This window comes from Gardnerella vaginalis ATCC 14018 = JCM 11026 (assembly GCF_001042655.1).
GTDB lineage: Bacteria > Actinomycetota > Actinomycetes > Actinomycetales > Bifidobacteriaceae > Bifidobacterium > Bifidobacterium vaginale.
Genome location: NZ_AP012332.1, coordinates 346,030 through 403,700 on the forward strand (window position 1 = coordinate 346,030; position 57,671 = coordinate 403,700).

A 57,671-nucleotide genomic window follows, 5' to 3' on the forward strand; every position below is an offset into this window, starting at 1 on the left:
TCGTCCTTCTCCGACAATCCAGCTTGAGCGAATAATATAATGCTGTGGAACGTTTGCTACTAGAGAATCTGCTGCAGCTTTTGTTTCGCCGTACACGCCTAGTGGTGCAAAGTCTTCGTTTTCTTTGTGATTTTCTTGAGTGCCGTCGAAAACATAGTCGCTTGAGATGTGCACAAGAGTAATGTGGTGTTCTTGCGCTATTTTTGCAAGATTTGCCACTCCTTTAACGTTGCTATTCCACGCGGCTCTTCGCCCTTGTAGCGTTTGCGCGCCATCTACAGACGTGTATGCTGCTGTGTTAATAATCGTTCCGTACAAATCCCAGTCGTAGCGGCTGTAATCGTCTTTATTTGCTATATCGAAGCTATCTAAGTCTACGTACTCAAATCCTTCTAAATTATTCTCTTTAGCATAATTTTGTATTGCGCGACCAAGTTGACCGTTGCATCCAGTTACAAGAGTGCGTTTTGGTGCCATTGGCTTTGCGTTTTTTAGCATTGGGTGGTGTAAGTCAGCTTCGCTGCGCTCGGATTCTTCTAAAGGTATTGGCCAATTAATGTGTAAATCTGGGTCTGCAAGGTTTACAAAAGTGTATGTTTTCTTTTGCTCTAGTGACCAATGTGCGTTTACTAAATAAGTGTATGCCGTGCCATCTTGCAAAGCTTGGAAGCTGTTTCCTACGCCTCTAGGAACGTAGATTGCTTTGCTAGGGTTTAGTGTGGTTGTGTACACTTGACCGAAGCTTTTACCTGGTCTTAAATCCACCCATGCGCCAAATACTTCGCCAGTAGCAATGCTTATGTATTTATCCCATGGCTCTGCGTGGATGCCTCTGGTTACTCCGCGTTTTTCGTTGAACGAAATGTTGTTTTGTACGGGTCCAAAGTCGGGGAGACCTAGAGCCGTCATTTTTGCGCGCTGCCAGTTTTCTTTGAACCATCCGCGGTTATCTCCGTGTACTGGAAGATCAAACACGATTAAACCTGGAATATTGGTTTTTGTAACGCTTAGTTCTTTTTCAAATTCCATAGCATCCTACAAATTCTTTATTTTTGATTAGATTTATGACTATTTTTGGCTAGATTTGCATACAATTTGTATACAAGCAGACTTGACTTTTAGGCGATTCACTGCCCTTGAGCTTTGTACTTTGCTTCAGTCGCGCTTTTAGCGCCTTCCCACCATGCGCGATTTTCCGTGTACCATTTGATTGTTTGCTCTAAGCCTGTTGTAAAGTCTGTGTGCTTTGGCTTCCATCCAAGCTGCGTTTGTAGCTTTGTGCTGTCAATCGCGTAGCGGCGGTCGTGGCCTGGACGGTCTTTTACAAGTTCAAAGTCGTCTGCATCTTTGCCCATCATTTCTAGAATCATGCGCAGAACTGTTATATTGTTTTTCTCGCCATTTGCGCCAATCAAGTACGTGTTTCCAAGCTCTCCCTTTGTGAGGATTGTCCAAACAGCACTGCTGTGGTCTTCTGTGTGAATCCAATCTCGAACGTTTAATCCTTGACCATATAGCTTTGGCTTAATGCCTTCTAGAATATTTGTGATTTGTCGCGGAATAAACTTTTCAACATGCTGATATGGTCCATAGTTGTTTGAGCAATTGCTGATTGTTGTGTGTAAACCGTATGTGCGAGTCCATGCGCGTACCAGCATATCGCTTGCTGCTTTTGTGGAGCTGTATGGGCTGGATGGGTGGTATGGCGTTTCTTCTGTGAATTTAGCTGGGTCGTCTAATGCCAAATCTCCGTACACTTCATCGGTGGAAATGTGGTGGTATCGAATTCCGTATTTTCTAACTGCTTCGAGTAGTCTAAAAGTTCCTTCAACATTGGTTTTAAGGAATGGTTCTGGGTTTGCAATGCTGTTGTCGTTGTGTGATTCTGCAGCGTAGTGCACAATTGCGTCGTGCCCTGGAACGAGCTTATCTAAAAGCTCTGCATCGCAAATATTGCCGTGAACAAAGTCAACTCTATCTTCTGGCAATCCTGCAATGTTTTCAATATTTCCGGCGTACGTTAACGCGTCTAGTACCGTTACGTGCGTTTCTGGGTGATTGTTCACTACGTAGTGCACAAAATTAGACCCAATAAAGCCGCATCCGCCAGTTACAATTATGTTTTTTGGCTCAAAGTTTGTTGTGTTACTCATGTTTTCCATAATATCCTCTTATATGCCTTTTGCTTTTTAGTTTTGATTATTGTTTAAGATTGTTGTTTATGCTTTATTGTTTAAGCTTTCTCGCATTGCGTTAAATGCTGGCTCGGCTTGACCGTCGTAAATCATGTGTGAATGAGACAGCACTATGCAGCGAGAACAAAGTTGCTTAATTTGATCTTCGCTGTGCGAAACAATTACCATTGTTTGCCCTCGTTTTTGCTGCTCTTTAAGCCTAGTAATACACTTGTGTTGGAAAGCTTCATCTCCAACTGCAAGAATTTCGTCGATTAAGAATATGTCTGGATCGCTGTGCGCTGCTACAGAAAACGCCAATCGTAAGAACATTCCAGAAGAGTAGAACTTAACTTCTGTATCCATAAAAGGCTCTATTTCGCTAAAGTCTACTATTGATTGGTATTTATCGTCTATTTCTTCTTTTGTCATTCCAAGAATTGCGCCGTTAAGATACACGTTTTCGCGACCAGTTAAGTCGGCAGCAAATCCTGCTCCAACTTCGATTAGTCCTGCGATTCTTCCGCGCGCACAAACTTCGCCTTCATCTGGTTGCATAACTCCAGAAAGCATTTTAAGCATAGTAGATTTTCCAGATCCATTCATGCCTATTAGTCCAACAGTTTCGCCGCGTTTAATAGTAAAACTAACATTGCTTAAAGCTGTAAAGTTTTGTGTCTCGTGCTTTTTAGACGGCGGTGTTAGCAAGTTTACAATCGACTCTTTAATCGAATGATTTGCTCGCAGCGAGAATCGTTTAGTAACGTTGGAAACGCTTAACACAACGTCTTCTGGAAGTGTGTTATAAGGCTTATTCATATATAACTCCTGCTGCTCTTAAAAGTAAAATCCACAAAATCTTAGTAAGCTTAAATTTCTTGAGCAAACTTGCCTTCAAGATGTCTAAATGTAACTTCGCCAATAAGTAGTACAGCAAATGCGACTACAAGGCTTTCGCAAAGTCTTAAAGACCAAGCTCCTGCAAATTGGAAAGTGCGATCTGTGGCATTTAGCCAGAATCCGCGGTGGAATGCTTCAACGCTTATTGCAATAGGATTTGCATAATACATCTCTAAAACCCATCGTGGTGCGTGGGCTGCAACCATTTGCCATGTGTAGAAGCACGGCGCAAGCCATACGGCAACCATTGCTACTAAGTCTGTAATATTTTCTGCATCTCTGTAAAAAACGTTTATTGCTCCAAAGAATAATCCAAGACCAAACGCAAACGTACACACGCTAATAAATCCGATTATTGCCACTATTACGCCTGCAAAATCTGGAATCCACCCCATGCATAAAGCTCCGATTATAAGCACGATTACTTGTGGGAAAAAGTGCACAAAAGCAACTCGTAGCGATGCAAGTGGGAATAGTTCTCTAGGAAGATAGATTTTTTGTATTAAGCCAGCATTAGAAAGTATTGATCTTGTGCAATTAGAGAATGCTTCTACAAAAAAGTTTGTTACTATAATTCCACTAAAAAGGTACAGTGGGTAGGCTTGAATTCCGCCTCCGCGGCCAAGTCCTAAGAAAATTCCCATTGCAACGTAGAACACTACAAATTGCGTTATTGGCTTTACGTACGTCCAAGCCATACCGAGCCACGAACCGCGATATCTTATTCGTACTTCTTTTTTTACAAGTAAGTCAAGCAAATAAAGGTACCTTGGAATGTCTATCAAACCTTTGCTTCTACCAGGGTGATAGATGGCGTCAGACTTTGTTGTCATCGCTGCCTTTCTTGCAAAATTTGCAGTGTGTATGCACATATAACTTTGTTAAGTTTACATTTGGGGATTGATTTGATTCAATATTTGGCTAAATATTTGGTTAAATTATGCGCAGTATTGTGAGCAGTATTATGCGAGATATTATGTTCATCATTATATGTAATAATTTTAGCTTTTAGATTAGTTGTTAATGTGATTATTTTGTGATTATTTTGTGATTTTTATGTGATTATATTGTTCTATTTATTTTGGCATGTTTGAAAGTTTTTATACGCTGCTAAACTGAAAAATTATGAGTAAGCGAATTCTTGTTACTGGTGCTGGTGGGTATATTGGTCGTCACGTTGTTAAAGCTCTTTTAGATGCAGGTGCTAGCGTAATTGCTTCCGACTTGCGTTTAGATGGTGTTGATGAGCGCGCAACGCGTATTGAAGCGAATATTTTTAGCGATGATGCTGATTTGTTTGCAAAGCTTGGGTCTCCAGACGTTTGCTTGCACATGGCTTGGCGCAACGGTTTTAAGCATGCTGCAGACACGCATATGGAAGATTTATCGAACCATTACCGCTTTATTCGTATTATGCTTCAAGGTGGCTTAAAGCAGATTGCTGTTATGGGTTCTATGCACGAAGTTGGCTACTGGGAGGGTGCTATTGACGAGAACACGCCTTGCAAGCCAGCTTCTATGTATGGCATTTCTAAGAATGCTTTGCGCGAAGCTACTTTGCTTTTAGGTAAAGAGTATGATGCAACTGTTCAATGGATTCGCGCATACTACATTGTTGGCGACGACGCTCGTGGAAACTCTATTTTCTCTAAGCTTCTTCAAGCTGCTCAAGAAGGAAAGAAGACTTTTCCGTTTACTACTGGCAAAAACAAATACGACTTTATTAATGTAGACGTGTTAGCTAAGCAAATTGCTGCAACCGTTTTACAAGATAAAGTAAATGGCGTAATTAATTGCTGCACGGGGGAGCCTGTTTCGCTTGCAGACCGCGTTGAACGTTACATTCGCGAGAATAATCTTGATATTTCGCTTGAGTATGGCGCATTCCCAGATAGGCCTTACGATTCTCCAGCAGTTTGGGGAGATAATAGCAAAATCCAAAAGATTATGAGTGATTTTCTAAAATAGTTATTGCAAATCGTAACTTTTCTGGATTTTTAATGCTAAATTATGGTTTTTAGAAAGGATTAACATTGCGTGAAACATTGCAAAACAGCAAGTGCCCATGCATATATTTTGTTCTTCCTTGCTACAACGAGGAGCCTGTTCTTTCGCAGACTTCTAGTATTATTTTAAGCAAAGTTACTTTTCTTATTGAAAATAAGATTATTTCGGATTATAGCCGTATTCTTTTTGTGGATGATGGTTCTAGAGATTCGACTTGGAATATTATTTGCGATTTACACCAGTCGAATCCTTCGCTTTTTGGCGGTGTAAAGCTTGCGCATAATCGTGGTCATCAAAATGCTTTGCTTGCTGGCTTAACTACAGCATATAAATCGGGTTGCGATGCTGCAATTTCCATGGACGCCGATTTGCAAGACGATGTTGATGTTGTTGATCAATTTATTGCAAAATATGTGGAAGGCTACGAGGTTGTGTATGGCGTTCGCTCGTCTAGAGAAACAGACACGTGGTTTAAGCGCAACACTGCATTAGCTTTTTACAGTGTTTTCAGATGGATGGGCGCAGAAACAGTTCCGAATCATGCCGATTATAGACTTATGGGCAAGAGTGCGTTGAAGGCTCTTTTGGAATATAAAGAAGTTAATCTTTTCTTGCGTGGTATAGTGCCATCTATTGGCTTTAACTCAACAAAAGTTGAGTATGTGCGTGGTAAGCGCAAAGCTGGTGTGTCTAAGTATCCGCTTAAAAAGATGATTTCGTTTGCTATAGATGGCATTACATCTTTTTCTACTAAGCCTTTGAGTTTTGTAACATTTGCAGGATTCGCGTCTATTTTAGTTTCACTATGCGTATTTGTTTATGTAATAGCTTCTGTTGTGCAAGGAAAAGCAGTTGCTGGCTGGGGCTCTGTTATGTTCTCAATGTGGTTTATTGGTGGATTGATTATGCTTTCAATCGGCATTGTGGGCGAATATATTGGAAAGATTTACATGGAATCTAAGCATCGCCCACGTTACGAGATTGAAACTACTATTTAGATATTTATATATTTAGGTATCTAAATTCTTAACTACTATTTAGTGCTTATTTTGCATTGGTTCAGAGAATTTTACGACTATATACTTGTTATCTAAAACAGTAGTGCATTTATCCGAAGGCCAAGAAGGCAGATTTTGTGCGGCCTTTTCTGCGTTTATATAAACGGATTCTAATACAGGATTTTTCATTTTAAATCCAGTAGTTGAGCGTATAAAACCAGCTTTTACCCATGTGCCGTGAAGAGTTGAGAATCCAATCTCAAACATTGATCGTCCAATAAGTTCAAGATGATTTGACTTAAATTCACTAGGATTGTGGTCTGCTATGTGATTGCCAACAAATATTACTTTAAGTGGTTTTTTATGATTTGCTTGTAGTACTTCTATTCTTCTAGCAACATCTTGAGCAATGTAATAGTCTCGGTTGTAAGTCATGTATTCCGTGTAATACAAGCGGTTTACTGTAAACGACTGACTTAATCCAATAATTGCAAGAAGAACGCACGCAATAATCGTTGTTAAAGTCTTTTTGCTAAATTGCATAATGTAATGCAACAAATACATGCATGAAAAAGCGCCAGCAAGCGGGTATGTTAGTTCCGTTCTAGCCGTGCCTGCTGTGCCGAGTATTACGCTCATCATCATAGGGCTTGCAACTATAGCAATAGCAAAAATAATAGTAAAAGCGTTAAGCTCTTTACGAATCACTTGAACAATAGTTAATAACACTAAAGCGATTAATGCAATTGTTATAAATACGCTATGGAATATTGTTCTTCCTAGGTACATGTTTTTTGCATGCAAAAATATAGTATGAATAATTTTTGTTATAGGGTCTTTACCCCAACGCATTTGTTCTTTAATGTACGGATCCGTGAAGGTGTGGTTGGTAGCGATAACAATTTTATTCAAAATCACATAGCATGCATAGCTTGCTATAAACACGCAAATATACGTAAAAATGTAGCTTACTATGTTCTTAAATTTGCACGCATAGTCGCCCTTAATTATTAGTGCAATCATGACTGTTCCGGCAACAAAAACAGTAGTCATTGCTAAGTAGAGAGTAAAACCAAAAATTGCAAAAATAAGTGCCATTAATGCGTATGCTAAAAGAGTCTTAAGTTCTTTACGATTTTGGTACGCATTATGCGCGCACATAAGCGATATGCTAACAAACATTAGCGCACAAGCTACGTCATCTCCCATAAGCAAGAATCCAAGCATTTCTGCAAGAATAGGAGCGCTTATAAAAGGAATCATAAATAAAGCTGGGTGGAATTTTGCGCCCAAATTGTGCGCTTTGCTAAACAAGTATGCCCATGTTGTTGCAGAAGCAAAAAGCGCAAGAATCATTAAGATTCCAGCTAATGAATTGTTATACCAGTATCTTCCTGTAACGTACTTAAAAGCTAGCAATCCAAAGCGTTCTAGGCGAATCCAAGAATTGTAAAGAGCCTTAGATCTAGAGATTATTTCTTCTGTGTCTATAGAAAAAGTGTTAGAAAAAGCTTTTTGACCGTATGCAATAATCAAAAAAATCGCGCTTATTGCAAGTTCTGCAACATTAGATTTGCAAAAATCAATGAAGTCTTTAAAGGAATACGTTTTTTCTATAATTGCTCTAGTTGTGCTAGTTGAGTTGCTTTTTTTGCCGCATTTTGCAAGTGTAGCTGAATCTTGTAGTTGATTAGTGTTTAATTCTTTAATACAACTAGAGTCTGCTTGATTCATACTACAACCCTTCTATGCGTTTAACATGCATGTGCTACTCGTTACTAAAAAATATACTATAAGATTTTAATGCGTGACAACAATCTAAAAACTGATTGTGTCTAGTAGTACAATAGATATGATTTGTGCTATTTTACCGATTAGTGTGCAATGGAGACGATTTATGAATCCTGCAATTTCCGTGGTGGTTCCTGCATACAACAAGGAGCCGTATATTAAGCAGTGCATGGATTCACTTGTTAATCAAACTTTTAAAAACATTGAGATTATTGTTGTTGACGATGCTAGTACGGATAATACTTTGCAAATTTTGCGCGATTATGAGCATAAAGATTCTAGAGTAAAAATTATTGTTAAAGATCATAATTGCGGTAGGCATGTTGCGCGTAAAACTGGTGTTCAGTCGACTAGCGGTGATTACGTTCTTTTTGTTGACGCAGATGATGAGATTGATCTTAAAGCTTGCGAAGTTCTCTACTCATACGTTACTAATAATCCTGCAGATATATTGCATTTTGGTGTTTCTATTCACCCAGAAGGCAAATCAGATGAAGATTTTGCATACAGCTACGATCAAATGTATGCGCAAAATAATGGTGATCAAACTGGCGATAATATTATTAAATCAACGTTTTCTAGTGATTTTCCGCATTGGACACCTTGGAATGTTATAACAGCGCTTTTTAAAGGTGACTTAGTTCGAGATGCGTTTAAAAAAACAGTTTCAACACGACTTTCTAAAGCAGAAGATGCTTACGAATATTTCGCTATTGCAGCCTTTGCTCAAACTTTAAAAGACTTAACAGCGTTTCGCGCGCTTAAATACCATATTGGCAGAGGAATTTCTGGAAGATCTAAGATAAGCGTTGAAAAATTTACTGTAGAACAACGAAGTGTTAAAGATGTTGTAAGCGCTGTTTACGATTTTGCTAATGATTTTGCTAAAGAGCCTTCGATGAAAAGTCGCAAGCAAACCATTGAAGAAGCCTCACGCTGGTTTGATAATCGTGGATTAAAAATAGTAAAAGATGAGTTCTTGACAAGACTAAAAGTCGAGGATTTTCAAGAAGCCATAAACGCTGTTATTGAAGCATGGGGATTAGAGCGCGCGTGCTTGATTGTGCTCGAAGAGCTTGTAGACCTTATGAATCAAGTTGTAGAAGGCGATTGCATAATAAAACACGGTTCAGTGTGTGATGTTCTTCTTAACGTTTATAGAAATATTAAACCAGATAGTTTTAAAGATCCGCAAAACACAACTTACGATAAGCAAGTAGACTTAATGTCTTTGCATATTATGCAGGTTCATCAGCAAAAATATGAAGAAGAACAGAAACGTTTGCAAATTGAAGCGCAAAAACGTTACGATGCAATGCCAGTGTATAAGCGTTTTGCAAAAAAGATAAAAAATATGGTTAAAAACTTAACTAAATCAAAGAATGATAAATAAAGTCTAAAAAATAAATTTGAGATTAAACAAAATACAAAATTACACAATAGAATAATCAAGGATAATTAAGGGTAAATCAGGAGATAACATGATTTTGGAAAATCCAAAGCGCTTGGGCATTTTCTTCTTCTACGATGCGCAAGGTCACGCAGACCATTATGTGTCTACGCTGCTTGACGGATTCAAACCATTCTTTAACGAGCTTGCGATTGTAGTTAATGGCAAAATCGACGAGTCAAGCAAAGCGATGCTTAAAGGTTACGCGAACAAGTTTATTTTGCGCGAAAACAAGGGTTTTGACGTGTGGGCGTACAAAACTGCAATGGACTCTTACGGTTGGGCAGAGTTGGAAAAGTTTGACGAAGTAGTGCTATTTAACGCTACGATTATGGGTCCAGTTTATCCGTTTAGCGAAATGTTTAACGCTATGAACGCAAAAGACCTTGATTTTTGGGGCATAACAAAGTTCCATAAAGTTAATGGAGATCCGTTTGGATACAGTCCGTACGGATATTTGCCAGAGCATATTCAATCGCATTTTCACGCATACAGGAAAAGCTTTGTTCAATCCAAAGATTTTCAGGATTATTGGAACAATCTTCCACCAATCAACAGCTACTTTGAGTCTGTTGGATTGCATGAATCAGTATTTACAAAGCGATTTGCAGATAAGGGATACAAGTGGTCTGTATACGTTGATACGAGTGATTTAGAAGGCTATTCTTATGGCCCAATAACGTATGCTGCAAGGCAGATTGTGGAATACAAGCGATGCCCGATTTTTAAGCGCAGGTCTTTCTTCCACGATTACTCCGACGTTTCTACGCAATCTGTTGGAAACCAAGCATTAGACTTATACGAGTATTTGAAAGACCACACAGATTACAACACGGATTTGATTTGGGAAAATGCTTTGCGAAGCATGAATATGGCAGATTTGATGAAGAATCTTCATTTGCGATACATTTTGCCGCAAAATCATGTTGTAGAAAACTCGTCAACAGCTACATCAGAATCTACGGCTAAGCCAAAAGTCGCGTTGTGTATGCACTTGTATTACATGGATTTGCTAGATAAAAGTTTGCACTATATTCAGTCTATGCCGCAAGGATGTGACGTTATTTTAACTGTAGGATCGAAAGAAAACCAGCAAATTGTGAAACAGCGTGTGGAACATCTTCCATATGACGTAGACGTGCGGTTAATTGAAAATCGCGGTAGAGACGTGAGCGCATTCTTAGTGGGCGGCGGCGCAGATCTTATGAAGTACGATTACGTATGCTTTGCTCACGATAAAAAAGTCACGCAATTATCGCCTCGAAGCATAGGCGACGGATTTGCTTACAAGTGTTTTGAAAATATTCTTGCAAGTAAAGAGTATGTGCAAAACGTTATAAATCTGTTTGAAACGCATCCGCGACTTGGAATGGCAATGCCAACGCCGCCAAATCATGCAGACTACTTCCCAGGATTTACATACACTTGGGGTCCAAACTTTGAAGGCACAAAGAAATTCCTAGAAAAAACGTTAGGAATTAGCGTTCCGCTAGACGAAAACAAAGACGCTATAGCTCCGCTTGGCACAATGTTTTGGTTCCGTACAAAAGCTATGCGTGGGCTATTGGATAGAAAGTGGACTTACGAAGATTTTCCAGCAGAACCGCTAAAAATAGACGGAACGTTGTTGCACTTTATAGAGCGAGCATACGGGTATGTGCCGCAATACAACGGATATTATGACGCATACATATTCTCGGATCACTTTGCGCGAATAGAAATGACTAACCTAGAATTCGATGTTCGAGAACTATCAAAATCTGTTAGCACGCCATGGATTAAACGCAATTTGGAAGAAACTTGTAGAGAAGTAATGCGCGGAAAACGATTCCGTTACGCTGCTTTAAGAGTATTAAAGAGTATTGCAAAGCGAGTTTTCTATAAAACACTGTACATAGGTCAAAGAATTGTGCACATTGGTCGTAAAGGTAAAGAAGATGAGTGATATAAGCGTAAATACAGCTGCAGCAAATCTTACGCGCGCAAAAAAACCGCGACTTTTCTACTTGGATTGGATTCGCGCAATAGCTGCGATTTTGATTGTTGTAACTCATTTTAACAATCCATATTTGGAGCCAATGCGGTTCTTCGTAAATAGACCGTTTGGAATCTACATTGGTGGATTAGGAGTATCGCTATTTTTGATTATTTCTGGCGCTGCTCTTATGTACAACTATGGCGATAGAGAAAGCCTGGATTTGCGCACATTCTACACAAAGCGCGCAAAAACACTATACCCAATGTTTTGGGTAGCATTCATAGTGGCGAATATTTTATTGTTTATTCGCAATAATGGATATATTTTTGTACCAAGGCATAAAATAACAGCAATTTTTTCGCTTTTTGGAATGGATGGTTATGCTTCTGCATTCGGCGTAGGTACTTTTTATGTTCTAGGCGAATGGTTCTTAGGGTTCATAATACTGTTTTACATAGTGTTTCCACTTTTAAGAGTTGGCGTAAATAAAATGCCAATAACAACTGTGTGCGTTGTGTTGGCTCTATACGCTGCAACAGTTGTGTTCTTTACTTTTTACCAGATTCCGCGAGTACCGTCTGATATTCTTTTAACAACAAGATTGCCAGAATTAGTATTTGGCATGATTTTTGTAAAGTTTATTAAAAAAGTGCCTTGTTGGCTTGCTGCAGTATCTTTTGTGATTCTTGCATTGCAACAATTAACGCATGTTTTACAAGGAAATATTGCCGTTACGATTGTAGGAATATTAGCATTTTTGCTGCTTTCTTATATTGGTGAACTTGTTAAAAGTTTTAAGCCATTAAGCGCGTGTACAAAATTTATATCCGCATATTCGTACCCGATTTTTTTGGTACACCATGTGTTGATAATGCAAGTGTTTACAGTAATATATCCAGTGTGGCTTAATCGCTGGCAAGCATACGGATTGCTAATCGCAGAGTTTGCGGTGATTCTTGTGCTTTCTGTAATACTCAAGCGTTTTACAAACTTGATTGTTGGTTTTGTGAGTAAATGTTGGGTGAAAATCGGCAGCAAGAATCGCAGTTTGGACTAACATGCGTATTTGTTCTGGAATAATCACCTATAATCCAACTTTAACAGACGTAAGCACGTGTTTAGAAGCGCTATGCAATCAAGTAGAGCGTGTAATAATCGTAGACAATGCGTCTAAAAATGTTAAAAGTTTGCAAGAAGTTGTAAGCAAATACGCAAACGTGACTTTAGTTAAAAACAGTCAAAATATTGGTTTTGCAAAAGCATTAACGCAAGTGTTTGAATGGGCAAAATCGCAAGGTTTCAACTGGGTTCTAACGCTTAACGACGATTCTGTTGTGCCAAGCAACATGATTAGCGAATACAAGAAAATCCTGGAAAATCAGGGAAGTCTTGTAAATCAAAAAAATTCAAAAAATTCCAAAATCGCAATTGTATGCTCTTTGCTAAAAAACCGTTTAGACGGCACGATTTTACACAGCAAATGCCACGAAGACGAATGCATAACGTCTGGAAGCTTAACAAGCGTAGAAGCGTGGCAGAAAATCGGCGGATTTGACGAATGGCTAGAAATCGACGGAGTAGACTTCGACTTTTCAAGGCGACTTGCGCGTGCTGGCTGGCAAATCGTAGAGTGCCAAAACGTTATAATGGAACACCAAATCGGCAAAGCGCGCTCAATAAACTTGATTATAAAACACCCAATCGTGTGGAATCACAATGCAAATCGCAAGTACTATATAGCGCGAAATATGCAAGTAGTGGATTACAAAATGGGAACATACTCGTATGCTAAGTCGTTGCGTGCAGTTGTGCGAGATATGATTTTCGTTGCGCTGTGGGAAAAGAATAAATTTGCGAAAATTCGCGCGATGATACGCGGATTTAAGGATGGGCAGCAAAAGATTCGTCAAATGCGCAAAGCAGAACAGAACGCGGTTTGAAAGGATAGCAATGGAAAATTACGCTAAAAACGAAAATCCGCTAGTTTCTATAATCGTGCCAGTCTACAATTCTGCAAAATATTTGAGCGGATGCGTGGACTCGATTCTTGCGCAAACGTACAAAAACATAGAGCTGATTTTGGTAGACGATGGATCAAAAGACGACTCGGGTAAAATTTGCGATTCGTATGCATCAAAAGATTCGCGAGTTAAAGTAATACACCAACAAAACGGCGGAATATCGCGTGCGCAGAACGCAGGGCTTGATGCAGTGAGTGGGGAATTTATAGCGTTTGCAGACAATGACGATATTCTAGATTGCAAAAATATTGAGATTTTACTAAACGCTATTTTGCAAAGCGGAGCTAGTATGAGCAAAGCAAAATGGCGTCAATTTGGGCTAAGTAGCTTAGAGCAGATTAAAAAAGAAGCTGGTTTGGGTGCGCGCGGATTGGGTGCGGAAAAGTCGCAAGTAACCGCGCGTTTAGAGAACGCGACTCAAATAAAAATCGTAAAAAATCCTCTAAAAGCGTATCAAACTGTATTTTGCAAAATATTTAGAATAATCGGAAATAAGCTGGGCAAAAACAGCGAAGCGCGCTACTTTAACGAAGCGAATTGGTGCAGGCTTTACAAGCGAGAAATCTGGCAGGGAGTGCGATTCCCCGAAGGAAAGTTTGCGCAAGACACGGCGATGGCAAGCGTGCTGTACTCGCGCATGAATTGCGTGGCACATGTGGATGAAGTGCTGTATTACTGGCTGCAACGCGAGGATTCCGTAACGCATAAAATGCGAGACGCGGGCTTTTATCACGATCATATAGATGCAGTTCGAGCAAATTGGGATTTGTGCTTAAAGCACAATGTTGTGCCAGCAAGAAGCTACTACACAATGGTTGGAAACTTAAGGTATGAGCGATGCGCGCTGAAAAGCGGAGAAAATACGCTTAATGGCGGAAAAAGTAGCGACGCAGAAATCCAAAAAATATACGAAAAAAATTATGTTAAAGACGTAGAATTTGCTAAATCAGCTGTTAAAAAGCTTACGATTTTGCAGCGCGCGCAATGTTTTACTATGGCGTGTGTGAGAAATCTTGAAAAAATAATCTACGATTACAAAATCAAAAATATGAAGTAATGCAATTAAAAATCGAAGAGTAAGTGCAAATCAGAAAGCAAGAAATGAGTGGGAAAATGAGCGAATACCCAGATTTAGTAGTTGTTGGAGCAGGATTGTTTGGCTTAACTGTAGCTCAGCAGGCTGCAGAACGCGCTGGCGCAAGCGTTGAAATTATTGACGTGCGTAGTCACATTGGCGGAAATGCTTACTCGTATTTTGACGAGCGAACGGGAATTGAAATTCACAAGTATGGCGCACATCTTTTTCACACAAGCAACAAGCACGTGTGGGATTACGTGAACCGCTTTACAACGTTTACTAACTACGTGCATCGCGTTTACGCAACTCACGACGGCGAAGTGTATTCGTTGCCAATCAACTTAGGTACAATTAACCAATTCTTCCACGCGCATTATACGCCAGAAGAAGCTAAGGCTTTGATTGCAAGCCAAGCGGGGGAGTTTGCTGGCAAAGATCCGCAGAATTTGAACGATAAAGGCATTAGTTTAATCGGGCGCCCGCTTTATGAAGCGTTTATTAAGAATTACACGGCAAAGCAGTGGCAAACGGATCCTTCTAAGCTGCCTGCTGGAATTATCAAGCGCTTGCCTGTGCGATTTAACTACAATAATCGCTACTTTAAAGACACTTGGGAAGGATTGCCAACGGACGGCTACACAGCTTGGATGCAGCGCATGATTGACGATCCGCGTATTCACATTTCGCTTGGCGTGGACTTTTTCGACGAATCGCAGCCGTTTAATAAGCACGCGTTGGCGGAGGCTGGAGTGCCGGTTGTTTATACCGGTCCGGTTGATAGGTATTTTGACTATGCGCTCGGCGAGTTGAAGTGGCGCACTGTGGACTTTAAGGAAGTGCGTTACCAGGAGAGCGACCACTTTGGCTGCCCAGTTATGAACTATTCGGATGCAGATGTTCCGTTTACGCGCGCAATTGAGTTTAAGAACTTTAATCCAGAGCGCGAGGAGGTTGAGGGCGTTGCTAGTGGTGAAGCTGGCGATTGCGCAACTTTCATGCCAGGCAAAAGCGTTAAAGCTGGGGAGACTGTGGTTTGGCAGGAGTATTCTCGCGCTGCAACTCGCGAAGATGAGCCTTACTATCCAGTGAATACGGAGGAAGATAAAGCATTATATGCGCGCTATGCAGAGCTTGCTGAGGCGCAGCCTAACACTGTTTTCGGTGGACGTTTGGGCACTTACAGCTATTACGATATGCACAACGTGATTGATATGGCTTTGCGCGCTTACGAATCGCAAGTAGCGCCACTTATTGCTCACTAAATGCAAAATATAAATTAATAAAAATAAATAAAAATAAAGAGCTATACATCAAAAAGTGTATGAAACTAAACTGACTAAATTCTATTTCAAGAACATACATCAGAACAGTTTTATACACTTTTTGACATATAACCCAAAAGGAGAAGATTATTTGGTACTAAACTAAATGATCTCGCGTGTCAAGATACAAAATTTAGACTCAAACTATAGTAAAGTCACGCTTCCCACTTAGTAGGCTCAATAACTTCTTTGCCACCCATATAAGCCTGCATAGCCTTTGGAATATCAATCGAACCATCTTCATGCTGATGATTTTCCAAAATAGCCACAAGCCAGCGAGTAGTAGCCAAAGTGCCATTAAGCGTGCTAACTGGGCGAGTTCCGCCATCTTCCATGCGTTCGCGAACATTCAAGCGGCGAGCCTGATACTCAGTGCAGTTAGAAGTAGAAGTAAGCTCACGGTAACGACCCTGAGTTGGAACCCAAGCTTCGCAATCAAACTTACGAGCGGCAGAAGAACCAAGGTCACCAGCAGCAGTATCAATAATGCGGTAAGGCACTTCCACCTTAGCAAGCATTTCCTGCTCCATACCAAGTAACTTCTGATGCTCAGCGCGAGAATCTTCCTGCTTGCAATAAACGAACATTTCTACCTTATCGAACTGATGCACGCGAATGATACCAGAAGTATCCTTTCCAGCAGCACCAGCTTCACGACGGTAGCAGCTCGACCAACCGCAATAACGCAAAGCACCATTGCTTAGGTCAAGAATCTCATCCTCGTGCATACCAGCGAGCGCAACCTCGGATGTGCCAACCAAATACTGATCATCTGGCTCACGAAGGCGATAAATCTCGTCCGCGTGAGAATTCAAGAAGCCAGTTCCGCGCATTACTTCTGGACGCACAAGCGTTGGAGTAATCGCAAGCGTAAAACCGTGCTCTTCGGCTTGATCTACAGCCATAGTAAGCATTGCGATTTGCAATCTAGCCACAGCACCGCGCAAGAAGTAGAAGCGAGAGCCTGCAACCTTTACGCCTCTGCGCATATCAATTCCAGCAACGCCAGTTCCAAGAGTCAAATGATCCTTTGGCTCAAAGCCTTCTGCAGCAAAGTCGCGAGGTGTTCCAACTTTCTTAACTACAACATAGTCGTCTTCTCCGCCTTCTGGCGCTTCATCTTCAACGATGTTAGAAAGCTTCCACATTGCTGTAGTGTAGTCGGCAGTAGCCTGCTCAGATTCAGCCTTGTATTCTGCAACCTTTTGAGCAAGTTCTTTAGTCTGAGCAATAAGTGTGGCTTTCTCGCTATCTTGAGCAGCTGCAACCTTTTTTCCTATTGCTTTCTGCTCTGCTCTGGCTGCTTCAAAAGCCTTTAAACTGTTGCGGCGCAAGTCGTCTGCACGAAGCACCTCATCGACGAGCTCAACGGACTCGCCACGCTTGCGCTGCGATTCCTTAACTACGTCGGCATGTTCACGAATAAATTGGATATCAAGCATGTTTTCTAGCCTAGTGCCGCAAGGCGACAGATACATATATAATGGCATGAATAAGTGATTACACTAAAAGGGGTAAAAATGGCGGTTATTCATGCTACGCAAGATAATTTTGAGAAAATTGCTGGTACTAATGAAATAGTTGTTGTTGATTTTTGGGCAACTTGGTGCGGACCATGCCGAGCTTTTGGTCCTATTTTTGAACAAGTTAGCGAAAAGTTTGACGATGTTCCATTCGTTAAGGTAGACATAGACCAGTCTCCTGATTTGGCAAGTGCTGCGGCGATTAAAGCGGTTCCAACGGTTATGGTTATCAAACGTGGAGATGTTATTTATCGTCAGGCTGGTGCTTTGTTGCCAGCCGATTTAGAAGATTTAGTCAATCAAGCTAAGGCTTACGATCCTAGTAAAGATGATGAAGGTAATTCTGTAAGCGAATCAAGTGAATCTGAAAATGATGGGGAATAGTAGTAAGAACCTTGATTTTAAGCCATTCTCTTTGCATGAGTCTACAATTATACATACTTTGTGCAAAAAGCTGTATGAGGATTATTTATTTTTTAGATTTACGCTTTGTGCATTAACTTCTACCAAGGAGAGTTATGACAAGTCACCGAAGGAAAACTGTTACACTTACCTCATTGAGTGTTCGTCAGTGGGCAAGAATTGTAGCGATTTTTGTTGGTTTTGTGTCTGTAGTAACTCTTGGTATTGCGTCTAGGAACTTTTATTCGGCATCAAAGAATCATTCTGCGAAGCCTTACATAACTGCTTATTCTGCTACAGATTCCTCTAATCAGGTTTCGCGTGGTATGTATCGTAATTCGCTTAAAAGTGTTAAAAAAGGCGCTACTTCTTACATAACTGTGAATATCAATGGGAGTCATCGTACTGTTCTTGGCACGGATTTTACAAACGTTAAGTCTGTTCTAGAAGCTGGAGATATTACTCTTGGGCCTAATGATGTTGTAGAGCCTGCACTTGATTCCAAGGTAACTGAATCGACAGTTATCAACATTAAGCGTGCAGGCGCAAAGCTTGAAACTTCTGATGAACCGATTGCTTTTAACACGGTTAAGAAGGAAACTGCAGCTCTTCCAAAGGGCACGGAAAAGGTTAAGGATCAGGGTGCTCCTGGCGTGATGGAAACAAGTAAGATTGTTACTCGCGCAGGTGATAAAGTTGTTTCGTCTAACGTTTTTGTATCGTTTGTTAAGCAGGCTCCAAAAGATAAGGTCATTCTTGTTGGCACAGGTGGAGCTAGCGTAGATTCAGATTTTGCATCTTCTATTGGTACTACAGTTCCTGCTGGTGAAATGCAGGAGTGGGCGCATTCTTGGCTTCTTTCTAACGGTTACAGTGAAGCTGATTTTACTGCTACAGTGTTTATTATTTCACATGAATCAGGTTGGCGCGTAAATGCTATGAATCCTTCTGGAGCATACGGTTTGCCTCAGGCTCTGCCTGGAAGAAAGATGTCTTCTATGGGTGCTGACTGGGCGACTAATTATCAGACTCAGCTTCGTTGGTTCTGGAATTATTGCAATGGTCGTTACGGTTCCATTCAGGGTGCCTACAGGCATTGGTTGTCTCATAGAAGCTACTGATTTGTATTATACTTGCTACTATTATGAATTTTGCGGCAATTGTAAGTTTGTGAGGATTATAGATTTATAGACGCACAGACTCATAGTGTGTACTTATAGATTTGTTTTAAGGCGATTATCGTAGAGTCAAGTATGTTTCTTGGTTTTACGATAATCGCTGATTATTTTATGCGTGTTGTGTGAATATGGAAGGAAATTTAAGTGACAATATTGCCTAGAAAATCATGGTTTAATAAGGGTGATGAATTTGCTAGTGAGCATGCTAGCTGCAAGTCTTTCGTGAACTTGTCTAAACTTAGTCATGCTCTTGTTGGTGAAGAAGCGTATAAAAACAATCGTCTCACGCGTGCAGCCTTGGTTTCTCTGGCGATTCTAACTTTTATAACTTTTATTGGCAATTTTGCGCAATTGCAGCTCACTGCTGCATTACCTACTATTGTGCGTGAGTTTAACATAAGTGTTACTACGGGACAGTGGCTTACGTCTATTTTTCAGCTGATTATGGCTATTATGGTGCCGCTAACAGCATTTTTGACTAGACGATTTTCTACTCGTCAAATTGTTATTACTTCCATGATTCTTTTTACTCTAGGCTCAGTTATGGCGTGGCTGAGTAATGATTTTATTATGGCGTTAGCTGGGCGAACTCTAGAGGCTATTGGCACTGGAGTTATGTGGCCTGTTCTACAGATTACTGTGTTTTCTGTATACCCAGTTACTCGTAGAGGAATGGCTATGGGTAGCGTTGGTATGGCAATGAGCATTGCTCCAGCAATTGGACCAACAGTTGGTGGTATGCAAACTGATTTTAATGGTTGGCGTTCTATATTCTTATCTCTTACAATTATCGGCGTAATTTCTATTATTCTTTCCATACTTTTCTTACATAATTTCGGTGAACATGATCGCTCTGCTAAGGCGGATTTTTTCTCCGTTGGACTTTCAATTGTTGGCTTTGGTGGAGTTATGTTTGGTTTCACAAACATTGAGTCTTATGGTATTTCAAATCCGCTTTCGTGGTCACCTATGGTTGTTGGAGCATGTGGAATAACGTGGTTTGTGATTAGACAATTGCGTGCGCGAGTTAAAGGAAAGCAGCCGTTGCTTGGAATAAGCGTGTTGAAGAATCGCTATTTTACGATTGGCACCGCTTGCGCATGTTTAACATTCTTTGCGTTTAGCTCAATTATGGTGGTTATTCCGCTGTATATTCAATCAGATCGTGGTTTTTCAGCTACTATGAGTGGTCTGGTATTGTTGCCTGGCGCGTTTGGAATGGCAATTTCGCAATATTTTGGTGGGCGTATGCTCGATCGTTTTGGTGTGCGACCTGTAGCAATGGCAGGCTCTCTTATTTTGCTTTTTGGCACAGTTATGATGAGCCTTATCGATAAAGACACATGGATTTGGTGGATTTCAATCTGGCAGTTTACGCGACAAATCGGCATGGGATTTTTGCTTATGCCTGTTACAACATGGTCTTTAAATTGCTTGCAACCTAGTGAGTTGGGCGATGGTTCTGCAGTCACTAATACAATGAGACAGCTTTGGGGTGCTATTGGTGCTCCAGTACTTGTTGTTACTATGGCTACTTTTACTCAGTGGTATCATATGCTTACTGGAGTTGGTTCTGCAGATAATTTGGCAGCCAGCATTTTTGGTGTTCAATGGACTTTGAGAATTAGTGCGATTATTACGGCTGTTATGGCTTTAATTGTGATTTTTGGGGTTAAAGGTGATGGGGCTGGTTCTGCTCATCAGCTTGCGCGTAAGGCGATTGATCGTATGCGCGTTTTGCATATTCCTCATGCGTCGGAGCATAAAGACGTTATGCACGATCACACGCATCATCAATACTGATATATTGCACGCTCTTTGACTTGTTTGCTGTTGCGCGCTTTCTTGTTTGGTATTGTGCATCTTCCTTGTTTGGTGTTGTAGGAGGGCTGGGTGTTTCTATGCTCGCTTGTTATAGCGCATTATTCTTTACTTGGTATTGCGCGAAGTTTGAGTATTTCTCTCCTCGCAAGTGACGCGCACCTTTACGGATATCTTGTGAACGTTAATATTCTAATGTTTTAGGTTGGCGCTATTTATTGCTCGTAGAGAAATACATCAAACTTTCTGAATATCTAGAACAATTGCGTATATCTTAATCACCGAGATTCTCGATTTTTCTTCTTCATTCGATGAATCACCATCGGAGGACTGCGAATCGACTTGCATGAGCGCTTTGACTGAGCTTGAAATTCCATAACGCATTTCAAGCTCCTTCAAAGCGTGATTTGGCTTAATGCATAAAGTCCAGTGGACTTTATGCGCCAAATCAGCCGAACGGCTACTAATAGCCGTGAGGAATAGCGTAGCGCGCGAATGCACTTCGATTCGCTGAGCTTGCTCAAAGTTGAAAGCACAGTGTGCTTTCAACGCAAGCGAAGACGTGAGCGCGCTGTAACGCGCGAGCGATACATCTCATTCAGTGTGAAAAATCTCGAATCTCTACCTAACTTGGTATTGGTAAATTTTGCATAATCATTTGTTCGTTTTGTTGAATTTTGCAAAATTTTCTTATGAATTTTGTTAACTACCTAACGTTTTTCACATAGAAACGCTCATTTGAGTTTGTTTTTTGCGTTTAGTTGTGCGATAATGTTCACATGATTTCTTCTCAGCGTCAGCAGTTGATTTTAAGCCGTCTTCGCACTAGAGGGGCTGTGCGTATTACTGCTCTTTCTAAAGAGCTAAGTGTTTCGGCAATGACTATTCGTAGGGATATCGCCGAGCTTTCAGACAAAGGTCTTTTAAAAAGAGTTCATGGTGGTGCTGTTACAACTAACACTCTTCTTTCTGAGCCTCTGTTTTCGGTAAAGTCGCAGATGGATATGGGCTTAAAGGACGCAATCGCCAGCAAAGCTGTGGATTATGTTCAGCCTGGAGATGTTATAGCTATTGGTGGTGGCACCACTGCTTATGTATTTGCTCAGCATCTACTTGAGTCTCGCAGAGCTTCTGGTATTACGATTTTAACCAATTCGATTCCTGTTGCAGAGCTTGTTCAGGCGCTTGAGTCTAAAGATATTGAGGTTATTGTTACTGGCGGAGTTATTACTAGATCTAATTCTCTGGTTGGTCCTATTGCGGATAAGGTTGTTGCGTCTTTGCGCGTAAACACCGTGTTTTTGGGCACTCATTCCGTGAGCCTACCTCGTGGATTCCTAATGCCTAATTCTCTTGAAGCTGCTACAGATATGGCTTTGATGGATATTGCGGATCGTACGATTATTTTAACAGATCACACTAAATGGACTTGCACATCGCTTTCACTGTTTGCTCGCTTCGACCAAGTGGATACTGTTATTACAGATGATTGTCTGGATGCGGATTCTCAGCTTCGCACGCGTGAGCTTGTTAAAAATTTGGTTCTTGCTCCTACAATAGATTCTTTGGAAGAAGAGTAGCTTGTAGATCAGTATTGCATTACTTATTGCGTATTGTGTGGGGCTTGTGTTAGGCTCAGTTAGTTCATGACTTTGTAGTGATTACACATTAAAGTTGCGCGGCTTATGCTTGCGATTCACGGTTTGCTTGTTTTGCGCACTTTTGCTGCTTTGCAGTCTGTAGATTAATTTTGTGCAATTACATTTGTAATTGCGCCTTTGAATGTTCGTAATTACGCATTGTCAACATTATATGTCAACTATGTTGAAGTAATTTACGAAAGGCTATTGTGCCACATACTCATTATGCTGCGTCTGCTAAAACGCAAGGTGCTAAGAAATCTGCTGGTAAAAAATCTGCTGTAAGTCAGGGAGCTAATAAGAATTTTTCTAAAAAAGGCTATAAGTCTAATAGAAACCCATTTGAATATCAGGGAAATCGTAAGAATAACGAATTTAATGCGCGTAAAGCACGTAATCGCAAGGCAGACAAAGCTAGAAGTCGTGCTCGTGAAAAGGCTTTGCAATATGAAGAGATTGCAATTCAAGAAGCTGAACAAGATTTTGGCAAACGCGATTTAAAAAAGCGCGATTTTGATTTTGACAATCGCAATATGAAGAAGAGTAGAGATAGTCGCCACAATAGACACCAGACAAGTCGCCAGCAACCGACGACTATTGATACTGAGTCTTCAATAAAGAAAAATCTAGAAATTACAAAAAATTCCGTAATGATTCCAGATACAGCTGTGGAATCTCGAGAAAACTATAGTGATGATGTTACTTTTGCACAGCTTGGCGTTCCAGAACCATTGGTTAACGTTTTGCGTGCAGACGGTAAAAACACAGCTTTTCCAATTCAGCAGGCCACTCTGCCAGACTCTTTACAGGGTGCAAACATACTTGGTAGAGGGCGTACAGGAAGTGGTAAAACTTTAGCATTCTCGATTCCTCTTGTAGCAAGATTAGCTGAAAACTTTGTTGATTTAATAAATTCTGGTCGTACTTCTAGAAAAAACAAAAATCGCGAAGATAGTAATATTCCAGCACCTCATGCGATGATTTTGGCTCCGACGCGAGAACTTGTGCATCAGATTGATGAGGTGATTGCTCCTCTTGCAGCAGCATATGGGATGCATACTGTTACTATTTACGGCGGAGTAAGATATCAGAGACAAATTGCTCCGTTAAAGCAAGGTGCTCAGATTATAGTAGCGTGCCCAGGGCGATTAGAAGATTTACTAAAACAAGGCGCATTAACGCTTGAAAACATAGAAGTCAGTGTTTTAGATGAGGCTGACGAAATGGCTGATATGGGGTTCTTGCCAGCTGTAACAAGGCTTTTAGAGCAGACAAATCCTAATGGTCAAAGAATGCTGTTTTCTGCAACTTTGGATAAGCAAGTTGCTGCTATAGTAAATCGCTTCTTGCCAAATGCTGTTGTGCACGCTGTGGATGATGCGGATTCTCAGGTAGATACAATGACTCATCATGTGTTTGGAGTGTCTGCAGGAGATAAGTATGAGGTTCTACGTAAATTAGCGTCTGGTAAAAAACGCTCTATATTCTTTACTCGCACAAAATACCAAGCCAAGAACATGGCTAAAAAGTTCATTAGTCAGGGTATTCCAGCCGTCGATTTGCAAGGAAATTTGTCTCAGAATCAGAGAGATAGGCACTTGGCTGTGTTTTCTGATGGGCTAGTGCGCGTTCTAGTTGCTACAGATGTTGCGGCTAGAGGCATTGATATTAGCGATGTGGCGCTTGTGGTGCAAACCGAGCCTCCAGAGGATCCAAAATCGTTCTTGCATAGATCTGGGCGTACTGCGCGCGCTGGGGAGTCTGGCGATGTCGTAACTCTTGTGTTGCCGAATCAAAAGCGCATGGCGAACACTATGCTTCGACGCGCTGGAATTCATGCTAAGGCAGAAGACATTAAGCCAGATTCGCCTGTTTTGCAAGAAATTGTTGGGGATTTGGCGGATTTGCAAGAGGGCTGGAGTATGCCAGAGCCAGAGCAGCCAAAGCGCAGAGGCAGAGGAAGAAGCAGAGGGCGCGGACGTTCGCGTGATTTTCACAGTTCGCGTGATTCTCGCAATGGTTTGCGCAAACGCGCGCTCCGAACTGCCTGAGCGCTTAAAGCGTAGCGCGCGAAGGCAACTCGGAGCGCTGAGCTTGCTTAAGGTTGAAAGCACGGTGTGCTTTCAACGCAAGCGAAGACGTGAGCGCGCTGTAGCGCGCGAACGATTTTACGCTTTATGTACGTGATTTAGGTCGAATTTGGTACAAAGTGCGGAGTTGTTTTCTGCTTTTTGTTGTTCAACACGCCGTAAATCGCTACAAAGTGCGTCAACTTTTCCCGAGAATGTACGTGATTTAGGTCAAATTTGGTACAAAACCCGTCAACTAACTAAGCGACGACTATTTGCGCTATTTGCTCTGACCCTTGCCGAATGCGCGCAAGCGGATTCCGTTCCAATCTTCGCTTACGGTTAAAGGAGTTGCAGCATTCATGCCAGCTGTTTTAGCAGCGGATTGCACTGTGCTGGAGCTTGGAGAGCCTTCGCGACCAGGCTTAGGTGTTAGAACCCACATTGGAGCTTCGTCGTCTAACATGTTTGTGGCATCCATAATCGTGTCTGCCAACTCATCCTCATCGTCGCCATCGCGCCACCAAATAATGACGCCGTCAACAGATGAGTCGTAATCTTCATCTACCAGATCTTCTCCAGTAAGATTTTCGATATTGTCGCAGATTGCATCGTCAACGTCATCGTCCCACAGCCACTGCTGTACGATATCTCCAGGTTGGAAGCCAAATTCTTCTGCATGTTGAAAAGCTGTCTGTTCCACGTGACTCAATATATCAAAGTGCCACGAATTTGTGCGATTTTTAAGTTTAGTGCGTGTTTCTTGATAACGGAATGCATATATATTCCGGTTGCATCGAGACACGCCTCAAAAATCGCGAAAATATCCAAAATCACTATATATAGTTTGTTTTTTGAATAAAGTTCCCTAGATATTGTGCAGAGGTTGGGTTATAGTTGAGCAAGTTGTTTTGAATAATGGTCATTATTCAAAACAGGATGGATAACAGGATAAATAAACTGTAGATGTAAGAAAGGTCTGTAGGATGCAGGTCTCTGGTACGACTTTAGAAGACATGACTTTAGAATCGCAGCTAAGCGATGTTGATGTAGAAATGGCTGATTCTATCTCGGATAGTGATTCTTCTAAGAAGTCTCGTGTGCAGGTCGAAAAGCGTGATGGTCGCGTTGTCGATTTTGATCAAATGAACATTATTATGGCAATTAAAGCCGCTTTTAAGGACTTGCGCAAAGAAGTCGGTCCTCAAGAAGAGCAGATGATTCGCGATATTACGGACCATATAGAAGCTGAAATTCAGGATCGTTACAATGGACCTGCAAAGATTGAAGATATTCAGACTCTTGTCGAGCATGGTCTTATTGAAAATCACCTTTACGAAGTTGCGCGTTGCTACACAAGCTATCGTCTAAACCGAGATATTGACCGCGCTAAGGCAACCGATATTAACGAAGCAGTAAATCGTCTTGTAAACCGAGATGAGTCGCTTGTTCGCGAAAACGCCAACAAGGATTCCAATGTTTACGCCACTCAGCGCGATCTTCTTGCAGGCGCTGTTTCCAAGGCTTCCGCGTTTTCTATGCTTCCTCATGCAGTTTCTAACGCGCATATGAAGGGTGATATTCACTTCCATGATGCTGATTATTCGCCATTTACTTGCATGAGCAACTGCTCGCTCCCAGATTTTGGTGATATGCTCGCTAAGGGATTTGCTCTTGGTAACGCAATGATGGATAGCCCAAAGTCTATTGGCACTGCTGCAACTCAGGTTACGCAGATTATTAAGGATATTGCAGGCGCACAGTACGGCGGTCAAACAGTTAATCGTGCAGACGAGATGCTTGAGCCTTATGCTAAGTGCGATTATGATAAGAATCTTGCTATGGCTCATGCCATGATTCCTGATTCTACGCCGATCGAAGTTGCCAAAGATATGATTGACGGTTTGAAAGCTCAGGAGCCTAAGAATCTTCATTGTTCGGATAGGGATCCGCTTCCTGCTGATACTCCTTTTGATGAAAACTTGAGTGAGCTTGATCAGATTCGTGAAATTTACGCAAAGATTATGACGCGCAAGGCGATTTACGATGCTATGCAAACAATGGAATATCAGATTAATTCCAACCGCGTTTCTAACGGTCAGACTCCGTTCGTAACTGTTGGATTTGGTTTGGGTACTTCTTGGTTTGCTCGCGAAATTCAACGCGCTATCTTACTTAACCGTATTCGTGGACTCGGCAAAGATCGTCATACTGCAATCTTCCCTAAGCTTGTGTTTACTATTAAGCATGGTGTAAACGCAGATGCTGGCGATCCGAACTACGATTTGAAGCAGCTTGCGCTTGAGTGCTCTACTAAGCGCATGTATCCAGATGTTGTGTTCTACGAGAATATTATTAAGATTACTGGCTCCTTTAAGGCTCCTATGGGCTGCCGATCCTTCCTTCAGGGTTGGATTGATCCAAAGACTGGCAAAGACGTGGAAGACGGTCGTATGAATCTTGGCGTTGTGACAGTTAACGTGCCGCGTATTGCGCTGGAGTCTCATGGAGACGTGAACCGATTCTGGAAGCTTTTTAACGAGCGTATGGAAGTGGCTCATCAGGCTCTGCGATTCCGCATTATGCGTTGCAAGCAGGCAACCCCTGTGAATGCTCCAACGCTGTTCCGCTACGGTGCTTTTGGTCGTTTGGAAGCTAACGAAAGCGTGGATCAGCTGTTCCGCAACGAGCGTGCAACGGTGTCTTTGGGCTACATTGGCTTGTATGAGGCTACATCCGTGTTCTTTGGCAAGGATTGGATGCAAGATCACAGTTGGAACGAAGATGGCAAGCAATTTGCGCTTTCTATGGTTCGCCGAATGAATCAGCTTTGCCAGCAGTGGTCAAAGGCTGAAGGCTACCATTATTCCGTTTACTCAACTCCTGCTGAGTCTTTGACGGATCGCTTTAACCGCATGGATCGTCAGAAGTTTGGTCGTATTGAAGGCGTTACCGATCACGACTTCTACACCAATTCCTTCCACTATCCGGTTTGGCTGCAGCCAACTCCTATGGAGAAGCTCCGCTACGAGGTTGACTTCCCGTATCTTGCTTCTGGCGGCTTTATTAACTATTGCGAGTTCCCATGCTTGCAGGCAAATCCTAAAGCTTTGGAGGCTGTTTGGGATTATGCTTACAAGATTGGTATTGGCTACTTGGGTACGAACACTCCGATTGACCATTGCTTCGTTTGCGGATTCCAGGGCGATTTTGAACCGACTAAAGAAGGCTTCCGCTGCCCAGAGTGCGGAAACAGTGACCCAGATAAGTGCAATGTTACTAAGCGCACTTGTGGCTACTTGGGTAATCCTGTTCAGCGTCCAATGGTTCACGGACGTCACGAGGAAATCGCTCATCGCGTTAAGCACATGTCTGGAGAAACTGGTCATGTTGTTCTTAACAACGGTGAGTCTCGTGAATGGTACGAGGAGACCAAGTAGTAGCGGAATAGCGTGAAATAACGTTTTAGTTTGTGTTTATTATTTGGTGATATGTAATATATCTAGCCGTTAGAAAATGTTGATCGCATTTTTTGACGGCTGGATTTTATTTTATTTAACAAAAGTTAATACAATCTAACAAAAGTTTATTTAAGATTATTTAATAAAATATTTAAAGCTAGAGGAGGTGGACTATGGCTCGCATAAGTTTACATGATTTTGCTCCATCAGATGTTAACCGTGGACCGTGGATTCCAACCTCTCTTTCTAACAATCCTCGCGCAGGGCAGTGGTCCAGTGAGCGCATGAGCAAGGGAATGGTGGCTGATTATAAGCGATTTCTTATGACAGACGGCGAGGGAATTCGCTGCTCGCTTTACGTTTCTGGCTGCCCATTCCATTGCGTTGAATGCTATAACGAGTCAATTTGGGATTTTCGCGCTGGTCACCCTTATACTCAAAAGCTCGAAGACCAAATTATGGAAGATTTAGCGCAACCATATGTACAAGGATTGACGCTTCTTGGCGGTGAGCCGCTGCTTAACACTGGCATATTGATTCCACTATGTGAGCGTATTAGAAGCGAATTTGGCAATACAAAAGATATTTGGAGTTGGACTGGTTACACCTGGGAAGAGCTTATGCGACCGGGCGAGACTCCTGACAAGCTTGAGTTATTGCGATACATTGACATTCTTGTTGACGGGCGATATATGAAGAATCTTCACGATTCGCTATTGCAATTCCGTGGGTCTAGTAATCAGCGAATTATCGACGTGCCAAAGTCGCTGGAAAATCCACAAAATCCGCCTGTAATCTGGGAAAAGCTTCACGATCAAGAGCGTTTTATTCCATCAATCTACGGCAAGGATCGTGCAAAAGGCGAATCGACTTGCATGAGCGCTTAGAGCGTAGCGCGCGAATGTACTTCGATTCGCTGAGCCGCTCAAACGTAAAGTCCAGTGGACTTTACGTGCGGCGAAGACGCGAGCGCGCTTAGACCGCGCGAGCGATTTTCCTACTTAGCGTTGCGAGAGGGCTGGCTAATTCTTGTCTCACAACGCTCTGCCTATTACGTGTAGTCTGTTGTTGCGGTTGTTCCGTTTTGGCTTTGATTTTGTTTTTTGTGTTGATGTTTGTTTGTAGTGGTGACTCATTGGATTGTTTGGTATCGGCTGCCGCTCTTATACTGTTCGACCAAGAATCACCCAGCCCTATTACATGCTAGAACAATTGCGTATCGCTTAAACACCGAGATTCTCGATTTTTCTTGTAGTGCGTTTGTACTCAAAATACGGCGTGTCGTGGTACAAAAGTGCTACAAGTCAGAGGTGATATGATTAAGCGTATACATTACACTTATCAGAGAGGTCGCATGACAGCAAAATCGCAGCAAAAACCTAAGGATTACGCTTCTCATGCGTTCCGCACAGTGATGGCATCCTTAAAGCGATATCGTCTTCTTGGAGTGCTAACGTCTTTCGCAATTTGCATAGAAGCTGCTATGCAAATTGAGATCCCTACAGTAATGTCAAATCTTATTGATTTTGGTATTATGTCACGTTCTCAAGAAGCTGTGCAATATTATGGTTTGCAATTGCTTATTTTTGCTGCAATTGCAATGATTGCAGGCGTTGTTTCTGGTATTTGTTGCGCTCATTCTAGTGCTGGTTTTGGTAAAAATTTACGTCACAACATGTTTTCACGCTTACAAAGTTTAAGTTTTTCTGATTTAGATAAGTTTTCTAGCGGTACTGTTGTTACACGTATGACTAGTGATGTGTCAAATGTGCAATTTGCTTACCAAATGATTATTCGCTCTGGTGTTCGCAGCGTTATGATTATCATCACTGCTTGGTGGTTTACTTTTTCAATTAGCCCTGCTATCTCGTGGGTTTTTCTTTCATTTGTGCCTATTGTTGGTGCAATTGGCGTTTTTGGTGCGAGTATAGTTGCTCCAGCATTTTCTCGAATTTATCGAATGATTGACGAGATGAATAATAGAGTTGGCGAGAATTTGCATAATATTCGCGTCGTAAAGTCTTATGTGCGTTCTGATTATGAAATAAGTCGTTTTATGCGTATTTCGCATAAAATCTATGATTATTTTATTAAAGCTGAGTATGTGTTAAATTGTAGTATTCCTTTGTTTAACTTATGTTTTTATTCTGGCATGCTACTTATTGCGTGGTTGGCTTCGCACGAAATTGTGGCTTCAGGAAATAATCCTGCTTTTGGTTTAACAACGGGAAATCTTGCTGCATTAGTAGTGTATGCTTTGCAAATTTTGTTTGCTTTAGCGAATTTAGTTGCAGTTTTTGTAATGTCGTTAACAGCTCGAGCTTCGATGCATCGTATTTCACATGTTTTGCAATCTCGAAATACTGAAGTTGTTTCCAAGCATCCACTTACAAAGCTTTCTGACGCTTCTGTGCGTTTTGAAAATGTTTCGTTACGCTATCCTCAATCAGATAATACAGATGAATCCACTCCAGCAGAACAGGAAATTTTACATGATATAAATATATCTATTCCTTCTGGAGCAACTGTTGGCGTTGTTGGTGCAACGGGATCTGGAAAATCAAGTTTAGTGCAATTAATTGCAAGACTTTATGACGTAACTTCTGGTGCTCTTTTTGTAGGCGGAAAAGATATTCGCGATTATGATTCTTCTAGTTTGCGTGAAGAAGTTGGTGTTGTTCTACAAAAAAATATTTTGTTTAGTGGCACAATTGCAGAAAATCTTCGCTGGGGTAGGGCGGAAGCAAGCGATAATGATTTGCGTCAAGCTTGCGAAATTGCTTGTGCTGATGAGTTTATTAAAGATTTACCAGACGGCTACAATACGCATATTGACCAGGGTGGTAAGAATGTTTCCGGTGGTCAGCGACAGCGTTTGTGCATTGCGCGCGCACTTTTGAGGAAGCCGAAAATTTTAATCCTCGACGACTCGATGAGTGCGGTTGATATGAAAACGGATAGTAAAATTCGCGATGGCTTGAAAAAGTTTATGCCTGATTCTACGCAAATTATCGTTGCTCAGCGCATATCTTCAATCGAACATGCGGATATTATTGTTGTTCTTAAAGATGGTCGTGTTGTTGCTAACGGTTCGCATGATGAATTATTTAAATCTTGTGAAATTTACAGAAATATGGCGGTTTCTCAAGAAAAAAGTCGAATAACTAGCGCAACTAAAGAAGAAGGAGCTAAATAACAATGGCTAATAATAAAACGGCTCACTCTTCTAAAAATGATTCAGCTATTAGTTGGAAAACTCTTAGCAGACTTGCCTCTTATGTGCTTGTGTATCGAGTTAAAATTTGCGTAATTATTGCATCAATAATAGTTAGCGCAATCGTGCAAGCTGCAAGCGCAATGTTTTTGCAATCTCTTGTTGACTCGTATATTCTTCCGCTTGTCGGTAAGCATAATCAGGATTGGACGCCTCTTGTTCGCATGATTATTCTGATGGCAAGTGTTTACGCTGTTGGTGTGTTTTGTTCTTGGCTTTGGAGCAGGCTTGTTGCGAATATATCTGAAAGTGTTATGCGTGATTTGCGAGATTCTATGTTTAAGCATCAGCAGAAGCTTTCATTGCGTTACTTAGATTCTCAAGGTTACGGCGATATTATGAGCCGTTACACAAACGATACTGAGGTTCTTCGTGAGGCAATTTCGTGGGCATTTCCGGACTCTTTTTCTGCACTAATGTCGATTTTGGCAGCGTTTATATCTATTATGTGCCTATCGCTTCCGGCTGCAGTTTTTGTAGCTATATTTACTGCAATGTTGCTTTATTTAGTGCGTTTTATGCTAAAGAAATCTGGCAGTTTATTTGAGCAATTCCAGCATGCATTAGGCGAGTTAAATGAGTTTGTTGAAGAATCTGCAACAGGCAGCAAAGTGATTAAAATTTTTAATCATGAGACAGATTCTATTGAAAAATTAGATAATTGCATAGAAAAAGTGCAAAAAATTTCTGCAAGTGCCAATTCTTATGCGAATAATGTAATGCCTGTTATTAGTAATGCAAGCTATTTGCTTTATGTATTAATTGCTTTACTTGGTGCGTGGGCTGCTTCAGCTGGTTTGCCAACGCTGGGATTATCTGGATCTAGTACTCTTACATTAGGTACGCTTATATCTTTGCTGGCACTTTCGCGCGCATTTATTAACCCTATTGGCGAAATTACAATGCAAGCTAACGCACTTATGATGGCTCTTGCAGGAGCTTATCGTATTTTTGAGTTACTTGATGAAAAGCCAGAACTTGATTCTGGCAGTGTGCAATTAGTTAAAGTGCGTGTACTTCAGTCTGCTGAAGATCTTGGAGAAAAATCAGCATTTGATGTGCTTGAAGAAGTAGACGAACAATCTGAAGGAAACAATATTTATTGGGCTTGGAAAAGGTCAAAGCAAGATAATGGCACTAAAGCTAAAAAGTGCGCTCAAAACTTAAGTGAAATGGCTCAAGAGATTGTGTGCCATGCAAAGCGAGATGCTCGCACTTCTAAGGATGGCCACTATACTTTGCTTCGAGGCGACGTGCGTTTTACGGATGTTGTGTTTGGCTACAAAGAAGATCATCCAGTTTTGCACGATATTACGTGGTTTGCAAAACCTGGTCAAAAAGTTGCTCTTGTTGGAGCTACAGGTGCTGGAAAAACTACTATTGCTAACCTTCTTACGCGTTTTTACGACATTGATGATGGGCAAATTTTGTATGATGGCATTGACGTGCGCGATATTTGCAAAACGGATTTGCGTCACGCTATTGGCACTGTTTTGCAAGATGTGAATTTATTTACTGGCACAATAATGGACAATATTCGTTATGGAAATCTTGATGCTAGCGACGAAGATTGTATTCAAGCTGCAAAATTGGCTCATGCTGACGCGTTTATTTCTCATCTTCCTGACGGATACAATACGCAGCTTAACAATGGCGGTGAAGGGCTTTCTCAAGGTCAGAAGCAGCTTATTTCTATTGCTCGTGCTGCAGTAGAAAATCCGCCTGTGTTGATTCTCGATGAAGCAACTTCATCGATTGACACGCATACTGAAGAATTAGTTCAGCGTGGAATGGATTCTTTGATGGAAGGGCGCACTGTATTTGTAATCGCTCACAGACTGTCCACAGTGCGCAATTCTGATGTGATTATGGTGCTGGATCACGGTCGCATTATTGAACGCGGTTCGCATGAGGAATTATTGGCAAAACGTGGGGAGTATTATCAGCTTTGCACTGGAGCTGCTGAGCTTGAATAATAGCTTGATTTTGTGCTGCAACACGCCGAACACGCGCGGCACTTGCATTTTGCTAAGGATTCTGTAAGATAGTGACTCGGCTGTTCGAGAGAACAAAGCCACGGCCCCGTAGCTCAGTTGGTTAGAGCGCCGCCCTGTCACGGCGGAGGTCACCGGTTCAAGTCCGGCCGGGGTCGCGATTAATAGAATACCCGGTTCGCCGGGTTTTTTATTCATCATGGCTCTGTAGCTCAGTTGGTAGAGCGAACGACTGAAAATCGTTAGGTCAGCGGATCGATCCCGCTCGGAGCCACTGTCAAAATAAGCGTTAGAAGTGTTTGATTGCTTCTAGCGCTTTTTGTTTTTGCGTCTTACCTACATTATCCATCCTCACCCTGTTTTGCTGCTTTGATACCATACGATGAGTTGATATTATGAGTCGTAGTTGAACAATTTTATGTGAATAGAAGTGGAATAAAGTGGAAGAATCTCAAATAGTAAATTTGCAATCTGACGAATTAGAATCCAATATTTTGGAATCTGATGAATTGAATTGTATGAATAAGCATAAAAACAATAAAGATGATAAAGACAATGGTTCTGCTAGAGTAATTCTTTCTTTTGCAAGAAGGTCTGCTCGTTTGGACGCGCGTCTTGAGCGAGCAAAAGAGCGATATTCAAGCCAATATTTATTAAATGTTGAAGATAGTTTAGGGTCTTTACGTGTAAAAAGCGATTTGCTGGTAGACTCCAACTGGGTTGCTAAAAATTGGGGTAATTCGAATCCTCTTATTGTAGAAATAGGATCTGGTCAGGGAGAAAATATTGTAGCCGCAGCCGAATCAAATCCAAATATTAATTTTCTTGCACTAGAAGTTTATGATCCAGGAGTGGCACACACAATGCTATTAGCTGGAAAACAGGGTGTAGAAAATCTTAGAATAGCGCAAGTTAATGCACCTGATTTTCTAGCTTCATGCTCTAATGGTGTTTTGAAAGAAGTTTGGACTTTCTTCCCAGATCCATGGCCTAAAATGAGACATCACAAGCGTAGGATTGTGCAGCCGTCTTTGGCAGATGCGGTGCATAACGCACTTATTGATAAAGGCGTTTGGAGAATTGCTACGGATATTGAGGATTATGCACTACATGTTCATGAAGTTATGGATGAACGAGAAGATTTTGAAAATACTGGAAAGTTACAAGTAAGTTTGCCGATTGAGCATGTTGGTAAGGGCAATGCTCAAGATGCTAAAGATTTACCTCATGCTGATTTCGCGGAATCTGTAAGATTTGAAGGTAGGGTTTTGACGAATTTTGAGCGTAAAGGATTAGAAGCAGGTAGAAAAATTCACGATTTGACTTATGTTGCTAAATGAGTGACAAAATGATTCAACACGCCGTAATTTGCTATGTGAGTTTATGAGTGTTAATATCATATGGTTTGGTTAAAGCCCCCTTCGTCTAACGGTTAGGACACCAGACTTTCAATCTGACAACAAGAGTTCGACTCTCTTAGGGGGTACAAATTCTAAGCCACTTAGTTTGCTAAGTGGCTTTTTGATTATCAATGTCTTGTTGCAAGTAGTGATTTCAGGGTAGCGATTACCCCGATTACCCGTAATTCAACCAAAGTTAATTGCAAATAAGAAATAAGATTATGTCAGTGGTCAGTGGCGCGTTTAGTGGCATGCAGGGTAAAATAATGAACAGCGTGTGTTTACAAGATTATTTGTAGATAATATACAAAATGTGTAAATAGCAATGACTATTAGTTAGACGAAAGAGGCTGGTTATGCCAAATATGTTCGGAACAGATGGTGTTAGGGGATTAGCCAATCGAGATTTAACCGCGCAGCTTGCGTTGGATTTAGGAGATGCTGCAGTACGTGTTTTAGGTGAAGCAACGCATAGTAGCGAGTCGCATAACGAAGATGCAGGGAAGAAAATGCATGCTCGACGCAGAGCGTTGGTTGGGCGAGATACTAGAGTTTCTGGAGACTTTTTAGCATCGGCTTTGGCTGCTGGAATGAGTGCGGGCGGTTTTGATGTGATTGATGCTGGCATAATACCAACTCCTGGCGTGGCTTTTCTAACTTCTGTGCTCAATGTAGAAATGGGAGCTGTGATCTCTGCTTCGCATAACCCAATGCCAGATAACGGCATTAAGTTCTTTGCACGCGGAGGCTTCAAACTTCCAGATAGCAAAGAAGACGAGATTGAGGCTGTTTTAGGCAAAGAATGGCAGCGTCCTACAGGCAGCGGCGTTGGACGAATCAGCCATGACACTATTACCGCAACAAACCTTTACATCGATCACCTCGTTTCTTCTGTTGCTCCATTAAACAGCGAAACATCAACACGTCCAAAACCTCTTTCGGGATTAAGAGTTGTGGCAGACTGCGCAAATGGTGCAACGTCTGTAGTAGCACCAGAAGCATTGCGCAGAGCAGGCGCAGAAGTAATAGTAATTAACGCTTCTCCAGATGGATACAATATTAACGACCACGCTGGTTCCACACATCCAGAACAATTGCAAGCTATGGTTAAGGCGTCTAACGCCGATTTAGGAGTAGCTTTCGATGGTGATGCAGACCGTTGCCTAGCTGTAGACGAAAATGGAAACATGGTTAATGGCGACCAAATTATGGGCATTCTTGCGCGTTCTAAGAAAGCCGAAGGAAAGCTGAATCACAATACTCTTGTTGTTACAGTAATGAGCAATCTTGGATTAAAGCTTGCGCTAAAAGACATGGGTATTTCCACTGTTCAAACAAGCGTCGGAGACCGCTACGTTCTAGAAGAGATGCTTAGAGGCGATTATTCTCTTGGCGGTGAACAGTCGGGTCATGTGATTAATCGCGAGTTTGCAACCACGGGAGATGGCACACTTACAGCACTTACGCTGTGTCGCGAGGTTGTGCGCGAAGGCAAGAAGCTTTCGCAAATGGCTGCCGACTTCCCTCAGCTTCCGCAATGCTTAGTCAATGTGCCGAATGTAGATAAGATGGCAGCTAAAACTAATGCTGCTGTTCTTAAAGCGGTAGAAAAAGAAAGCGCGCTTTTGGGAGATACGGGGCGCGTTCTTCTTCGACCAAGCGGAACAGAACCACTTGTGCGCGTTATGTGTGAAGCTGCAACGCAAGAGCAAGCAGATGAGGTTTGTGCACGACTTGCGCAAGTTGTAACTGATAATCTTAAGCTGTAGCGCGCGACGACCTACCTTTTCGCTTAGAGCGTAGCGCGAAAAGGTAATTCGGAGCGCTGAGCCGCTTAGATCAGAAGCACTGCTTCTGCGCGGCGAAGACGTGAGCGCGCTGTAACGCGCGAGCGATTTCCTGAGAATGTTGTTAGACACGCCGTTTACAGCTACAAAAAACAGATAACCTTGATATACTAATCCTTTTGGTATTGTTGTTTGAGCGTATGTGATTTAGCAACAATAATCAAAGTTGGCTTTGTAAATTACTTTAGAAGTTTTGTAGAATTAGCCTTGGTAAAGGAGCCCTATGTTTACGCATCACGCAAGTGTTGATACTAAGCTTAGCCGCGCGGTGGAGCGCCTTTTAGATTCCGCTACAGACGATGGCGTGCTATCTATAGTTCAAGCAGGAGAGCCTGTGTTAAGACAACGAACAGTGGCTTACGATGGTCAGCTAACGCGTGCTACTCTTAATAAGCTTATTTCGCTTATGCACAGCACTATGTTAGATGCACCAGGAGTTGGCTTAGCTGCTCCGCAAATTGGTTTAGGTCTTGCAATTGCTGTTGTAGAAGACCATGTTCGAGACGATGCAGATGATCCTAGGGATATTGCAGAATTGCCATTTAGGGCGATCATAAATCCCCACTATGAACCAATTGGAACACAAACACGCAGTTTTTACGAAGGATGCTTGAGTGTTGCAGGATATCAGGCGGTTCGTCAGCGTTGGTTAGATATTCAAGCTACATGGCAAGATGAAGATGGTAAGCAGCATTCTGAACGTTTACATGGTTGGCCAGCGCGAATCTTCCAGCATGAAACAGATCATTTACGCGGAGAGCTTTATATTGATCGTGCTGAGATGCGCTCGCTTTCTACAGATGAAAATCTTGAGGATTATTGGGCTGATGAGGCTGTTCCTGTAACTGCTGCTAGAACACTCGGTTTTGCGATTTAAAATAAAAGACGAATGCAAAATAAAATCCCCCACAAGTTTTCTTGCGGGGGATTTTATTAATCACAAATATCAGATATGGAAGTAAAGCTCATACTCGAGTGGCGTTGGAGCCAAACGAGCCATATCCATCTCTTCATGCTTTAGATTAAGCCAAGTTTCAATCAAGTCGCTAGTAAACACATCTCCTTGCATAAGGAAGTCGTGATCTTCTTCCAAAGCTTGCAAAGCCTCACCAAGTGAAGAAGGAACTTGCTTAATGCCGTCATGCTCTTCTGGAGGAAGCTCGTAGAGATCTTTATCAACAGGAGCAGGAGGCTCAATGTGGTTCATAATGCCGTCTAAGCCAGCCATAAGCTGAGCAGAGAACGCTAAGAATGGATTGCAGGAAGGATCCGGAGCGCGGAACTCAATGCGCTTAGCAGAAGGAGCCTCTCCAGCAAGAGGAATACGAATAGCTGCAGAACGGTTACGAGCAGAGTAAACCAAGTTGACTGGGGCTTCGTATCCTGGAACAAGGCGGTGGTAAGAGTTAAGTGAAGGATTTGTAAAAGCGAGCACAGAAGACGCGTGCTTAATTAAGCCGCCAATGTACCAGCGCGCAATATCGGAAAGCTGAGCATAACCAGTTTCCGCATAGAACAATGGCTTACCATCCTTCCAAAGCGACTGATGGCAGTGCATGCCAGTGCCGTTATCTCCAGCAATTGGCTTAGGCATAAATGTTGCAGCCTTACCAGCCAAAGCAGCAGTCTCGTGAACAACGTACTTGTATTTCATTAAGTCGTCGCCAGCATGAACAAGCGTATTGTAACGGTAGTTGATTTCCTGCTGACCTGCGCCGCCAACCTCATGGTGAGAACGCTCAAGAATCAAGCCAACCTTTTGAAGGTTGTAAACCATGTCGTCGCGCAAGTCTTGATTATGATCAACAGGTGGAACAGGGAAGTAGCCGTGCTTTACGCGATTCTTAAAACCAATGTTGTTGCTGCCATCATCTTCAGTATCAATGCCAGAATTCCATGGAGCTTCGTTGGAATCCACCTCGTAGAAGGAGCGTTGCATGTCGTTTGCAAAACGCACCTTGTCAAAAATGAAGAACTCGGCTTCTGGAGCAAAGCTTGCGGTATCGGCAATGCCAGTTGCCTTTAAGTAGGCTTCGGCTTTAATTGCCACTTGGCGAGGGTCCCTAGAATAAGGCTCGTCTGTTACAGGATCCACAATCGAAAAAGCAACATTCAAAGTCTTATGCTTGCGGAATGGGTCAATGTATGCGGTGTCTACGTCTGGAATCAGCTTCATATCGGACTCGTTAATAGCTTGGAATCCTTGCATAGAAGAGCCGTCGAAAGCCATCCCATCTGTAAAAGCGCTGTTTAAGAACTCGCTTGCAGGCACAGTAAAATGCTGCTGAACGCCAATCAAATCGGTAAATCGAACTGATACGTATTCAATGCCTTCTTGCTTAATCAAAGCTTCGGCATCTTCTTTAGTTTGTAAAGTGGTCATGCACAATCCTTTCGTAAAAATCTCAGTAAATAGTTTAGATTGTTGCATAAGATTTTGGATTTCAGCGACTCGACTATCTGGTTACGATTGTGTTACACGCTACTTATTTGTGTTTATATGCACAAAACATGCAAGCGGCTCGTGCTCCCACGTTATAAAGTACAATGTATTTTATGAATAATAAAGAACAACATGAAGGCAGTATAGATAATCACAGCACAAGTGCAAAGCTTGATTTATCCGCGATTTTCCCAGCCAAAGGGGATGATAGGCGCCCGCCAGATTGGCTTAGCCGCGCGCTTATGTATGCTGTTATTGCAGCGTTCGTAGCGATTTTTGTATGGTTTGCTTGGGGAAATATCGCCTTTATAGTCTTCGATGTTGTAGTATCCATTTTTATAGCGTTGGCAATTGAACCTCTTGTTGTGCGGCTCATAAAACACGGGTGGAGTAGAGCTTTTGCATCTTTGGCAAGCTTGTTTGGGCTGCTTGTAATAGTTATTTTGCTTCTTGTGCTTTTTGGTAATCTTTTTGTGCAACAAGCAGTTTCCATGGTTTTAGGTCTACCTGATTTATACAACCAGTTTGCCCATTTTGTACTAAATTCCACTGGTTTCAAAATGCCAAACATTGAGCAACTCGGCATGGAAATTCTTAAACACGTTCAAACCTCTTGGGTTGTAGATTTTGCTGGACAAGCAATTAATACAACGTGGGGATTATTGGCGGTTTTGCTTGATTTACTCACTATTCTTATGGTGACCTATTACATTTCTGCAGCTGGTCCTTCTATGCGCAGAAGTGTGTGTAGGCTGTTGAATCCTAAGTCTCAGAGGCGATTTTTATTTATCTGGTCCGTTGTACAGGAGCAGATATCAAGCTTCCTATTTTCGCGCACAATTTTGGCAGCTATTAACGCAACGGGTACTGCGATTTTCCTAATATTCATGAATGTTCCATATTGGCTTCCGCTTTCACTGTTTTGTGGAATCGTTTCGCAATTTGTTCCGACAATAGGAACATATTTAGGTGGAGCACTGCCAATTTTATTTGCGTGGGGATCTAATGGTTTTGGATCAGCTATAGCAGTTTTGATTTTTGTGACAATTTATCAGCAGATTGAAAACATGGTGATTTCACCTAAGATTTCCGAAAAAACCATGGACTTAAATCCTGCCGTAGCCTTTTTATCGGTGTTGATTATGGGTGCTGTGTTTGGTGCTCTCGGTGCATTCTTAGCACTTCCAGTAACCGCTAGTTTGCAGGCAATTCTCAAAGTTTGTACAAAACAATACAATCTAGTTTCTTCACCTTTAATGGACGATCCAAAGCCTAATCGTAAATCAATTATGGTTACGAGTGTTGAAACTATAAGAAACAGTTTTGTTAAACCTGTTAAAGATAGTGTGCTTAGAGTTATGAAAGGCTCTTCATCTCGAGTATCTATTAACGAAGACATTATGTATTGGTATAAGCAAGCCTATAATTCTTCAGACGAAACTATTGAAAATGAAAATTCAGTTGACGATTCTGGGTATGTTGAAACTATGGCAATTTCACGCGATATTTTAGACGCTGTAAATAAGGATATTGCTAAAAAGCGCGCAGAAAATTCAGATTCGGATAAGTCGCAAGCAACCGATCAAGATAAGGAAGAACTAAAGTCAAAAACAAATAAATTTGGTACAATTCCAAACGAAAATAAAAAAGAAAATAAAAAAGCAACAAACTCAAATAGTAATCCACGAAGTGGGTGGAATAAATGATTCTTTTGTCTATTTTCGACGTTTTAGTAATCATAATTGGCGTAAGTAGCGTTGTATATCAAGGTGTTTGCGCAGTCGCATCGCTTGTAGCAAAGCCTATTGTGTTTCCGCAAGCACCAATGGACAAGCATTACGCCGTTCTAATATCCGCGCGCAATGAGGAAGCTGTAATAGGAAACCTCATAAAATGCATACAATCCCAAACTTACGATCAAAAATTAATCGACATTTGGCTAGTCGCCGACAATTGCACCGACAGCACGGCGCAAGTTGGAAGAGAGTACGGGTGCAATGTTATAGAGCGATTCGACAAGCAGCATATTGGCAAAGGCTACGCTTTAAGCTACCTGCTGGATCACATAATGGAGCTTGGAAAAGACAAAGATTACGACGCGTACTTTGTTTTCGATGCCGATAATAAGCTGGATTTGCACTATTTTGAAGAGATGAACAAAGGATTCCATGCAGGATACCAGATTCTAACAAGCTACCGAAACTCAGTGAATTTATCGGATAATTGGGTGTCTTCTGGGTCGGCATTGTGGTTTATACGCGAATCGCGATTTACCAACAATTCGCGCATGCTTTTTGGGTCTAGCTGCCATGCAGGCGGAACAGGATTCATGTTTTCGCGCGAAATCATGCACAGAAATCGCGGGTGGAAATTCCATCTGCTTACAGAAGACCTTGAGTTTACAATGGACTCGATTTTGCACGGCGACAAAGTGGGTTATTGCGGATCGGCGGTTCTCTACGACGAGCAGCCAGTATCGTTTAGGCAAAGCTGGAGACAGAGGTTGCGCTGGAGTAAAGGCTTCTTGCAAGTGTTCCGCTATTACGGAGCAGCTCTTATACGTCACGGAATCCGCGAACGCGATTTTTCGTCAGTTGACTTTACGCTTATGCTATGCCCGTTTATGGTGCTTGCGATTGTGCGACTCATACTCGGATTTATTTTTGCCGCGTTTGGATTCGTCACTTGGACAAGCCAGATTGACTCGACGCTTAACTTTATAACCACTACTGTCACAAGCGTTTTAGGTATGATGGTGTTTGTTTCGCTTACCATTCTTGTAGAACACGATAAGCTTGGAGCCACTAACAAAGAGCTTTTTGCGTACGCACTAAGCTTCCCTATTTTTATGCTTTCGTACGTGCCGATTGCGTTCCAAGCTGTGTTCTCTAAGAGCGAGTGGAAGCCGATTCATCACACGGGTCGGTAAATCGGAGCGAGCGCGCGAAATTCTCTGTTTGGTGTTGCGCTACTTCCTGTTTGGTGTGTAGGAGGGCTGGGTGTTTCTTGTCTCACAACGCTTCGCCTCTTACGTGTAGTTTGTTGTTGCGGTTGTTCCGATTTGGTTTTGATTTTGTTTTTTGGTTGAAGTTTGTTTGTAGTGGTTGATCATTTGGATTATTTGGTATCGGCTGCCGCTCTTATATTGTTCGACCAAGAATCACCCAGCCCTCCTACGTACTTGAACAATTGCGTATTGCTTAATCACTGAGATTCTCGATTTTTCTTGCTGCTTCAGCGAATCACCATCAAAGATGCTGAGGTTCGCTTCATCCGCTGCGAAAAATCTCGAATCTCTACCTAGCTCGGTGTAATTTATGCAATCTCGTAGTGCGTTCATACGCAATATATGAGATAATAGAAGCCTTGATGTAAACGTGCGATTGCGCAATAATGTGGCGCAATACGTGCGTTTATCTGTGTATTGCGAGGTTTTTATGGTAGATTCTGTTCCTTCTGCAAATGCGTCTGGCAGTGTTCCAGTTTTTGGCGTAAACGCTTACGACGCTACTAATGAAGAAGTTCCAGCGGTTTCTATTCGCGGATTTGTTAAGACTTTTGGAAAAAAAGTTGCTGTAGATAATCTTTCTTTAGACATTCCAGCAGGCTCTTTCTACGGATTGGTAGGTCCGAACGGTGCTGGCAAAACCACTACGATTAAAATGCTTACGGGCTTGCTTATGCCAGATGCTGGCTCGGCTTCGATTTTTGGCAACGACGTTTGGAGCGACGTAAATAGCGCTAAGCGCTCAATCGGTTTAATGCCACAAGCAGATGAGATTTTTAAGACGATTACTGGTCTTCAGCTTTTAACTTACGCTGGCATGCTTCGCGATATGAGTCGCGCGGAATCCGTAAAGCGTGCAAACGACTTGCTTTCTGCTTTCGATTTAACAGAAGCTGCAAATACTATTGTTTCTGACTATTCAACTGGTATGACTAAGAAGATTTGCCTTGCAACAGCTATGATTCACAGCCCGCGCGTGCTTGTGCTCGATGAGCCTTTTGAGGCAGTGGATCCTGTTTCTAGCGCAAATTTGAAGGATATTCTCGCCGAGTATGTTTCTACTGGCGGTACGGTTATTATTTCTTCGCACGTTATGGAATTGGTTGAAAAAATGTGCTCGCACGTGGCAATCATTAACGAAGGTCATGTTGCAGCTTCTGGCACTCTTGAAGAGGTGGCTCAGGGCAAAGATCTTGAAGATCGCTTTATGGAGCTTGTTGGCGGACGTCACGCTGCTGCACGCATCGACTGGCTTAATGGCGGTAAATCTGATAATGCTCCTGCATCTTCCACCGATCTCAACGCTTAAAAAAGGAGAGCCGTAATGTCTATGATTTTCACAATGGTTCGCCTTCGCTGGGCGCTTACTTTTTCTGTTATGCGAAAGTCAATGTGGCAAAAAATTGGCTTTGGTATAGTCATTGTTTTTGGGCTTGCGATTATATGCGCTCTTGGTTTTGCCGGCTGGCAAACTGGCAAGTACATTGATCCAGGAATGCTTGCAGACGCTAAAAATTGGCAGGAATTCCAACTTGCTCCAATAATGGTTATGTCGATTGTGTCAATTTTTACGCTGTTTATAAACCTGTTTATGTTAGGCAGCGACACAACACTAAAATCGCGCAGTTTTGCGCTTTATGGCATTCCTTACGTAAAGCAGCAAGCTGGCATGCTTCTTGGCTCTCTTTTTGGAGCATTTTCAATAAGCTGCACAATCGCGCTTGCTTTGTGATCTTTAGCGTACAGAAGCTTTGGAATTGTGCCGGTTTTAGTCAGCGTAATTGCAGCTCCGCTTTACGTTGCAACAATCGTGTCTTTAAGCAAAATGCTTATTGAACTTTTGGATACTATTTTAATAAACAAGCATTCAAGAAACATTTTCTACTTTGCCATTTTTATAGCGTACATGATTTTTGTTGCCACTGTGAATATTGGTAACAAAAATCCAAGCGGAATTGTGCTCGGCTCAAGTTTCTGCGCTGCGTCTGCTTTTACGCCGTTAAGTGCGGCTATGGCTTTGCCTCTTGACGCCATTAATGGCAATTGGCTTGCGCTTGTTATTCGCTTCTTTATTTGCGTTGTAACGATTGCTGTTTGCTTTGCAATATCCGTATTTTGCGCAAAATTAGAGCCGAAGCTACTTCGCGGCGAGCAAAAAACAGTTGTTAAAACTAAAGGAATCGGCTTATTTGCAGCAGTTCCAGACAACACAGTTGGTGCGATTATTGCGCGAATTATTAGCGTTATGAGAAGAGACATGCGTCAACTGTTTTTGCTTCTTACGCCGCTTTTTATGCTGATAGTTGCAGGAGGAACTAGTTTTAATGCTAAAGGATTTGGTTCTATAGCACAGGACATAGGCGTTTCTAGCTGGATGATGTATGCTGCTTTGCTTATGGGCATGGTTGTTGGAAACAATATTGCATACGATGGCACAGCTTTTACTATGCACGCGATTATTGGAGTAAAAGGCGTGCACGATCGTTTAGCGCACGCAATAGTTTGGTCCGTGATTTGCGCTGTGTACTTTGCAATTCTTGGAATAGGGGTTTACGTTTTCCTTTTCTTTGTAGCAAATGTTCAGCAAAATATGAATGCAGTTATGTTCCAAACTCTTTCTCCAATTGGAGTAGCTTTTGCGACCATAGGCATTGGCTTAATTTCTTCGTGCATTGCAATGTACCCTGTAGCGTCAATCGAAAAGCCATTTTCTAGGCCGCAAGGAAGTGCTGGCGGGCGAAGTTTTGCAGCTATCGGCTTTATGCTTCTTTCTGTAGTTTGCATGATTCCTTCGGCTGCGGCTGTGATTGTGTTTTTGCTTCTTGCGCCGCAACTGCTGTGGATTGCATTCATTCTGTTTGTAGTAAACGGATTTGTTGTGTTGGTTGTTGGCGTAATTATTAGTGGCAAAGTAATGGATAAGCGCATGATTCGTATTGTAGAAAACTTGCGCAGATTTGCCTCGATTACTGCTTGAGCATTAATGCGCACGCCTCTATAAAAAACTATATTATGCACACAAACTTACTCTCGGCATATGCAAGTGTATAGTTTGTATAGTTGTAAAGAATTGCAATTAACTTAAGTACATACACATACAACTTAAGTACATACACATAGGCGGCGTGCGCATGCAAGACGATGAAGACCTTAAGAATCTAGATAACATAGTCGAGATTCCAGAAGATGCTTTCACGTCGAAAGAGGCTAGGGAAAAAGCTGGTTTTAAGTCCAGTTTGCAAACAATATCGCAAAAAGCACCCTCGCCAACAGTATCGCAAAAAAAGCAAGCCGAAACATTGGATGAATCGCCAGCAACCGAACTTAGTGTAGAAAACCACGCCAATGGCTCTAGGCTAAAAAACCGTTTTCTAGTCTGCTTAATATCGGTAATTGGCGTAATTTCTTTAATGGGTGGCTATATTCTGTTTGATTGCCAAGATATTTTGCAAAATCGTTTTATTAATCAGTTTGAAATTGCTGCGCGTGATCATAAGATTTTTCAAAAGTTAACTAGCCCCAAACCTAAGAGATTAGCTAAATATGCTAGCTTGATTAAGCAGGTGGATAAGAATAAGCCTGTTGACAAGTCATCTGCGGAAAAGATTTTGAAGGAATTTTTTGAATATCCAGGTCTTGGTCCTAATGCTTCAGCTGTTATTGCTGATGCAAACGGAAAGATTATAGCTGCTAAAAATGAAAATCTTGCTTTGCAGCCGGCGTCTACTATGAAAACGCTTACGGCTCTAGCTGCCTCGCATGTTCTAGACATGGGATCGACTCTTTCTACAACAGTTTACGCAAACTATGTTGGAAGCTCTAGAAATGCTGATTCTGCTGTATCTGGAGTGAAAAATGGTTTTGCTAGGCTCGTTCTTCATGGCGGCGGCGATATGCTGATGGGTGCTGCAACCAATGATCCAAATCATGTAAATGGTAGAGCTGGTCTTGAAACCCTTGCTAGCAATACTGTGAATTCGCTTAAAAAACAAGGTGTAAAAGTTGTTGAGCTTGCTGTTGATGATTCCTTGTTTGGAGAGAAACGCTATCCTGATTTGATTCATGAAAATGATGAAGAAGGACGTTTTTATGCGCCAACATCGTCTTTAGCTGTTGATGAAGGCAGAGATCGTAATTTTGCAGCATGGGTGGCTGCTGGCAATGATGCTGATGACCCAGATGATTATCCACTTTTAGATCGGCATCCAGCTGTAAGTACGGGATTAATTTTTGCGAATCTACTCAAAAAATTTGGTATTGACGTGAGAACTTGGAGCACTGATTCTGCAAAAATTGGCAAAACTTCCAAGATTGATGGATTATCATCCATATATGTTAGCTCTAGAAAACCGATGATTTCCTCTGATTTTAAGCAAATAGCCCGCGTTTCTTCTGCTCCACTTAACGAAATTATGGCATATATGCTAAGGCATTCGGACAATTCTATTGCGGAAGAATTTGGTCGTCTTACTGCGCTCGCTATGCGTAAAAGTAATTCTCCAGAAGGTGCCACAGATGCTGTACGCGACGTTTTGCGCGATTTAGGCGTTGATATAAACGGATTACACATGTCTGATTGTTCTGGGCTTTCGCCTAAATCCGCTGTTCGTGCTGTGACTCTTGTGCAAGTTCAGGCTCAGAATCTTAAAATCGGTAAAGGTGCTGCAGCAGCAGAAGGCTTAGCTTTACCTGGTGTATGGTGCACTTCGGCACGCCATCGTTTGTCAGATCCTTCGGCAGCTGGCTTGCTGCGTGTTAAAACTGGTTTTCTGGGTGATGTGTCATCTATGGTTGGCAATGTTTCTAGAAAGTCGGGAGGCGCGCTAACCTTTGCGGTTGTTGTTAATCCTCCTGGAGATGTTAACTACACTTATGTTGGCATTAATAAGATGATGGCCGAGCTGACTAATCTTTAGTGCGCGACGACCTGCCTTTTCGCTTAGAGCGTAGCGCGAAAAGGTAATTCGGAGTGCTGAGCCGCTTAATGCAGAAGCACTGCTTCTGTGCGGCGAAGACGTTCGCGCGCTGTAACGCGCGAGCGACTTACCGAGAATGTTGTTCAAAATGGAAAAATCAGCAACAAAATCGGGAAATCGCTAGCGTTCGCAAATAGTTATAGTCTGTGATTTTCTGCTTGCCGCATATCCGCCAGGAAGCGCTACAGGTTTTTGACCGTGCCAGTTTGTAATTAGCTCGTCGATTGATTCTATATGATTTGACGAAAAACGTATTCCAGCGGCGGTTAAAGCGCGGGCGATTATTCTGCGTCTTATCGAAGTGTGTTGTTTTGTTAAAGGTGATATTGCTATTTTTACTTCGTGTGCGCAAGAATCATAATTTTGCTTTAAAATCGTCTCTCTTTCTATTATGTCAACTTGAGAATTAATGTAATCTAAATCGTCTTGTGCAAATTTGGCACCTTTGGCAAGTAGTAAAGTCATATCTGTAGCAAAAAACCGTGAAATATAAGGCATTAGAGTATGTCTTATTCTTGAGCGAAGAGGGTATGACTTTGGTAGTTCAACATCGCTTGGTGTTAAATCGCCGTTTGTTGGATCATCCCACCACTCAATGCCCAAATCTTTGCAAATATTGGTTGTTTCAAGCCTTCTAAGGTTAATTAGCGGTCTAGCAAAACGTATTCCACTTCGAACCGTAATATTTTTCATTCCAGCTACAGCCTCAAGACCTGCAGAGTCTCGTAAACCTATAATCACTGTTTCTGCTTGGTCGTCAGCCGTGTGCGCTAAAAGAACTGCGGATGCACCCAAATCCTTAGCCGCGTTAATAATAGCAGCGTATCTAGCGTCTCTTGCTGCAGATTCTTCTCCTTTTTCGCCATCTTTAACTTGCACGGACTCAACGAATATAAGTGATTTGTCTACTCCTAAACTTGCAACAGTATTAGCAGCGTTTTGTGCAACTTTTGCGGATCCTTCTTGCATGTTGTGGTTCACTATAATCGCTGCACATCGAATACCTCTGCTTGCGCACACTTTGACTGCCAGTGCTGTTAATGCTAGCGAATCGCGTCCTCCAGAGCATGCTACCAGCACGATTGGTGCGTTTGGTAAAGCCAAATGTTGCCCGTGCTGCAAGAATTGTGGACCTTGCACTTCTAGCCCAAGATTATCGAAGCAGCGTTTTACTTCGCCAATTCCTTTACGCCAACTAGGTGAGTAAACCATGCTTATAGTCTAAATCATAATGCGTAAGTTGTAACACGTCCGTCATTCGTTTATGCAATCATAGTTAGCATGCAGATTGCTGATATAAGAGATGATATTGATTACGAATTGATCAGTCACGAAGAACTTATGAAGCGTATTCGTGAGGTTGCGGCTCAAGTTAGTAAAGACTACGAGAACCGCGATATTTTGCTTGTTGCAGCGCTTAAGGGTGCTGTTAACACGCTTGCTGTTTTCTCGCAGGAGCTTAGTCTTAACGCGCCGATGGACTTTATGAGTCTTTCCAGTTATGGCAGTGGCACTAAAAGCAGTGGTCAGATTACGGTTCGCGAGGACTTAACTACAGATGTTCGCGGACGAAACGTGCTTATTGTTGAAGATATTGTTGATTCTGGCAAGACTTTGGATTGGCTCGTTAAAGAGCTTAAGAGCAGAGGCGCTGCGAGTGTGAAGGTGTTTGCGCTTCTAACTAAACCTGCTCGTCGCGAAGTTGAAGTTGATATTACTTACGTTGGATTCGAGATTCCAGATGCTTTTGTAGTTGGTTTTGGAATGGATTACGACGAAAAGTATAGGAATCTTGATTCTATCGCGGTTCTTAAGCCATCTGTGTATGAATCTTAAGTATTCTTTATTGATTTTGAGTAGTAATCTTAAGAAACTTTGGTTAGTCTTAAAAAATCTTGATTAATTTTAGGTAATCTTGAATAATTAAGTACTGGATAATAGAAACCAAATAGTAGGATTTAATCCTAGTTTTAAGCATATTTCTATGTAAGGAGCCTTCAGAAGGATCCTGAAAGGAGCCTGATTATATGGGCGCTTCTCCAATGTCGCCTCGCGGACCTATGGGTGGACCTATGAAAAGTCCTTTGGGAGGTAACGGGAATAATCCGTTCCTTCCGCCTAATTTTGGAAAAAATCCAGATAGGAATAGTGGGAATAATAAGAACAATAAAAACAAGAACGGCAATAAGAATCAGAATGGTAATGATTCGCAGAATGATAATAATCCTGATTCTCGTCGTAAGTTCTTTAAATCTCCTTGGACTTGGATTGTTCTTCTTGTGATATTGTCTGTAGCAGGATTCCAGATGTTTGTGCATAACGGTACACAGACAATTGATACGCAAGATGGCTTGGAGTTGCTTCATAAGCGTAGTGCAAATTATGTGGAGGTTATTGACAACAAACAGCTTGTAAAGCTTACGCTTGACAAGAAGTATGTTAAGCTCGATAAGCGCGATAAGCAGAAGCACGATTATGGAAAAGACGTGCAATTCTACTATACGATTGCTCAGAGTAAGACTGTTGTTCAGGATATCGAAAAAGCTAAGCCAGTTAATGGTTGGACTGTTAGCATGCAGTCTTCTAGCATAATTTCTTATCTGATCACATCTATGCTGCCGATTTTGATTCTGCTTGGGCTTGTTTGGTTCATGTTTGGCAGAATGGCAAGCGCTGGCGGCGGAATGCTTGGAATGGGTGGCGGCCGTGGTCGCGGAAAGCTTTTGGAAGGTCAAACACCTAAGACTAAGTTTGCGGATGTTGCAGGTGAACAGTCTGCTGTAGAAGAAGTTGAGGAAATTAAGGAATTTCTTAAGGATCCTTCTCGCTACAAGGCTTTGGGCGCGCGTATTCCGCGCGGTGTGCTGCTTTATGGTCCTCCAGGAACTGGTAAGACTCTTCTTGCGCGTGCTATTGCAGGCGAAGCTGGTGTGCCGTTCTATGCTATGGCTGGTTCGGACTTTGTTGAGATGTTTGTTGGTCTTGGTGCTTCTCGTGTGCGCGAGCTGTTTGATGAGGCTAAGAAGAACGCTCCAGCAATCATCTTTATTGATGAGATTGATGCAGTTGGACGACGCCGCGGTAGCGGTATGACTGGCGGTCACGATGAGCGCGAGCAAACGCTTAATCAGCTGCTTGTAGAGATGGACGGCTTCGATAACGACACTAATTTGATTATTATCGCTGCTACGAACCGCCCAGATGTGCTTGATTCTGCGCTTTTGCGACCAGGACGATTTGATCGTCAGGTTGCTGTGGAAGCTCCAGATTTGGAAGGTCGCGAGGCGATTCTTAAGGTTCACGCTAAAGGCAAGCCTTTTGTTCCAGACGTTGATCTTCATATGGTTGCTGTTCGAACTCCTGGTTTTACGGGCGCGGATTTGGCTAATGTGCTTAATGAGGCGGCTTTGCTTTGCGCTCGTTCTGGCGCTCAGCTTATTGACAATCGCGCTATTGACGAGGCGATTGATCGCGTTCAGGCTGGTCCTAGAAAGAAGTCTAAGGGCATGGCTTTGGATGAGTTGCGTAACACTGCGTATCACGAAGGTGGTCACGCGCTCGTTGCTGCTGCCTTGCATCATACGGATCCTGTTACTAAGGTTACGATTTTGCCTCGTGGACGCGCTCTTGGATACACGGCTGTTATGCCAACTAGCGACCGCTATTCTCAGTCTCGAAATCAGTTGCTTGATCAAATGGCGTATGCTATGGGCGGCCGTACTGCGGAAGAGGTTGTGTTCCACGATCCAACTACTGGCGCTTCTAACGATATTGAAAAAGCTACAGCAATCGCTCGTAAGATGGTTGTTGAATATGGTTTCTCCTCTAAGCTTGGTGCCGTAAAGTGGATGGATGCTGATCAGGATTCTTCTGGTTCTTTGGATTCTTTGCAATCGCGTAAGTTCTCTAATAAAACTGCCGAAGTGATTGATGAAGAAGTTCACAAGTTGATTGAAACGGCTCACACTGAGGCGTGGGAGATTATTAATAATAATCGTGATGTTTTGGATGAGTTGGTTCGTCAGCTTCTTGTTAAGGAAACGCTTAACGAGAAAGAGCTTGAGCAAATCTTCTCTAAGATTCGTAAGGCTCCGGAGCGCGATTTGTGGCTTTCTAATTCGGATCGTCCAGATTCGCCTCTTCCTCCTGTAGAGATTCCAGAAAGCTTGAAGCGAAATATTGGTGTTATTAAGGATGATGCCTCTGAGGGTGATTCTTCTAAGGATAATACTGAGGATAAGTCGCCAGCTGATTCTACAGATGAAAATAAAAGTCTAAAATAATAATTTAATTTAAATAATAATTTAATTTAACAATTTTACGCGCGGTGTTTAGCGATTATGCAAAGCACCGCGCGTATAATATTTTTGGGAGGCGATTATGGACACAATTAAGTTAAGTGGTATTAAACCGAGTGATACTGATGCTTTTATTGGCTTATATACTCGCCTTAGTGTTGACGCTGTTTTGAGTTTAGATTTGAGGGCAGCGGTTGCTGGCGACTCTACCCAAACGGTTGATATTGCCCAGATTTCTAAAAGGCTTAGCCGCGTTTTGGACTCGTGTGTTCAAGATGATGATATTGCTAAGAATTCTTCGATCTGTTTGGAGCTTACGGCTGGAAGGCTACTAGATTCAGCTATGAAATCTTGGCTTGTTAAACAGGCAGAGATTACTGTTAATGCGCAGTTTAAAGCTGATTTTAACGATGCTTCTTATGATTTACCTAATGCAGATGGCGTGTCTATTACGATTCGTAGGGTTGCAGACGATGTGGAAACATCGCAGATTTTTGGATTGGCGAATCCTACGGACGCGTCGCTTTTTGCGGCTGAGCAGAAGGAAAAATTACAAGATGAGACTTCGAGAGATGAGTCTAAAGATAAGTCGCAAGCAACCAGCGATTCTAATTCTTCTTTAGATTCTGTCTATAGCCAATCTTGCTATAATCCAATTATCACAACTGCAGTAGTGTCAATGCAGGGAGAAAAATCAGAGTCAACAAAATTCGCCATGCTAGATATAATCACGAGTTTGGAGCAATCGAAAGAACCTATTTCAACTCAATTAGACGGCGTTTCGGCGTTATATCAGGTAAGCTCTGATAAAGGCGAAGAATATTCTGCAATAATAGTGGTATCTAGTACAATGGTAGAAGATGATCTAGCGCTTAAGATCAAAGAAATGCAAATTTCTCAAGAACAAAATTTGCGATTGAGAATTTTAGGCACGAGGCAATACGGATCTGATAGTTCAAACACAAAGACTATGGATTCAGATAGGCTTGATTCACAGCTAAATGCTGCACAATTGGAGCCATGGATGCAAATTGAGCCAGATGCTTCAATTGACGGAGAACCACTTGCGTACAAACTTGCGTTTGCACCAGATGCAGCGCGAGTCGGTATTTATTCAGAACGTTGGATTATGGGAGAGTGTTGATGAAAGCTTACCGCACGCCTTGGTGGTACTTTGTACTCGGGGTGCTATTTGGATTTGTATTCGGCGCATTCCTGGTGTCTATTACGGAATCAAGCGCAATATCGCTTTCTGGTGCGCCGTGGGTTGTTCTTGCGTTTATGACAATTGGTGGAATAGTTACCTTTATTCTTACTTGGCAGACGCATCAGTATGTTACTGCAAAGCCAGAGGAGCATAAGCATTTAAATATGCAGCTTGCTGTTGCAGCTCTTATGCTTGCAAAAGCGCTTGGAATGGCTGGAGCGATTCTAACTGGCTGGTATGCTGGGCAACTATTCATGTGTTGGCCGCATGCAAATATTCCGCTCTATTCCAACATTATTCGTGAATGCATTATAGCTGGAATAGTATGTCTTGTAGACATGATTATTGGTATTGTGGGTGAGTGGATGTGCCAACTTCCTCCAGAAGATGGTGCGGATGCATCAAGTGGTACTTCCGACAGGGCACAGTCAGCTGCTGCGATTTAAAATTATTTAAAATATAAAATTTAAAAATATAAGTATAAAACCGAAATACAAAACATAAACACAAACCTAAAATTTAAAAATCTGCTGTAATAATTTAATTTTAATTCAATTTAAATTCAATTTTTAAGGATGGTATATTACTTTGGCTGAATTTATTTACCAAATGATTAAGGCACGCAAGTCTTACGGGGATCGCGTGATTCTAGACGACGTTACCTTAAGCTTCCTACCAGGCGCAAAGATTGGCGTTGTAGGGCCTAACGGCATGGGTAAATCAACGTTGCTGAAGATTATGGCTGGTTTGGAGAATGTATCAAACGGCGAGGCTTCGATTACGCCAGGTTATACCGTTGGAATTTTGCAGCAGGAGCCACCTCTAGATGAAACGAAGACGGTTGGTGAAAACATTAAGATGGCATTTGGTGAGATTGCGCAAAAAGTGGATCGATTCAACCAAATCGGCGAAGAGATGGCAAATCCAGATGCTGACTTTGATGCATTGATGGAAGAAATGGGCAAGTTGCAAACAGAGATTGATGCTGCAAATGGTTGGGATTTGGATTCTCAGCTTGAGCAGGCGATGGATGCTTTGCAATGCCCAGACCCAGATTCGCCTGTTTCTGTGTGCTCTGGTGGAGAAAGGCGTAGAGTGGCGCTGTGCAAGCTTCTTCTTGAAGCCCCAGATTTGCTGCTGCTGGACGAGCCTACAAACCATTTGGACGCTGAGTCTATTCTTTGGTTGGAACAGTTCTTACACAAGTATGAAGGCGCTGTTATTGCTGTAACCCACGATCGCTACTTTATGGATAACGTAGCAGAGTGGATCTGCGAGGTGGATCGCGGTCAGCTTTACCCATACAAGGGCAATTACACCACTTACTTGGAAACCAAGGCTAAGCGTATGGAAATCCAGGGCGCTAAGGATGCCAAGCTTGCTAAGCGCTTAAAGAATGAGTTGGACTGGGTGCGTAGCTCGCCGAAGGCTCGTCAGGCCAAGAATAAGGCTCGTTTGGAGCGTTACGACCAAATGGAGCAAGAGGCATGCAATTCCAAGAAGCTTGATTTTTCGGAGATTCAAATTCCAGCAGGTCCACGCTTGGGATCGCAAGTTTTGGAAGCGAAGCATATTCACAAGGCTTTTGGAGATCGCGTGTTAATCGACGATTTGTCGTTTACTTTGCCTCGTAACGGTATCGTTGGCGTGATTGGTCCAAACGGTGTTGGTAAGTCTACGCTTTTCAAGACGATTGTTGGCTTGGAGCCACTTTCTGGTGGAGAGCTTACAGTTGGAGATACTGTGAAGATTTCTTACGTGGATCAGAATCGTGCAGGATTGGATCCTAATAAGAACTTGTGGGAAGCTGTTTCAGGCGGACTTGATTTTATTGAAGTTGCAGGCGTTGAAATCCCTACTCGCGCATATGTTGCAAGCTTTGGATTTAAAGGTTCGGATCAGCAGAAGCTTACGGGCGTGCTTTCTGGCGGCGAGCGTAATCGCTTGAATTTGGCTTTAACTCTTAAGCAGGGCGGCAACTTGCTGCTGCTTGATGAGCCTACTAACGATTTAGATGTTGAGACTCTTGAAAGCTTAGAGAACGCTTTGCTTGACTTCCCAGGTTGCGCTGTAGTGGTGAGCCACGATCGTTGGTTCCTTGACCGCGTTGCCACGCATATTCTTGCATGGGAAGGCGACGATGAGAATCCTGCAAAATGGTACTGGTTCGAAGGTAACTTCCAAGCTTACGAAGAAAATAAGATCGCACGCCTTGGTGAAGAAGCTGCTCGTCCTCATCGCTTGCATCGTAAGCTTACTCGCTAAATCGCGTATAACTCGTGCTATCAGAGTAAAACTGAATTAAAATCACGTATTGAGCTAAAAAGGAGAACAAATGCCGATACTTGATAAAAATGATTCTTCTAAAGTCCAAGAGTATGAGGAATTCATAAAACATTCGCCTTATGGAAACGCTATGCAAGATATGCGTTGGGCAGATGTGAAAAGCAACTGGATTAGTGAATACGTTTATCTAGAAGAAAACGGTAAGATTACAGCAGCAATGTCTGTTCTCGGCATAAAAGCTGTTGATGATAAAATGTTCCTCTATGCTCCTCATGGACCAGTAAGTGATTTTTATGATATAGAAACCACTAAGAAGCTGATTGAAGAAGCTAAGCCTCTTATTGAAAAGTACAATGCATTTTTGCTACGAATGGATCCTTGCGTTAAAAACGATCAAGATCTTGTTAAGAAGTATAGAGAGCAAGGTTTTACTTTTAGGAGCGATGGGGAAAAACTTCACTCTTTCTCCAATCCTCGATATGAGATGATGCTAGACCTTGAGGGTAAGTCTATGGATGATCTTCTTGCTGGGTTTAGTGCGATGACAAGAAGGCACATAAGGGCTTCTTTAAAAGCTGGCGTTACATCTAGGTGGAGTCGTTCTCAGGAAGATATTGACAAGTTCTATGAGCTTACTGAGATTATGGCAAAAAGACACGGTATTACATACAGACCTAAAGAGTATTTTGAGAGATTGCTTGCAGCTTATCCAGAAATGAGAATTTATAGCACGGACTATGAGGGTAAGACTATTGCGTGCATGATTGGTTTGCCTTATAACGGTGAATTATGGTACATGTATGGTGCTACTGCGACCATGCAGGGCAAGGTGAGCCCAGGGTATTTGTCTATATGGGATTTGATTCAGTGGGCGCATGAGCTTGGAATGAAGTACTTTAACATGGGTGGTGTGTTCTCACTTGATGTTAGCGATGGTCTTTATTTCTTTAAGTATGGTTTCTGCAAGGCTACTGATCCGTTTATTTGGATTGGTGAGCTTGATGTCGTTGCAGATGAGGATGCATACAGCAAGTTTGTTAATAGGTGATCTCCTGAAAATTTGCTATTTCTAGAGTGCTATAGTGCGCGAGTTGGGGTGAATCTGGTGCAAAGTACATCATGTCGTTCGCGCGCTACGCTTTAAGAGCTCATGCAGGTCGCGTCTCCCGTGTTTGTTTCTATTTTGCTCAAAAAGGGAACAAATGCGGGAATATTCTTACGTGATTTTGATTATCTTGTAGTGTTTTTCTTATCCCGCGTTAGTTTACTTGTATTCGAGTGTAACGGCATGTCGTGTATAGCTTATGCTTATCAATATCATTAATAAAAAATATATAGCGAAAATTTGTGTAAACCTTATTTTGTTAATGTTTAGTAAGGAAAATCAGTAATTTTTTAAAAAATAATATAAATCTGTGATTAAAATCACTCAACAAATTCTCTCAAAATTATTGAATTTTTCCACGGGGGGGGGGGGTAGATTACTCTAATTGGCAATTTGCTATCTCTGTGCTTTGTTTTGTTAGTTATTCTACATTTTATGAACAAATATTTGCCTGTGATGCAAAAAGTCGAAAAGTATAGACGTCCTAAAAGGGTGAAGTATATGACGAGTAAACAAAATAGCGCGAAACACATATCCATATCTAAAAAGTGCACAAAATCTTCGTACCTAGATAATTCTGTTATCGATTCAATGGCGAAATCGATTACGTCTACAAACTTTGAGGCAACTTCTTCTAGAAGGGTCTCTGTACTTCCTAAAATTGCTTTAACAGCAGTGCTAGCAAGTTTGCTTGCATGTGGAGCAGGATTGCCATCTAACCATGCATGGGCTAATGGCGTGAATATGCCTGACGGCAGCTATAGGTATGCGAATCGTGATTCTTCTACAAAGGCGCAGAGGTATGTTGATATTAAAGCACTTCCTTGCGATAAGAATCAGGTAACTGATAAGAATAAGGCTGATAGAGAAACTTACGGACAGTATTACAAGGTCGAATACCAGTTTAATTCTCAGGGTGAATGGTGGGGTGGTCGACCATTCTGGTGGGCGAGCGTGCCTAAGGATGTTGACATTGTAGATAATAAAGTTACTTTGCATAAAGATGAACAGTTGACTGGTGATGGCGGTTCCAAACAAACAGGTGCAACATATGGAAAGGATGCTTGGAATCAGTCTGCAAGCCGTTTCTGGTTTAGTAAGAATACGGAGAAAACTGAGTTTGAGAATAACTGGAAGAGGATGACTGGTGAAGCCGGCGGTTATGACAACTCAGGTGATACTTACAATACTTCTACAGCATATATGAACGATACGAGTGCACTAATTATTAACTGGGAGAGTAGGGGCAATAGAAAATCTAAGATTAGCTTTGTTATCAAACTGAAAGATAAAACGGAGCCTTTAAAGTTTGCTGCAGGTGTGTACCAGGTGATGGGCAACTGGCATTACACTGTTGGCAAAGTTGAGATTGCTCCAACGTTACCAAAGTATGCTCAGGAGTTAGAGCTTAATTATCCAAATGATAAGGTAGAGGTTGATTCTGCGAAATATGGCAAGAGTCTTACGAAAGACGAAAAGGATAATGTTCTTACAAAGCTGTGGGATGCTAATAAGAGTAATACCGATGTGCTGAAAAAGCTTAAAGGTATGGAACAGACTCAAACTGAAGCGGATTTCAAAAAGGCTGTAAAAGTTAATAATGATGGTAGCGCGACTATTACATACAAAGATGACTCTAAGGATACTATTTCTAAGGAGAATCTAACTAAGCGCTACGTGCCATTGTCAGAGCGCACAAAAATTACGTATCCAGCTTTGACTCCTGTGAAGAATACGTCTTCTCTTGATTCAACAGAGAAGACGCAAGTTGAAAATGCTATTAAGAATGCTAATCAGAATAAAAATATCAAGAGTGTAACTGTTGATGGTAACGGTAAAGCGACTATCACGTTTGATGATAAAATTGGCACTCCTTCCACTAAGACAATTGAAGGCAAGTATCTTGTAAAGAAGCAGCGTTCACTTGCGGATAAGTTTACGCCATTATACGGGTTACCTATTGGTGTGAAGAATCCAAGTAGCCTTTCGCCTGATGACATCAAAAAAGTTCAGGAATCTAT

Annotated in this window: 41 protein-coding genes, 3 tRNA genes and 1 pseudogene (2 of these 45 only partly in view); 35 read left to right on the forward strand and 10 right to left on the reverse strand. The window is 42.0% G+C overall.

Annotated features, from left to right (window positions below; all coding sequences use genetic code 11):
* The 4 genes from GAVG_RS01300 to GAVG_RS01315 form a co-directional block, all read right to left on the reverse strand.
* Window positions 1–1,029, reverse strand: partial view of a sugar nucleotide-binding protein gene (locus tag GAVG_RS01300; RefSeq protein WP_004112126.1) — the 5' portion only. Its footprint begins 414 nt before the window's first position; 1,029 of the gene's 1,443 nt are visible here — the first part of the coding sequence; the start codon lies at window positions 1,027–1,029; its stop codon lies off the left edge, out of view.
* A 98-nt stretch (window positions 1,030–1,127) separates the two neighbouring features.
* Window positions 1,128–2,162 carry a dTDP-glucose 4,6-dehydratase gene (gene rfbB / locus GAVG_RS01305; RefSeq protein WP_009994684.1) on the reverse strand — a complete coding sequence of 345 codons (1,035 nt, stop codon included), beginning with the start codon at window positions 2,160–2,162 and terminating at the stop codon, window positions 1,128–1,130.
* A gap of 57 nt (window positions 2,163–2,219) precedes the next feature.
* Window positions 2,220–2,891: an ABC transporter ATP-binding protein gene (locus GAVG_RS01310; RefSeq protein WP_373271522.1), complete on the reverse strand. Its 672-nt coding sequence runs from the start codon at window positions 2,889–2,891 to the stop codon at window positions 2,220–2,222.
* Window positions 2,892–3,043: 152 nt separating this feature from the next.
* Entirely contained in the window at window positions 3,044–3,907 is an 864-nt protein-coding gene (locus GAVG_RS01315) for an ABC transporter permease (protein WP_004112141.1), read from the reverse strand.
* 292 nt (window positions 3,908–4,199) lie between these two features.
* Between GAVG_RS01315 and GAVG_RS01320 the strand changes: the two genes are divergently transcribed.
* Both GAVG_RS01320 and GAVG_RS01325 read left to right on the forward strand, forming a co-directional pair.
* On the forward strand, window positions 4,200–5,042 hold the full coding sequence (locus tag GAVG_RS01320) for an NAD-dependent epimerase/dehydratase family protein (RefSeq protein WP_004112142.1): 843 nt from the start codon (window positions 4,200–4,202) through the stop codon (window positions 5,040–5,042).
* A gap of 65 nt (window positions 5,043–5,107) precedes the next feature.
* On the forward strand, window positions 5,108–6,079 hold the full coding sequence (locus tag GAVG_RS01325; RefSeq protein ID WP_009994687.1) for a glycosyltransferase: 972 nt from the start codon (window positions 5,108–5,110) through the stop codon (window positions 6,077–6,079).
* A 39-nt stretch (window positions 6,080–6,118) separates the two neighbouring features.
* Here GAVG_RS01325 and GAVG_RS01330 read toward each other — a convergent pair whose 3' ends face one another.
* Window positions 6,119–7,813 (reverse strand): glucosyltransferase domain-containing protein, encoded by a 1,695-nt coding sequence (locus GAVG_RS01330; RefSeq protein ID WP_013399465.1) that lies wholly within the window; start codon window positions 7,811–7,813, stop codon window positions 6,119–6,121.
* 163 nt (window positions 7,814–7,976) lie between these two features.
* Here GAVG_RS01330 and GAVG_RS01335 point away from each other — a divergent pair, with 163 nt between their 5' ends.
* The 6 genes from GAVG_RS01335 (at window position 7,977) to glf (ending at window position 15,659) form a co-directional block, all read left to right on the forward strand.
* Window positions 7,977–9,263 carry a glycosyltransferase family 2 protein gene (locus GAVG_RS01335; RefSeq protein WP_009994689.1) on the forward strand — a complete coding sequence of 429 codons (1,287 nt, stop codon included), beginning with the start codon at window positions 7,977–7,979 and terminating at the stop codon, window positions 9,261–9,263.
* Between the two features lie 88 nt (window positions 9,264–9,351).
* A complete protein-coding gene (locus tag GAVG_RS01340; protein ID WP_009994691.1) occupies window positions 9,352–11,265 on the forward strand; it encodes a rhamnan synthesis F family protein in 1,914 nt (637 codons plus the stop codon).
* A complete protein-coding gene (locus tag GAVG_RS01345) occupies window positions 11,258–12,355 on the forward strand; it encodes an acyltransferase family protein (RefSeq protein ID WP_004116964.1) in 1,098 nt (365 codons plus the stop codon). The genes GAVG_RS01340 and GAVG_RS01345 overlap by 8 nt, the downstream gene beginning before the upstream one ends.
* A gap of 1 nt (window position 12,356) precedes the next feature.
* Entirely contained in the window at window positions 12,357–13,238 is an 882-nt protein-coding gene (locus GAVG_RS01350) for a glycosyltransferase (RefSeq protein ID WP_004115801.1), read from the forward strand.
* A gap of 10 nt (window positions 13,239–13,248) precedes the next feature.
* Window positions 13,249–14,376 carry a glycosyltransferase family 2 protein gene (locus GAVG_RS01355; protein WP_013399469.1) on the forward strand — a complete coding sequence of 376 codons (1,128 nt, stop codon included), beginning with the start codon at window positions 13,249–13,251 and terminating at the stop codon, window positions 14,374–14,376.
* 56 nt (window positions 14,377–14,432) lie between these two features.
* Window positions 14,433–15,659 carry a UDP-galactopyranose mutase gene (gene glf / locus GAVG_RS01360; RefSeq protein ID WP_004574973.1) on the forward strand — a complete coding sequence of 409 codons (1,227 nt, stop codon included), beginning with the start codon at window positions 14,433–14,435 and terminating at the stop codon, window positions 15,657–15,659.
* Between the two features lie 215 nt (window positions 15,660–15,874).
* Here glf and serS read toward each other — a convergent pair whose 3' ends face one another.
* Complete coding sequence (gene serS, locus GAVG_RS01365; protein ID WP_004574367.1) at window positions 15,875–17,161, reverse strand: serine--tRNA ligase; 1,287 nt, start codon at window positions 17,159–17,161, stop codon at window positions 15,875–15,877.
* Between the two features lie 78 nt (window positions 17,162–17,239).
* Here serS and trxA point away from each other — a divergent pair, with 78 nt between their 5' ends.
* The 3 genes from trxA (at window position 17,240) to GAVG_RS01380 (ending at window position 20,625) form a co-directional block, all read left to right on the forward strand.
* Window positions 17,240–17,626, forward strand: coding sequence for a thioredoxin (gene trxA, locus GAVG_RS01370; RefSeq protein ID WP_004112182.1), 387 nt, complete (start codon window positions 17,240–17,242; stop codon window positions 17,624–17,626).
* Between the two features lie 134 nt (window positions 17,627–17,760).
* A complete protein-coding gene (locus GAVG_RS01375; RefSeq protein WP_009994001.1) occupies window positions 17,761–18,765 on the forward strand; it encodes an aggregation-promoting factor C-terminal-like domain-containing protein in 1,005 nt (334 codons plus the stop codon).
* 201 nt (window positions 18,766–18,966) lie between these two features.
* A complete protein-coding gene (locus GAVG_RS01380) occupies window positions 18,967–20,625 on the forward strand; it encodes an MDR family MFS transporter (protein WP_004116956.1) in 1,659 nt (552 codons plus the stop codon).
* A gap of 255 nt (window positions 20,626–20,880) precedes the next feature.
* Here the strand turns inward: GAVG_RS01380 and GAVG_RS06730 are convergent, their stop codons facing one another.
* Window positions 20,881–21,192 (reverse strand): hypothetical protein, encoded by a 312-nt coding sequence (locus GAVG_RS06730; RefSeq protein ID WP_013399473.1) that lies wholly within the window; start codon window positions 21,190–21,192, stop codon window positions 20,881–20,883.
* 230 nt (window positions 21,193–21,422) lie between these two features.
* Here GAVG_RS06730 and GAVG_RS01385 point away from each other — a divergent pair, with 230 nt between their 5' ends.
* Complete coding sequence (locus GAVG_RS01385) at window positions 21,423–22,223, forward strand: DeoR/GlpR family DNA-binding transcription regulator (RefSeq protein ID WP_009994005.1); 801 nt, start codon at window positions 21,423–21,425, stop codon at window positions 22,221–22,223.
* A 269-nt stretch (window positions 22,224–22,492) separates the two neighbouring features.
* The gene (locus tag GAVG_RS01390; RefSeq protein WP_009994006.1) at window positions 22,493–24,334 is read left to right on the forward strand and encodes a DEAD/DEAH box helicase; all 1,842 of its coding nucleotides are present in this window, start codon (window positions 22,493–22,495) and stop codon (window positions 24,332–24,334) included.
* Window positions 24,335–24,632: 298 nt separating this feature from the next.
* Here GAVG_RS01390 and GAVG_RS01395 read toward each other — a convergent pair whose 3' ends face one another.
* Window positions 24,633–25,055, reverse strand: a complete 423-nt coding sequence (locus tag GAVG_RS01395; RefSeq protein WP_004112197.1) for a DUF3052 domain-containing protein — start codon at window positions 25,053–25,055, stop codon at window positions 24,633–24,635.
* 283 nt (window positions 25,056–25,338) lie between these two features.
* Here GAVG_RS01395 and nrdD point away from each other — a divergent pair, with 283 nt between their 5' ends.
* From nrdD to GAVG_RS01445, 10 genes are all read left to right on the forward strand, one after another.
* A complete protein-coding gene (nrdD, locus tag GAVG_RS01400; RefSeq protein ID WP_004112200.1) occupies window positions 25,339–27,792 on the forward strand; it encodes an anaerobic ribonucleoside-triphosphate reductase in 2,454 nt (817 codons plus the stop codon).
* 194 nt (window positions 27,793–27,986) lie between these two features.
* The gene (gene nrdG / locus GAVG_RS01405; RefSeq protein WP_009994349.1) at window positions 27,987–28,700 is read left to right on the forward strand and encodes an anaerobic ribonucleoside-triphosphate reductase activating protein; all 714 of its coding nucleotides are present in this window, start codon (window positions 27,987–27,989) and stop codon (window positions 28,698–28,700) included.
* A gap of 467 nt (window positions 28,701–29,167) precedes the next feature.
* Window positions 29,168–31,009 carry an ABC transporter ATP-binding protein gene (locus GAVG_RS01410; RefSeq protein ID WP_029600583.1) on the forward strand — a complete coding sequence of 614 codons (1,842 nt, stop codon included), beginning with the start codon at window positions 29,168–29,170 and terminating at the stop codon, window positions 31,007–31,009.
* Between the two features lie 2 nt (window positions 31,010–31,011).
* Window positions 31,012–33,063, forward strand: a complete 2,052-nt coding sequence (locus GAVG_RS01415; protein WP_009994347.1) for an ABC transporter ATP-binding protein — start codon at window positions 31,012–31,014, stop codon at window positions 33,061–33,063.
* Between the two features lie 102 nt (window positions 33,064–33,165).
* Window positions 33,166–33,239 (forward strand) — tRNA-Asp (locus GAVG_RS01420).
* Window positions 33,240–33,282: 43 nt separating this feature from the next.
* Window positions 33,283–33,355 (forward strand) — tRNA-Phe (locus GAVG_RS01425).
* Window positions 33,356–33,521: 166 nt separating this feature from the next.
* A complete protein-coding gene (gene trmB, locus GAVG_RS01430) occupies window positions 33,522–34,421 on the forward strand; it encodes a tRNA (guanosine(46)-N7)-methyltransferase TrmB (protein ID WP_009994345.1) in 900 nt (299 codons plus the stop codon).
* 74 nt (window positions 34,422–34,495) lie between these two features.
* A tRNA-Glu gene (locus GAVG_RS01435) sits at window positions 34,496–34,567 on the forward strand.
* A gap of 270 nt (window positions 34,568–34,837) precedes the next feature.
* Window positions 34,838–36,250: a phosphoglucosamine mutase gene (glmM, locus tag GAVG_RS01440; protein ID WP_004574382.1), complete on the forward strand. Its 1,413-nt coding sequence runs from the start codon at window positions 34,838–34,840 to the stop codon at window positions 36,248–36,250.
* Between the two features lie 301 nt (window positions 36,251–36,551).
* On the forward strand, window positions 36,552–37,205 hold the full coding sequence (locus GAVG_RS01445) for a peptide deformylase (protein ID WP_004112219.1): 654 nt from the start codon (window positions 36,552–36,554) through the stop codon (window positions 37,203–37,205).
* A gap of 69 nt (window positions 37,206–37,274) precedes the next feature.
* Here the strand turns inward: GAVG_RS01445 and glnA are convergent, their stop codons facing one another.
* A complete protein-coding gene (gene glnA / locus GAVG_RS01450) occupies window positions 37,275–38,711 on the reverse strand; it encodes a type I glutamate--ammonia ligase (protein WP_004112221.1) in 1,437 nt (478 codons plus the stop codon).
* 173 nt (window positions 38,712–38,884) lie between these two features.
* Between glnA and GAVG_RS01455 the strand changes: the two genes are divergently transcribed.
* The 5 genes and pseudogenes from GAVG_RS01455 (at window position 38,885) to GAVG_RS01480 (ending at window position 46,694) form a co-directional block, all read left to right on the forward strand.
* Window positions 38,885–40,477 carry an AI-2E family transporter gene (locus GAVG_RS01455; protein ID WP_004116951.1) on the forward strand — a complete coding sequence of 531 codons (1,593 nt, stop codon included), beginning with the start codon at window positions 38,885–38,887 and terminating at the stop codon, window positions 40,475–40,477.
* Window positions 40,474–41,700, forward strand: coding sequence for a glycosyltransferase family 2 protein (locus GAVG_RS01460; RefSeq protein ID WP_004115768.1), 1,227 nt, complete (start codon window positions 40,474–40,476; stop codon window positions 41,698–41,700). The genes GAVG_RS01455 and GAVG_RS01460 overlap by 4 nt, the downstream gene beginning before the upstream one ends.
* Window positions 41,701–42,208: 508 nt before the next feature.
* Window positions 42,209–43,087, forward strand: coding sequence for an ABC transporter ATP-binding protein (locus GAVG_RS01470; RefSeq protein WP_004115766.1), 879 nt, complete (start codon window positions 42,209–42,211; stop codon window positions 43,085–43,087).
* Between the two features lie 15 nt (window positions 43,088–43,102).
* Window positions 43,103–44,755: pseudogene (locus tag GAVG_RS01475) on the forward strand (hypothetical protein).
* Between the two features lie 154 nt (window positions 44,756–44,909).
* Window positions 44,910–46,694 carry a D-alanyl-D-alanine carboxypeptidase/D-alanyl-D-alanine-endopeptidase gene (locus GAVG_RS01480; RefSeq protein WP_009994340.1) on the forward strand — a complete coding sequence of 595 codons (1,785 nt, stop codon included), beginning with the start codon at window positions 44,910–44,912 and terminating at the stop codon, window positions 46,692–46,694.
* A gap of 180 nt (window positions 46,695–46,874) precedes the next feature.
* Here the strand turns inward: GAVG_RS01480 and tilS are convergent, their stop codons facing one another.
* Window positions 46,875–47,966 carry a tRNA lysidine(34) synthetase TilS gene (gene tilS, locus GAVG_RS01485; RefSeq protein ID WP_004112231.1) on the reverse strand — a complete coding sequence of 364 codons (1,092 nt, stop codon included), beginning with the start codon at window positions 47,964–47,966 and terminating at the stop codon, window positions 46,875–46,877.
* Between the two features lie 69 nt (window positions 47,967–48,035).
* Here tilS and hpt point away from each other — a divergent pair, with 69 nt between their 5' ends.
* The 7 genes from hpt to GAVG_RS01520 all read left to right on the forward strand — a co-directional run.
* On the forward strand, window positions 48,036–48,590 hold the full coding sequence (gene hpt / locus GAVG_RS01490) for a hypoxanthine phosphoribosyltransferase (protein ID WP_004112234.1): 555 nt from the start codon (window positions 48,036–48,038) through the stop codon (window positions 48,588–48,590).
* A 191-nt stretch (window positions 48,591–48,781) separates the two neighbouring features.
* Entirely contained in the window at window positions 48,782–51,037 is a 2,256-nt protein-coding gene (gene ftsH / locus GAVG_RS01495) for an ATP-dependent zinc metalloprotease FtsH (RefSeq protein WP_004575067.1), read from the forward strand.
* Window positions 51,038–51,134: 97 nt separating this feature from the next.
* Window positions 51,135–52,196: a dihydroneopterin aldolase gene (locus GAVG_RS01500; protein WP_009993640.1), complete on the forward strand. Its 1,062-nt coding sequence runs from the start codon at window positions 51,135–51,137 to the stop codon at window positions 52,194–52,196.
* On the forward strand, window positions 52,196–52,705 hold the full coding sequence (locus tag GAVG_RS01505; protein ID WP_004112239.1) for a DUF3180 domain-containing protein: 510 nt from the start codon (window positions 52,196–52,198) through the stop codon (window positions 52,703–52,705). The genes GAVG_RS01500 and GAVG_RS01505 overlap by 1 nt, the downstream gene beginning before the upstream one ends.
* Window positions 52,706–52,847: 142 nt before the next feature.
* Window positions 52,848–54,524, forward strand: coding sequence for an energy-dependent translational throttle protein EttA (gene ettA / locus GAVG_RS01510; RefSeq protein WP_009993639.1), 1,677 nt, complete (start codon window positions 52,848–52,850; stop codon window positions 54,522–54,524).
* Window positions 54,525–54,594: 70 nt separating this feature from the next.
* A complete protein-coding gene (locus tag GAVG_RS01515) occupies window positions 54,595–55,593 on the forward strand; it encodes a lipid II:glycine glycyltransferase FemX (protein WP_009993638.1) in 999 nt (332 codons plus the stop codon).
* A gap of 558 nt (window positions 55,594–56,151) precedes the next feature.
* A protein-coding gene (locus GAVG_RS01520) for a GA module-containing protein (RefSeq protein ID WP_048653118.1) crosses the window boundary here: on the forward strand, window positions 56,152–57,671 show its beginning. It continues 4,750 nt past the right edge of the window; 1,520 of the gene's 6,270 nt are visible here — the first part of the coding sequence; it begins with the start codon at window positions 56,152–56,154; the stop codon falls past the right edge of the window.

Excerpts from the sequence above, each read along its gene's own strand:
- rfbB (WP_009994684.1), bottom strand. The coding sequence starts at position 2,162 with ATGGAAAACATGAGTAACACAACAAACTTTGAGCCAAAAAACATAATT.
- GAVG_RS01315 (WP_004112141.1), bottom strand. The coding sequence starts at position 3,907 with ATGACAACAAAGTCTGACGCCATCTATCACCCTGGTAGAAGCAAAGGT.
- GAVG_RS01320 (WP_004112142.1), top strand. The coding sequence starts at position 4,200 with ATGAGTAAGCGAATTCTTGTTACTGGTGCTGGTGGGTATATTGGTCGT.
- GAVG_RS01330 (WP_013399465.1), bottom strand. The coding sequence starts at position 7,813 with ATGAATCAAGCAGACTCTAGTTGTATTAAAGAATTAAACACTAATCAA.
- GAVG_RS01335 (WP_009994689.1), top strand. The coding sequence starts at position 7,977 with ATGAATCCTGCAATTTCCGTGGTGGTTCCTGCATACAACAAGGAGCCG.
- GAVG_RS01340 (WP_009994691.1), top strand. The coding sequence starts at position 9,352 with ATGATTTTGGAAAATCCAAAGCGCTTGGGCATTTTCTTCTTCTACGAT.
- GAVG_RS01345 (WP_004116964.1), top strand. The coding sequence starts at position 11,258 with ATGAGTGATATAAGCGTAAATACAGCTGCAGCAAATCTTACGCGCGCA.
- GAVG_RS01350 (WP_004115801.1), top strand. The coding sequence starts at position 12,357 with ATGCGTATTTGTTCTGGAATAATCACCTATAATCCAACTTTAACAGAC.
- GAVG_RS01355 (WP_013399469.1), top strand. The coding sequence starts at position 13,249 with ATGGAAAATTACGCTAAAAACGAAAATCCGCTAGTTTCTATAATCGTG.
- glf (WP_004574973.1), top strand. The coding sequence starts at position 14,433 with ATGAGCGAATACCCAGATTTAGTAGTTGTTGGAGCAGGATTGTTTGGC.
- serS (WP_004574367.1), bottom strand. The coding sequence starts at position 17,161 with ATGCTTGATATCCAATTTATTCGTGAACATGCCGACGTAGTTAAGGAA.
- trxA (WP_004112182.1), top strand. The coding sequence starts at position 17,240 with ATGGCGGTTATTCATGCTACGCAAGATAATTTTGAGAAAATTGCTGGT.
- GAVG_RS01375 (WP_009994001.1), top strand. The coding sequence starts at position 17,761 with ATGACAAGTCACCGAAGGAAAACTGTTACACTTACCTCATTGAGTGTT.
- GAVG_RS01385 (WP_009994005.1), top strand. The coding sequence starts at position 21,423 with ATGATTTCTTCTCAGCGTCAGCAGTTGATTTTAAGCCGTCTTCGCACT.
- nrdD (WP_004112200.1), top strand. The coding sequence starts at position 25,339 with ATGCAGGTCTCTGGTACGACTTTAGAAGACATGACTTTAGAATCGCAG.
- nrdG (WP_009994349.1), top strand. The coding sequence starts at position 27,987 with ATGGCTCGCATAAGTTTACATGATTTTGCTCCATCAGATGTTAACCGT.
- GAVG_RS01410 (WP_029600583.1), top strand. The coding sequence starts at position 29,168 with ATGACAGCAAAATCGCAGCAAAAACCTAAGGATTACGCTTCTCATGCG.
- GAVG_RS01415 (WP_009994347.1), top strand. The coding sequence starts at position 31,012 with ATGGCTAATAATAAAACGGCTCACTCTTCTAAAAATGATTCAGCTATT.
- glmM (WP_004574382.1), top strand. The coding sequence starts at position 34,838 with ATGCCAAATATGTTCGGAACAGATGGTGTTAGGGGATTAGCCAATCGA.
- GAVG_RS01445 (WP_004112219.1), top strand. The coding sequence starts at position 36,552 with ATGTTTACGCATCACGCAAGTGTTGATACTAAGCTTAGCCGCGCGGTG.
- glnA (WP_004112221.1), bottom strand. The coding sequence starts at position 38,711 with ATGACCACTTTACAAACTAAAGAAGATGCCGAAGCTTTGATTAAGCAA.
- GAVG_RS01455 (WP_004116951.1), top strand. The coding sequence starts at position 38,885 with ATGAATAATAAAGAACAACATGAAGGCAGTATAGATAATCACAGCACA.
- GAVG_RS01460 (WP_004115768.1), top strand. The coding sequence starts at position 40,474 with ATGATTCTTTTGTCTATTTTCGACGTTTTAGTAATCATAATTGGCGTA.
- GAVG_RS01470 (WP_004115766.1), top strand. The coding sequence starts at position 42,209 with ATGGTAGATTCTGTTCCTTCTGCAAATGCGTCTGGCAGTGTTCCAGTT.
- GAVG_RS01480 (WP_009994340.1), top strand. The coding sequence starts at position 44,910 with ATGCAAGACGATGAAGACCTTAAGAATCTAGATAACATAGTCGAGATT.
- tilS (WP_004112231.1), bottom strand. The coding sequence starts at position 47,966 with ATGGTTTACTCACCTAGTTGGCGTAAAGGAATTGGCGAAGTAAAACGC.
- hpt (WP_004112234.1), top strand. The coding sequence starts at position 48,036 with ATGCAGATTGCTGATATAAGAGATGATATTGATTACGAATTGATCAGT.
- ftsH (WP_004575067.1), top strand. The coding sequence starts at position 48,782 with ATGGGCGCTTCTCCAATGTCGCCTCGCGGACCTATGGGTGGACCTATG.
- GAVG_RS01500 (WP_009993640.1), top strand. The coding sequence starts at position 51,135 with ATGGACACAATTAAGTTAAGTGGTATTAAACCGAGTGATACTGATGCT.
- GAVG_RS01505 (WP_004112239.1), top strand. The coding sequence starts at position 52,196 with ATGAAAGCTTACCGCACGCCTTGGTGGTACTTTGTACTCGGGGTGCTA.
- GAVG_RS01515 (WP_009993638.1), top strand. The coding sequence starts at position 54,595 with ATGCCGATACTTGATAAAAATGATTCTTCTAAAGTCCAAGAGTATGAG.